This is a genomic window from Aquidulcibacter paucihalophilus (assembly GCA_030285985.1).
Classification (GTDB): Bacteria; Pseudomonadota; Alphaproteobacteria; order Caulobacterales; family Caulobacteraceae; genus Brevundimonas.
Window position 1 is genome coordinate 169,757 of the sequence record CP127384.1, and the last position, 55,045, is coordinate 224,801.

Genomic DNA, 55,045 nt, shown 5'->3' on the forward strand with positions numbered 1-55,045 from the left:
CCCGGTCGCCTACGGCGAAGCGCGACTGGATGTGGGCTATCGCCTTGATCTGCTTGTTAACAGGTGCGTCGTCGTCGAGGTTAAATCGATCGACGCCCTGGCGTCGATCCATGCTGCCCAGCTGTTGACCTATCTCCGCTTCTCAGGTCTCCGTCTCGGCTATCTGATCAACTTCAACACGGTTCGGCTCAAGGACGGCTTTCGCCGATTCGTGCTCTGATTCCGTTGTGTTCATTGTGATCTCGCTGTGTTCGTTGTGATGAACCCTTCCAGCCCCAATATCTCGCCCATGACCGAACTCTCTCCCCGCGAAATTGTCTCCGAGCTGGATCGTTTCATCGTCGGCCAGGACGACGCCAAGCGCGCCGTGGCTGTGGCCTTGAGGAACCGCTGGCGGCGCAAGCGCGTGCCGGATGACCTGCGCGACGAGGTCACGCCCAAGAACATCCTGATGATCGGGCCCACCGGCGTGGGCAAGACCGAGATCGCCCGCCGGCTGGCCAGGCTGGCCGGCTCGCCCTTCCTCAAGGTCGAGGCGACCAAATTCACCGAGGTCGGCTATGTCGGCCGCGACGTGGACTCCATCATGCGCGACCTCGTCGAGGCGGCGCTGGTCATGGTGCGCGACAAGCGACGCACCGGGGTCAAGGCCAGGGCCGAGGCGGCGGCCGAGGAGCGGATCCTCGACGCCCTGGTCGGCCCGGGGTCGCAGCCCGCCACCCGCGAAAGCTTCCGCAAGAAGCTTCGGGCCGGGGAGATGGATGACAAGGAGATCGAGCTCCAGCTGGCCGAGACGGCCTCGCCCGTGCAGGGGCTGGACATCCCCGGCGGCGGCAATGTCGGCATGATCAATCTGTCGGAAATGCTGGGCAAGCTGGGCGGGCAGCGCACGAAGACCGCCAAGCTGCTGGTCCGGGACGCCGTGGCCCCGCTGGTCAACGAGGAGAGCGACAAACTGCTGGATCAGGAAAGCCTGACCACCGAGGCGCTGCTGCTGGCCGAGAACGAGGGCATCGTCTTCATCGACGAGATCGACAAGGTCGCGGGCCGCTCCGACCGCTCCGGCGGCGACGTCAGCCGCGAGGGCGTGCAGCGCGACCTGCTGCCGCTGATCGAGGGCACCACCGTCTCGACCAAATACGGACCGGTGAAGTCGGACCATGTGCTGTTCATCGCCTCGGGCGCCTTCCACGTCGCCAAGCCGTCGGACCTGCTGCCCGAACTGCAGGGCCGGCTGCCGATCCGGGTCGAGCTGAAGGCCCTGACGCGGGACGACTTCGTGCGCATCCTGACCGAGCCGGAAGCCAATCTGATCCGCCAGAACCAGGCCCTGCTGGCCACCGAGAACGTGACCCTGACCTTCACCCCCGATGCGGTCGAGGCCCTGGCCGATGCCGCCGTGGCGGCCAATGGCGCGGTCGAGAACATCGGGGCGCGGCGGCTGGTGACGGTGATCGAGCGGGTGCTGGAGGAAACCAGCTTCAAGGCGTCCGATCTGTCCGGCCAGACCGTCGCCTTCGACGGCGACCGGGTGCGGGATCTGGTCGCGGAATTGGCGCGCGACGCCGACCTGAGCCGCTTCATCCTCTAGACGGGCAACCCTTCTCGCGGTTCATTCGTATTTATGCGCCAACCGACGCGAGGGACGCCCCGATGAGATCCGTTCAGACCGCCGCCGCCAGCTTGACCATCGCCCTCGGCCTTTGCGCCTTGGCGAACCCGGCCGCGGCCCAGTCGCGCCCTGTGGCGCTGGACCAGTTCGACGGCCGCTGGTTCGAGATCGCCCGTAGTCCCAACGACGTCCAGAAGGACTGCCGGCGCGCCCAGATCGACTTCAATCCGCAGACCCAGGCCAACCGCTATTCCATCGTCGTCACCTGCACCCGGCGGGCGGACGGCGGGGTCGAGACCCTGCGCGCCAACGCCCGCGTCACCGATCCCGGGACCAACACCCGCTTCCGCTTCACCCTGACGGGCCTGCTCGGCGTGGGCGGGCTGGCGGGGCAGAACTACTGGGTCCAGGAGCACGCGCCCGACTACAGCTGGGCCATCCTGGCCTTGCCGAACAAGTCGGACTGGTGGGTCTGGCACCGCAGCCAGAGCCCGTCCGAGGCCGATCGCACGCGCCTGCTGGCCCGCGCTCGCGCGCTGGGGCTGGATACCGGCTCCGTGGTCCACACCGGACGCTAGGGCAGACCGCCGGGTTCGGCTCCCGGCTTGAAATCGGAACATATGCCGAACATAAAGACGGCATGGCCGCCGCCCTGCTCCAGATCGACCTCGTCTTCAGCCGGCCGCAGACCACGCTGGCGGTGACCCGCGGCGCGGCGCGGCTGATGGTCGACCTCGGCTATGCCCCGCTGCTGGAGGTCGGCCTGCCCAATGGACGGCGCGCCGACGTCATGGCCCTGGGGCCGCGCGGCGACATCGTCATCTGCGAGGTCAAGTCGGGGGTCGAGGACTATCGGGTCGACCGCAAATGGGGTGAGTACGGGCCGTTCTGCGACGCCTTCTATTTTGCCGTCGCGCCCGAATTCCCGAGCGACATCCTGCCGGACGAGCCGGGGCTGATCGTCGCCGACGGCTTCGGCGGGGCGGTGGTGCGCGAGGCACCGGCCTCACCCCTCGCACCGGCGCGGCGCAAGGCGCTTATCGTGGCCTTTGGTCGGCTGGGGGCGATGCGGACGCTGCGCGACCCGGCGGGCTGAACCCCTATTCGACCACCGGACCGCTTTCGCCCGTGGACATGACGGCGGCGGTCGAGGCAGCACAGCCGGTCAGGTCCTGGTCCCCGACCTTGACCATGGCCGTCAGCGGATAAGTCCGGTCGCTCATGCCGTCCGAGCATTCGGTGGCGATCAGGGTGACGCGAAGCTCGGTCCCATCCGCGGTTTCCGCCTCATACGTCGCCGTCGTGCCCTGGGCCACAGGATTGGGCTGGGGCGCGCGCTGCTCGGGAGAGTCGGGGGACGTATAGACCAGTTCGGTCCCGGTCAGTTCGACGCTCCAGAACGGCTCGGTGCCGAGGGCGCGGACCGGCTGGGCCAGATCGACGCCGCCGAGCACCGGCGCAGGCTGCTCAGACGGGGACTCCGGCTGTTCCGGCGCCTCGGACGGCGAACAGGCGGCGAGGGCGAGGACAGCGAGGGCGGCGAATACGGGACGCATGGGAGACTCCGGGAGGATTGACCGCAGGAAGCGCGGACGCTGCCCCCGGGTCAAGGCCGGATCCGTGAGTCAGGCGCTCAGGGCTGGCCGTTGGCCGCCGGCACCGAGGCCATCATCACGCCGTCGGACGGCGCGGCGGGGGCTTTGTAGATGAAGCCGTAGGTCGGATAGACGGTGGTGCCGAGGTCCTGGATCGGATTGTACCAGACCTTGACCGCCGTCCAGTCGCCGCCCTGCGAGACGTCGACGACGGTGACGTTTTCCTCGACCCGGCCGCGGCTTCCGCCCCAGTTGGCGTGGGTCACGCGGATCACCCGGTCGGTCAGGATTTCAGAGACGACAGCGACATGGCCGCGGCTCATCCGGCCGCTCGGCTGGAAGGCGAGGACCGAGCCGGTTTCCGGGCGACCGCCGGTGCGGAACTTGCCCTGGGCCTGACGCCACCAGGTCAGGGCGTCGCCGAAGATGTTGATGCCCGAGAACATGCGGGCGAAGGTCACGCACTGCCAGTACGGCTCGTCGGCCTTCACGGCGGGGGCATAACCCAGCGCCGAAAATCCGAGGGTCGCCGCAACCGCGGCGGCTGTGAGCCGTTTCAACATGCAGGCGTGGTTCCCGACCCGTTTCCGTCGGCTAGCCCTAGACGATAGTTTCCGAGGGTTGAAGTCCCCTTTCGGGCGAGTCCGTGCGCGCTTTCGCCGCAGTGGCCCGTGCGGCGCGGCGGTCGGCGAACCCCCTCATGGCCTTGCGGGCCGGGCGTTCGACGAGGTGGTAGGTCAGCATGGCCGCGACCGGAATCGCCGCCACCAGCGCGAGCCACACAATGATGTGAAACCGCTTGTCGTCGGCCCCGGTCAGCCGCGCCGCGACATTGGTGGTCAGCAGCAGCGCCGGCGCGCAGACCATGTAGATCGAATAGCTGATCTCCCCGAGATAGACCCCGAATTTCGAGCCCAGAACACCCGCGCGGGCGTTGTCCAGCGAGCCGAGCCCGAGGATCAGACCGCCGGCGGCCAGGACCGTGACCGCGTCCCACAGGCCCAGCGAGGCGCTGGCCAGCACAGCGAGGCCGCTGACGAGGGCGACCGGGCCGGCGAAGGGCACGCCGCCGCGTCGATGAACCAGATAGAGGGCGCAGCCGAGCGCGAAACAGGGAACGATCCGCAGCGCGCCCCAGCGGAAGGTGGCCTCGGTCAGGGAGTAGCCGGCCAGCGGCTCGAAGGCCGCATAGAGGCCCAGCGCGAAGACCGCCGCCAGCACCGTGGCCAGCACGGGCCGGTTCCTGAGCCGCCAGGCCACGAAGGCAAAGGCGGGGAAGCTGAGATAGGCCGCCCATTCCGCGGAGATCGACCAGGACGGATGGTTGAAGGCCGAGCTGGGGGCGAGGCCCCAGGCGTGGGTCAGGGTCAGATTGGCCGGAAGCGACCGCCAGTCGCTCAAACTGCCGTCGATGCTCAGACCCGCGACCCCGGCGGCCAGCCCCAGGCCGATCATGCCGAACAGGGTGACCAGATGCAGTGGATAGACCCGCGCCAGCCGCGCCCACAGAAAGCCGCCGTAGCGGAACCGCTTCTCGCCCGCCGCCTCGAGGTAGACGTGGCTGAGGATGAAGCCCGACAGGACGAAGAAGGTCTCGACGCCCAGATAACCCTTGGTCACCGCGACCGGGACGAAAGCGACGTCGAGGTGCGGCCAGGCCGTGTAGAGCACCACCCAAAGGGCTGCGAAGAACCGCAGGGTCGTCAGGGCGCGCAGATCGGGGGGTGTCGGAACGGGCGTCATGGCCCGCAGGCTATCCGACCGGGGGTACAGGAACCGTTAAACGGCGCGGCTGGCAGGTCTCAGGCCGCGCATTCCGCCGGTTTCGCCTCGCCCGGCGCATACTGGTCGCAGGACCGCTCGATCTCGCCCTGGATCATCTCGCAGGCGTTGGCGACGTTGCAGGGCGGGTGGGTGGCAGGGCTGACAGCGATGCACCGGTCGACCAGCCGCTGCGCGGCCGCTTCCCCGATGTCGTTCAGGCAGGACACCGGCGCACCGACAGGGGCCAGGGCCACGGCCGGATCGACCTCTTCCTGCGGCGGCGCATCGGCCGGCATTTCGGGCGCCGGCGCAGCGGCGGCGGCGGCCGGTTCGGCCGCCGGAGCCTCGGCGGGGCGTTCGCAGGCCGAGACCAGGGCGGTCACAGCCAGCAGGGCGAATACGGTCCGGCGCATCAGGCACTCCGATCGGTCGCGGGAAGCCCCACCTTAGGCACGGTTCGGCCCGACGCGGAAGCGCCGGGCGTCCGCTCAGCGGCCCAGGGCGGCCCGCTGCAGGGCGAACAGTTCGGCGCAGCCGCCCTCGGCCAGCTGGAACAGCCGATCAAACTCGGCACGGGAGAAGCCGCGCTTCTCGCCCGTGGCCTGGATTTCGACGATCGCGCCGGCCCCGGTCAGGACGAAGTTGGAATCGGCCTCGGCGTTGGAATCTTCCTCATAGTCGAGGTCCAGCACCGGCTGGTCGTTGCAGACGCCGCAGGAGACGGCCGCGACCTGGTCGAGGATGGGATCGGTCTTCAGCACGCCTTCGGCGCGCAGATAGTCGAAGGCGCTGGCCATGGCGACCCAGGCGCCGGTGATAGCCGCCGTGCGGGTGCCGCCGTCGGCCTGGATGACGTCGCAGTCCAGCGACACCTGACGCTCGCCCAGGGCCTTGAGATCGACCACAGCGCGCAGCGAGCGGCCGATCAGGCGCTGGATTTCCTGCGTCCGGCCGCTCTGCTTGCCGGCGGCGGCCTCGCGGCGGCCGCGGGTGTGGGTGGCGCGGGGCAGCATGCCGTACTCAGCGGTGACCCAGCCCTGACCGGTATTGCGCATCCAGCCGGGCACCTTTTCCTCGACCGAAGCCGTTACCAGCACCTTGGTATGGCCGAAGGTGACCAGGCAGGAGCCCTCGGCATAGCGGTTGACGCCGGTCTCCAGCGTCACGACGCGGAGCTGGTCGGGGGTGCGGTCGGACGGGCGGGCGGTGGTCATCGATGGATTTCCTTGGACGGGGCGGCGGCGCTGCTTATCCTGAAACCGTGAGCCTGTATGCCCCCAACCCTTCGCCGTTCAGCGGCAGCCCGGCCGGTCTTGCCGCGCTGGACGAACGTGCGCGCGATATTTTCCGGCGGATCGTCGAGAGCTACCTGCAGACCGGCGAGCCCGTCGGCTCGCGCACACTGTCCATGACCGGGGTGTCCCTGTCCCCCGCCTCGATCCGCAACACCATGCAGGACCTGACCCTGGCGGGGCTGCTGGGCGCGCCGCACACCTCGGCGGGGCGGATCCCGACCCACGCCGGCCTGCGACTGTTCGTCGACGGCCTGCTGGAGATCGGCGACGTCGGCACCGAAGAACGCCGCGAGATCGACGCGCGGCTCGCGGGTCGCGGCCGCAGTTTCGACGAGGCGCTGAACGAGGCCTCCAGCCTGCTGTCCGGCCTCGCCGGCGGGGCCAGTATCGTGGCCAGCCCGGTGCGGGAGGCCGGGGTCAAACACGTCGAATTCGTCGCCCTCGGACACGACCAGGCGCTGGCGGTGCTGGTCGGCGACGACGGCTCGGTCGAGAACCGGCTGATGCCGCTGAAGGCGGGGGTCACCCCCTCGACCCTGACCGAGGCGTCCAACTTCCTCAACGCCCGCCTCAAGGGCCGGCCCCTGCACGAGGCGCGCACCGAAATGCGCACCGAACTGGAGGCGGCCCGCCGCGAGCTGGACGCCGCCGCCGCCCGTCTGGTCGAGGACGGCATGGCCGCCTGGTCCGGCGGGGCCGAGCGCGAACGGTCACTGATCGTGCGTGGCCGGGCCAATCTCCTGCACGACCGCGAGACCGCCGAGGATCTGGAAAAGGTCCGCATCCTGTTCGACGACCTGGAGCAGAAGGAACAGCTGATCGGCCTGCTGGACGGGGTCTCGACGGCCCAGGGCGTGCGAATCTTCATCGGGGCGGAAACGAGACTCTTTTCGCTTTCGGGTTCCGCCGTGATCGCGGCACCCTATATGACGGGCCGCCAGCGGGTTCTGGGCGCCATCGGCGTGATCGGACCCGCGCGACTGAACTATGCCCGCATCATACCGTTGGTGGACTATACCGCCCGGGTGCTGGGGCGAATGCTGGACGGACAAGAGACTTGAGCGACACACACGACGACCTCCCCCATTCCGAAGAGCTGGCCGCCGATATCGCGGAAGCCGAGGCGAACGCCGAGGCTGGTCTGGATGACGGCCTCGGGCCCATCGACGCCCTGATCGCCGAGCGCGACCAGTGGAAGGACCGCGCCCTGCGCGCCGTCGCCGAGGCCGAGAACACCAAAAAGCGGGCCGAGACCCAGTCCAACGACGCCCGCGCCTACGCCATCCAGCGTTTCGCCCGCGACCTGCTGGGCGTGGCCGACAATCTGGAGCGCGCCCTGATGGCCGCCCCGAAGGACGCCGGTGCCGGCGAGGCCGGTCTGGTCACCGGGCTTGAGCTGACCCAGAAGTCGCTGCTGCAGGCGTTTGAGAGCAACAACCTCAAGCGCGTCGCCCCCGAGCCGGGCGAGGCCTTCGACCCGCACCTGCATCAGGCCATGATGGAACAGCCCTCCGACACGGTCCAGGGCGGCCAGGTGATCCAGACCCTGCAGGCCGGCTACGCCCTGTTCGGTCGCACCGTGCGCCCGGCCATGGTGGTGGTCGCGGCCAAGGGTTCCGGCGCAGCGGCGGGCAATGCGGCCTACGCCGCGGCGGGTGCCACCGGCGGGAATTTCGACCAGAAGGCCTGAGCGCTCAGGTTTTCAGCCGCTCTCCAAAGAACGCCAGCAGCCGGCTCCAGCCGTCCGCCGCATCCGCCGCGCGATAGCTGTCGCGATAGTCGGCGTGGAAGGCGTGGGGGCTGTCCGGATAGACGTGGATGCCGCTGGCGGTCTGGCCGGCGCGTTGCAGGGCTTCGCGCATGGCCTCGACGCTGGTCAGGGGGATGCCGCGGTCCTGACCGCCGTACAGGCCCAGTACCGGGCATTTCAGGTCGTCGGCCAGATTGACGGGCCAGGGCTGGCCGGCCGCGGCCTGTTCGGGTGTCGCGGTCGCCGCGGGTGCGAGGCGGCCGTACCAGGCCACGCCGGCGTCCAGCACGGCGAAGCGGGCGCAGGCCTGCCAGACCACCTTGCCGCCCCAGCAGAAGCCGGTGATGCCGACCTTGTCGGAATTGGCCCAGAGCTGCTGGCTGACCCAGTCGAGGGTCGCCGAGACATCGCCCATGACCTGCTCATAGTTGGCCGCGCCGACAATCTGTTGAACGCGAGTCATGTCCGACAGGGGGGCCGGGTCCTCGACCCGGTTGAAGAAGGACGGGGCGACCGCCGCAAAACCGGCCTTTGCCAGCCGCCGGCAGAGGTCGCGGATGTATTCGTGGACGCCGAAGATCTCGGACGCGACCACCACCACCGGCCAGGGGCCGTCGCCGGCCGGGCGTGCGACGAAGATCGGCAGGTCGAAGCCGTCCGGGGCCGGAATGGTGGTGTTTTCCTGCGTCAGGCCCTCACCGTCCGTGGTGATCGGGGCCGCCTGCCGGGCCAGGGCTGCGGGGGCATAGCCGGCGAAGGCCAGCCCACCGACCACGCCGGTCGCCAGGGCGCGGCGGCTGAAGCGGAAATCGTCGGGCTCGGGTCCCTCGGGGCGGATCAGGTTCGGCATCAAACGGCTCCGGTCTGGCGAAGCCGGGAGACTGGCCGCGCGCCCGTCCGTCGTCCATTCACGATTGCCGTGAAGCTAACGCGCCCGGCGAAGCGTCAGATTGATCCGGCCGCCGCCCGGCACCAGGGTCGAGGAGCCGGCGATGACCCGGTCGATCCCGTGCCGCGCCAGCCGTGCCGGGCCGGTCAGGGCGCAGACGTCGCCCGAGGCCAGCCGCACCGTCCGCGTCGGCCCGCCACCGGCCGCGCCGATCCGGAACATCGCGGCATCGCCGAGCGAGACAGACAGCACAGGCGCGCTTTGGTCCTGCTCGTCGAGATCCTGATGCAGGCCCATCCTCGCACCCTCCCGGTAGCGGTTGACCAGACAGGCGTCGGGCGGCTCCGGCCAGCCGGTCAGGTCACTCCAGAGCGCCATCAGCGCCCGGGGCATCGGTGGCCATGGGGCACCGGTCACCGGATGGGTCGGCTGGTAGCGGTAGCCGCCCCGGTCCGAGACCCAGCCCAGCGGGCCGAGATTGGTCATCTCCACCGCAAAAGGCCGCCCGCCCGGCGTCACGGGCCGATAGAAGGGCGCCTGTTCCGCGGCCGCCAGCACCTCGGCCAGCAGATCCGCCTGTTCAGACGCGGAAAGGGCTCCCGGCCAGAACCGGAAGCCCTCCATACCCGTATCGATCTCGCGCGCAGAACCCATGCCCAGAGGATAGGGCTTCCGCCCCGGCGCTCAAGCAGCGAGCGACCGGGTCGCGAGCGTTGACGCCCCCGGGATCAGCGCGTGTAGTAATAGTCCGCGATCTGGCAGACGTTGACGTTGAAGCGCGTCAGGACCTGGCCGTTGGTGAACTCGGCCTTGAAGTCATACAGGCAGGCACCCGAGCCGTCGTCGATGTTCATCATGATGCTGCTGCCGGCGGCCAGGGTGCCGCGGCCCAGCATGTCTTCTTCCCAGTCCGTGACGCGCGAGTCGGAGGCGTAGAAGCGCAGCATGGTCCAGCCGGTGTTGTTGTGGATGCGCACCCGGCGGTTCAGGCCGTCACGCGACTGGACCGGTGCCGAAGCGGCGGCCTTGTCGGCGGCGACAACCGGCTCGGCGGCGGTGGCGACGGAAGCGGTTCCGAGGGCCGCGACGATCAGCGCGGCGCGGGCGATGCTCTTGAAGGTTTTCATATCAGTCTCTCCCCAGCGGCCGGACCCTGATGGCTCGGCGATGACGGTGTTATGCCATTGCTGAAGGGTGGCCGCATCTGACGGACCCTGACGGTTGAATCGTGCGTCAGGGCTGTTTGGGGCTTGCGGCAGGTGGGGTGTTTCCCATATCGGCCTCAACCGCTGTAAATCCCCGCAGTTCGTGGGGCTTTGCGGCCGGAACCGTACCAACCGACCAAAGACCCTGACACCGGGGGCGGTCACGCGCGGCGCTTCGCTTTAAAAGGCCGCCGCATCGCCCGCTGAATGGAGTGAAAGACGACACATGGCCAAGATCATCGGCATCGACCTGGGCACCACCAACTCGTGCGTGGCCGTCATGGACGGCAAGACCCCCAAGGTCATCGAAAACGCCGAGGGCAATCGCACCACGCCCTCCGTCATCGCCATCCAGGACGGCGGCGAGACCCTCGTGGGTCAGCCGGCGCGCCGACAGGCCGTGACCAACCCGACCAACACCTTCTTCGCCATCAAGCGCCTGATCGGCCGCTCGTTCGATGACCCGGTGGTGGCCAAGGACAAGAAGATGGTCCCCTATGAGATCGTCAAGGGACCGACCGGCGACGCCTGGGTGCGCGCCAACGGCAAGGATTACTCGCCCCAGCAGATCTCGGCCTTCACCCTGAGCAAGATGAAGGAGGCCGCGGAGGCCTATCTCGGCGAGACCGTGACCCAGGCCGTCATCACCGTCCCGGCCTATTTCAACGACGCCCAGCGTCAGGCGACCAAGGACGCCGGCAAGATCGCCGGTCTGGAAGTCCTGCGCATCATCAACGAGCCGACCGCGGCCGCCCTGGCCTATGGCCTCGAGAAGAACGACGGCCAGAAGATCGCCGTCTATGACCTCGGCGGCGGCACCTTCGACGTCTCGATCCTCGAGATCGGCGACGGCGTGTTCGAGGTGAAGTCGACCAACGGCGACACCTTCCTCGGCGGCGAGGACTTCGACCTGCGCCTGGTCGACTATCTGGCCGACGAGTTCAAGAAGGAGCAGGGCGTCGACCTGCGCTCGGACAAGCTGGCCCTGCAGCGCCTGAAGGAAGAGGCCGAAAAGGCCAAGAAGGAGCTCAGCTCCACGACCCAGTACGAGGTCAATCTGCCGTTCATCACCATGAACGCCTCGGGTCCGCTGCACCTGAACATCAAGCTGTCGCGCGCCAAGCTGGAGGCCCTCGTCGAGGACCTGGTCCAGCGCACCATCGAACCCTGCGCCAAGGCCTTGAAGGACGCGGGCATGAAGGCCGGCGACATCGACGAAGTGGTGCTGGTCGGCGGCATGACCCGCATGCCGATGGTCCAGGAAGCCGTGAAGAAATTCTTCGGCAAGGAGCCGCACAAGGGCGTCAATCCGGATGAGGTCGTGGCGCTGGGCGCGGCCGTTCAGGCCGGCGTGCTGCAGGGCGACGTCAAGGACGTGCTGCTGCTGGACGTGACCCCGCTGACCCTCGGCATCGAGACCCTGGGCGGCGTCTTCACCCCGCTGATCGAACGCAACACGACCATCCCGACCAAGAAGAGCCAGGTCTTCTCGACCGCCGACGACAACCAGTCGGCCGTGACGATCCGGGTCTTCCAGGGCGAGCGCCCGATGGCGTCCGACAACAAGGTGCTGGGCCAGTTCGACCTGATGGGCATTCCGCCGGCACCGCGCGGCATGCCGCAGATCGAGGTCGCCTTCGACATCGACGCCAACGGCATCGTCCATGTGACCGCCAAGGACAAGGCGACCAACAAGGAACAGTCGATCCGCATCCAGGCCAACGGCGGCCTCTCGGACGCCGACATCGACAAGATGGTCAAGGAAGCCGAGGCCAATGCCGCAGCCGACAAGGCCAAGAAGGAAATGGTCGAGGCGGTCAACGCCGCCGACAGCCTGATCCACTCGACCGAAAAGGCCATGGCCGAGCACGGCGACAAGGTCGGACCGGACGAGAAGGCCGCGATCGAAACCGCCCTCGCCGAGCTGAAGACGGCCAAGGACGGCACGGATCCGGAAGACATCCGGACCAAGACCAACACCCTGGTCCAGGCCTCGATGAAACTGGGCGAGGCCATGTACGCCTCGCAGCAGGGTGCCGGCGACAGCGATGACGCCACGGCCACCGCCGACGACGGCGTGGTCGACGCCGAGTTCGAGGAAGTCCCGGGCGACGACGACGACAAGAAGAGCGCGTAAGCCGGAGCGGCCCGCAACTGTCACGGCCCCGCCTGTCCCGAGACGGGCGGGGCCGTTTCACGAAACTTGCATCAGTCGACCGGGCGCCCATGTCAGCCTGGTCAGCCGTCCGGTCGCCGCCCGACAAGAGGCGCGGGCCATCGGCAAGGGTAAGAGGACGAACGCCGCATGGCGACGCGTGACTATTACGAGGTTCTGGGGGTCGAGCGGACCATCGACGCCGCCGGCCTGAAGGCCGCCTATCGCAAATTGGCGATGCAGCACCATCCTGATCAAAACGGCGGGTGCGAAGACTCCCTGGCCCGCTTCAAGGAAATCTCCGAAGCCTATTCGGTCCTCTCCGACGACCAGAAGCGCGCGGCCTATGACCGGTTCGGTCATGCCGGGGTCAACGGCGGCGGCGGCGGGTTCGGCGGCCAGGGCCAGGGCTTCACTGACGTCAACGACATCTTCTCGCAGGTCTTCGGCGACGCGTTCGGCGATGTGTTCGGCGGCCGCGCCGGCGGCGGCGCGCGCCAGCATGGCCCGCGCCGCGGCTCGGACCTGCGCTATGATCTCGAGATCACCCTGGAGCAGGCCTACAAGGGCTCCGACGTCGAGATCGCCGTGCCCACCACCGCCGCCTGCGACACCTGCGAGGGATCCGGCGCGAAAAAGGGGGCCAAGGCCTCGACCTGCACCACCTGCCAGGGCGCGGGTCGCGTCCGCTCCGCCAACGGCTTCTTCCAGGTCGAGCGCACCTGCCCCCACTGTGGCGGGCAGGGCTCCCGTCTGGCCGCCGCGGACGCCTGCACGGCCTGCGCCGGCCACGGCCAGGTGCGCAAGAACCGCAAGCTCCAGCTCAAGATCCCGGCCGGGGTCGATGACGGCTCGCGCATCCGCCTGTCGGGCGAGGGCGACGCCGGCACGCGCGGCGGACCGCGCGGCGACCTCTATGTCTTCATCTCGGTCACACCCCACGAACTGTTCGAGCGCGACAACCTCGATCTGCTGGTGACCGTGCCCGTGCCCATGACCACGGCGGCCCTCGGCGGCGAGATCGACGCCCCCTGCCTGACGTCCGAGGCCTGCGACGGCCGCTGCCGGGCACCCGTCAGCGTCCCCGCCGGGGCCCAGACCGGCAAGACCGTCCGCATCAAGGGCAAGGGCATGCCGCATCTGAACGGCAAGAACCGCGGCGACCTCGTGGTCGAGCTATTCGTCGAGACCCCGACCGACCTGACCGCGCACCAGAAGGAGCTGCTTCAGGAGCTGGCGGCCTCGCTGGGCGAGAGCCAGACTCCGCGCAACTCCTCGTTCGCCGGCAAGGCCAAACGCTTCTGGGCCGACATTCTGGGTTCGGAAGCGCCACAGTAGGCGTCGGCCGAGGATGACGACGCTCGCGAATAGCGCCAGAATGTCCGCGAACTGACAGGGGTCCGACTTGAGCGTCATCTTCCACGCAGGCATATCCGGCGCGCGCGGCCGGATGGGCCGGGCCGTCTCGACCGTTCTGGATGCCCGCGAGGACGTCGTTGTCGCCGCCCGCTTCGACCGCGGCGAGACGCCCGACCTGTCGCTGTGCGACGTGATCATCGACTTCTCGACCCCCGATGCCTCGGTCGAACTGGCCCGGACCTGCGCCGAGCGTGGCGGGCCGGCCCTCGTCATAGGCTCCACCGGCCTGACGCCCGAGCAGGAAACCGACATCCATACGGCGTCAGAGAAGATCGCCATCGTCCGCAGCGGCAATTTCTCGCTCGGAGTCAACATATTGATCGGACTGGTGGAACACGCGGCCCAGCGGCTCGACGCGGCCGACTGGGACATCGAGGTTCTGGAAACCCATCACCGCCGCAAGGCCGATGCGCCGTCGGGCACGGCCCTGATGCTGGGCGAGGCCGCCGCCAATGGCCGTGACGTCGACCTGGCCGACGTCCGCTCCGCGCCCTACGACGGCATCACCGGCGAGCGGGAGATCGGCCGGATCGGCTTCGCCTCCCTGCGCGCCGGCGGGGTGATCGGAGAGCATACGGTCCTGTTCGCCTCGGCAGACGAAACCCTGACGCTCAGCCATTCGGCCATCGACCGGTCGCTGTTCGCCAAGGGCGCCGTCGCCGCCGCCGCCTGGGTGCGCAGTCGCAAGCCGGGCCTCTACGACATGCAGGACGTGCTGGGGTTCCGGCAGGCATAGGCCTTGGCAGGCTGTCGCCTGCCGGGGACGCTACGTTCGCGACGCGGTCGCTCACTACTTGAGCGCGGACTCCAGGATTCCCCTTGAAGCCCGCGCGAAGCGCCAGGCCGCGTCGGGTCGACAGGGCGGCGCCCTGTGACCGCGGCCCAACATCAATGCGCGTGCCGCCGGTGACCGTGCCCCCGCCCCACGAACAGCGACTTGATGAAGAACATCACGGCGATGACCACGGCGAAGCCGAGGAACAGGGCCAGCACCGTCATCCAGAAGCCCATCGTCAGCAGGGGCGGCATCACGAAGGCGCCGCCATCCAGCATCGGCCGCACCAGACCCACGAGGATGAAGGCGAGCGCCGCACCCAGCGAGGTCGCCCACAACCGGCTCCAGGCCGGCATCATCAAGGCTGCGATCACCGCGATGACCAGGCCGGTGACCTGGTTGATGGTGTCGAACCCGCCCTGGGCGAGACCGAACAGCCCGCTCAGAAACACACCGATCGAATCGAACAGGGACTCCATGACGCCAACCTCCTGGATGCGGCCCAAGCTTGGCCGGACGCGGGGTTAACGCCGGTCGGCGGGAATGGCTCCCTAGCGCCCGGTCGAGCCGAAGCCGCCGGCGCCGCGCGCGGTTTCATCCAGCGCCACCACCTCGACCATGGTCGCCTGTTCATGCCGGGCGATGACCATCTGGGCGATGCGTTCGCCGCGGCGGATGACGAACGGCTCCTGCCCATGGTTGATCAGGATGACCCCGACCTCGCCGCGATAATCGCTGTCGATGGTGCCGGGCGAGTTGAGACAGGTCAGGCCATGCTTCAGGGCCAGACCCGAGCGCGGCCGTACCTGGGCCTCATAGCCGGGCTCGAGCGCGATCTTCAGTCCGGTCGGGACCAGGGCCCGCGCTCCCGGCGCCAGCGTCACCGGCGCGTCCTCGGCCACCGCCGCGCGCAGGTCCATCCCGGCCGAGCCGCCGGTCTCATAGGCCGGAAGGGGCAGGCCTTCGGCATGCGGCAGGCGTTCGACGCGGACGGTGGTCATGCGGGCAAGGCCTTTCAGGCTTTGAAATGGTCGGCGATGCGGGCGGCCAGCTTGCGCGCCACCTCGGCCTTGGACTGGCGCGGCCAGGTTTCGGCCGAGCCATCCCGGGTGAACAGGGTGACCGTATTGCCGTCGGCACCGAAAACGTCATCGGAGACGTCATTGCCCACGATCCAGTCGCAGCCCTTGCGCGACAGTTTGGAGCGGGCGTTGGCTTCAAGGTCGGTCGTCTCGGCGGCGAAGCCAACCACCAGCTTCGGCCGCTTCTTTCCGGGGGCCGAAATGCCCGCGAGGATGTCGGGGTTCTCGATCAGCGACAGCAACGGCGGGCCGCCGGGTGCCTTCTTGATCTTGCCCGAGGCGACGCCGTCGACGCGCCAGTCGGCGACCGCCGCGCTCATCACCGCGATTTCGGCCGGCAGGGCCGCCGCCACCGCCGTCTGCATCTCGCGCGCCGTCTCGACCCACACCCGCTCGACGCCCACAGGCGCGGCCAGGGCGACCGGTCCGGACACCAGGGTCACCTGTGCCCCCAGACGGGCAAGGGCTTCGGCGATAGCATAGCCCTGTTTGCCACTGGAGCGATTGGTCAGGCCGCGCACAGGGTCGATCGGCTCGAAGGTCGGACCGGCGGTGACCACGGCGCGACGGCCAGCCAGCGGCCGCCCGTCAGGTCCCGCCAGCAGGCCTTCGATCGCTGACAGGATCGCCGCCGGCTCTGCCATCCGGCCCGGTCCGAACTCGCCGCAGGCCATCTCGCCCTCATCCGGGCCGACCACGGCCATGCCGTGAAAGCCGTCGAAGCTCTTCAGACGCTGGACATTGGCCTGCACCGCCGGGTGCAGCCACATCCGCACATTCATCGCCGGGGCCAGCAGCACCCGCTTGTCGGTGGCCAGAAGCGTGGTCGAGGCGAGATCGTCGGCCAGGCCGTTGGCCGCCTTGGCGATCAGCCCCGCCGTGGCCGGTGCCACCACCACCAGATCAGCCCAGCGCGACAGCTCGATATGGCCCATGGCCGTTTCGTCGTCCGGCATGAACAGGTTCTGGCGCACCGGCTGGCCTGTCAGGGCCGCCAGGGACATCGGGGTCACGAACTCGGACCCCGCCGCGGTGAGCACGCTCATGACCTCTGCACCGGCCTTTTTCAGCAGCCGAACCAGTTCCAGCGACTTGTAGGCGGCGATGCCGCCGCCGACGATCAGCAGGATCTTGCGTCCGGACATCGAGGCTGGGGTCATGCTGCTGATCTAGCGATGCGGCCGGGCGGCGTCGAGAGGAACCCGTCCCGACTGGAACATTGCAGGAACATATGACCTGTGGTTATGCTGCGTTTGGCGGATTTCAATCACGGGAGGATTTCATGATCGCCAACAAGGGTTCTGCATGGCTGGCGGCAGGATTGCTGGGGCTGGCCGGGTGCGGCAACGGCGGCTCGGCCGTCGAGACGCGGGAGCGCGAGGCACCGGGGGCTGAAGCGTCGCTGACCAGCGCGCCCTCGCAAGCCGCAGAGGCCGTCCCCGAAAAAGCGCGGCCCGTGCTGACCGCCAACCGGCGCGAAACCGTCGACGCCAAGATCACCCGGCTGTTCGAGCGCAACGGTGCCGATTTCGGCGCGGAGACGCCGCGGGACTATCTGGCCAAGGTCCAGGCGTTCATCTCGCGCCCGCCGGCCGGGACGGAGCGGGTCGAGCGTCCCAATGGTGATGTGCTGCTGTATCAGGCCTCGACCAACACCTTTGCGGTGGTGTCGCGGGACGGCGTGCCGAAAACCATGTTCAAGCCGCGCGACGGCGCGGCCTACTGGGCCGAGCAGAAGGACGCCGCGCCGAATTTCGGCCGGCGACGTTCCGGATCATCAGAAGAATAAGTCGGACCGGAGAGCGACCGGCGGGACGAGGAGTCAGTCCTCGTCCTGCTCCTTGCGCTCGGCCATGTCGCGGATCAGTTCCAGGGCCAGCTTCTGCTGACGGGTGGACAGCTGGGGTGCCAGACGGCTGATTTCGATGGTGTAGCGCGTGGCCGGGAAGTCGTGCTCGAAAGCACCGCCACCCTCTGCCATGCCCGCGATCTGGGCACCGGTCAGGCCTTCGAAGAAATAGCCGATGTCGACCTTGAAGAAGCGGGCGATGTCCCAGAGCTTGGACGCCGAGATGCGGTTGGCACCCTTCTCGTATTTCTGGATCTGCTGGAACGTCAGGCCGAGCGCGCGACCGAGGTCACTCTGGTTATAACCGAGCGCGAGACGTTTCTCGCACACCCGCCGGCCCACATGCCGGTCTACGGGATGAGGACCGTCCTCGCCCTTGCCTCTCGCCATCGTCCATTCGTCCTTCGGTTGCTTACGGCCAAGCCTGAATGCGCTCGTGATTCGTCGCTGTCACCAAAAATTGCAAAAACCGCGTCGCCTGGAACAGCCCCGGTTGCGTAACCGGCTCTATTGCTCTCGCAGGGCGTGAATTCAGGCAAAAAGTTGCGAATCAGTCGGGTGTAACGCCCCGACGCAGGCGGCTCCAGGGCGCGGCGACCGCCAGCCCGGCCAGCACAGCCAACCAGAACAACAGGTCCCCGAAACGCCCGTAGAAGGTGGCCGCCGTCGGCCGGGGCAGGCGGGCGTCGATCACGCCACTCTCACCCGGCTCAAGCCGCTGGTCGTCAATCACCCGACCCCAGGGGTCGATCATGGCGGAAACGCCCGTGGGCGTGGACCGCACCACCGGCAAACCGGTCTCGATGGCGCGATAGCTGGCGAGATTCAGATGCTGGAGCGGCCCGGAACTGCGCCCGAACCAGGCGTCATTGGAGATGTTGACGATCCACTCGGGCCGGGCCGCCCCGCCCGGCGTGAAGCCCGGATAGAGGCTCTCGTAGCAGATCAGGGGCTGGGCGCGGGGCGCACCGGGAATGTCGATCGGCGCGGGACGCGGACCGGCGCTGAAATCGGTCGGCATATGCGTCAGGCTGCGCACGCCCAGCGCGCCCAGAAGCCTGCCGGCCGGGAGATATTCGCCGAACGGCACCAGCCGGTATTTGTCATAGACCGCGCTGATGTTCAGCCCGTCGCCGCCCTGATCGGTCAGGACGAACAGGCTGTTGAAATAGCGCGCGCCGTCGGGGGCCGACGGGTCGGCAAGGCCCCGGCCCAGCCCCACAATCAAACTCTGGCCCGGCTGAACCGCCCGGGCGATGGCCACGGCTTCCGGCGATCCGGGGGCGAACACCTGGTTGGCCGAGGCGGGCAGCGCGCCTTCCGGCCAGATGATCAGGTCGGGCGTCACGGCACCGGGGCGGGCGGTGAGATTGACGTAGCGGTCGACGATGCCGCGATAGGCTTCGGGCGTCCATTTGGACTTCTGGTCGACATCGGCCTGGACGATGCGGACCACCGTACCGGTCAGCTCAAGCCGGGCCTGAGACAGCCGGACCGCGCCGCCGATAAGCAGGACGGCTATCGCCAGGCCGCCCAGCACGGCCGCGCCGATGCGGGCCTTGCGCGGGCCGTCGCCCAGGAGGGGTCCGAAAGCGGCCGCGGCCGCCACGGTGACGAAGCTCAGCCCGTAGACTCCGGCGACCGCCGCAAACTGGGACGCCGCCGAACCAGCCTTCCAGCTGGCCCCCGCGGGATTCCAGGGGAAGCCGGTCAGGACGTGGCCGCGCAGCCATTCCAGCAGGCAGAACAGGGCGGCGAAGAACAGGGCCCGCTTGACCCCGCCGGGCAGGAAACGGCGATAGAGAGCTGTCGCCGTTCCCCAGAACAGCCCCAGGCCGATGGGCAGCAGCGAGGCCGCGAAGGGCGCCATCCAGGCCTGGGCCGGATTGACCAGAAACGCCTCGGCCACCCACCAGCAGCTGATGAAGAAATAGGCGAAGCCGGCGAGCCAACCCATCCAGAAGCCGCCGCGCACGGAGGTGGCGCGCTCGGTCAGGAACATCAGCAGGGCATAGCCGAGCAGGCCGGGCAGGATGCCGAACGGCGGGTGGGCCAGCGCCGCCGCCGCCCCGGCGGCCAGCGCCAGGCCGATCCGGCCGAAACGCAGGATCAGCCGCGCGCGCGGGCCATCGTCGTCAAGCGTCGCCGGGAGAAGGTTCATGAGGCCTGTATGGGTCCGCGACGCCAAGGCTGGCAAGAAGGGTTCGCTCCTCGGCCTCCATCGCCTCGGCCTCGGCGTCCTCGATATGGTCGCGACCCAGAAGATGGAGCACGCCGTGGACGGTCAGGTGGGTCAGGTGGTCCGCCAGGGTCTTGCCCTGCGCTCCGGCCTCGGTCGCGCAGACCCCGAAGGCCAGCACCAGATCGCCCAGATGCGGTGCCTGCCCCGGAATCGTCATGTCCGCGGCCGGAAACGACAGGACATTGGTCGGCTGGTCGCGATCGCGGAAGCGGGCGTTGAGGTCGTGCACTGCCGCATCGTCGGTCAGCAGGACGACGACATCCCCCTCGACCGATCCCAGGGCCGCAGTCGCGGCCCGCTCGACCACGGCGACGGCGTCCGGCAGGGCGTCCGTCCATGCCGTGTCCTCGATCTCGACCTCGATCACGAGTCGGGATCCTCAAGGTCGGCGGCCGGGCGGCGGCTGGCGGCGTCGGCGTCATAGGCACGCACGATCCGCTCGACCATGGCGTGACGCACCACGTCCCCGGCCTCGAACCGCTGCACCCCGACCCCCTTCACATCCTCGAGGATGCGCAGGGCGTGTTTCAGGCCGGAATCGCGCGGGTTCAGCAGATCGACCTGCGATGGGTCGCCGGTGACCACCATCCGCGCGCCCTCGCCCAGCCGGGTCAGGACCATCTTCATCTGCAGGCGCGAGGTGTTCTGGGCCTCGTCGACGATGATGTAGGCGTGGGCCAGGGTCCGGCCGCGCATGAAGGCGATCGGGGCGGCCTCGATCTCGCCCTTGTCGCGCCGGCGGCGCACATCGTCGGGGCCGAGGATGTCGTTCAGCGCCTCCCAGATGGGGGCCAGATAGGGGTCGACCTTTTCATTCAGGTCGCCGGGCAGGAAGCCCAGCTTCTCGCCCGCCTCAACCGCCGGGCGGGTGATGACCAGCCGGTCCACCTGCCCCCGCCGCAGCAGGGAGGCACCGTAGGCGGCGGCGAGGAAGGTCTTGCCCGTGCCCGCCGGGCCGACGCCGAAGGTCAGTTCGCACTGGCTCAGCAGGGCCAGGTAGTTGGCCTGGGCCGCCGTCTTGGGCGCGATGGCTCCGCGCCGTCCGACCGGCAGGGCGATGGCATCCGGGGCCACGCTCCCCTGCCCTGCCCGCGGCTGCGCCATGGCGGCGCCGAGCGCGGTCCGCACATCCGCTTCGGTGATCTCGGCACCCGTGTCGGCGCGGTCGGCCAAGGTCTCGATGACCCGTTTGGCCTGGGCCCGGTCGCGGGCCGAGCCGTTGATGGACACCCCGCCACCGGGCGTCTCGACCAAGACCTTGAAGCGGTCCTCGATCAGGGCCAGGTGCCGGCTGCCGGGACCGATGACGGCGCGAAGGGCGGTGTCGCCCAGGGCCAGAAACTCACTCTCACGCGCCATCAGGCCGCCTTCTGTTCAGCAAGACGGCCGGTCAGGGACTTGATCCCGCCGGCCTCGATACGGACCGGAACGATCTGTCCGATCAGATGATCCGCGCCGTCAACGTGCACCGGCTGCAGCCAGGGCGAGCGGCCGGTGGCCTGGGTCGCGAACCGGCCGGACTTCTCGAACAGGACCGGGACCGTCATGCCCACGCGCGAGACATTGAAGGCGGTCTGTTGCTCGAACAGCAGGGTCTGGAGCGCATGCAGGCGCTCGCGCGCCACCGCCTCAGGAACCTGTCCCGCCATGGTCGCGGCCGGCGTGCCGGGGCGGGGCGAATACATGAAGGAGAAGGCCGAGGCGTAGGTCACGCGCCGGACCAGATCCATCGTCTGCTCGAAGTCTGCGTCCGTCTCGCCGGGGAAGCCGACGATGAAGTCCCCGGACAGGGCGATGTCGGGCCGCGCGCTGCGGATCCGGTCGATCAGATCGAAATATTTCTGCCGCCCGTGCTTGCGGTTCATGAGCCGGAGGATGCGGTCCGAGCCGGACTGCACCGGCAGGTGCAGCCAGGGCATCAGGGCGTCGAGCGCACCATGGGCGGCGATCAGGTCGTCGCCCATGTCATTGGGATGGCTGGTCGTATAGCGGATGCGGTCGATGCCGGGGATCTCCGCCAGCGCACAGGCCAGCCGCGCCAGGGTCGAGGGAGACCCGTCCGGCCCTTCCCCGTCATAGGCGTTGACGTTCTGGCCCAGCAGGGTGACCTCGCGCACGCCCTTACCGGCCAGTTCGCGCGCCTCGGCCAGCACCGCCGCGACCGGCCGCGACCATTCGGCACCGCGCGTGTAGGGCACGACGCAGAAGGTACAGAATTTGTCGCAACCCTCCTGCACCGTCAGGAAGGCGGTCGGGCCGTCCACGCCACGGGCCTGCGGCAGGGCATCGAACTTGTCGACCGGCGCGAAATCGGCACCGATCCGTTCGCCCCGGGCGCGCGCCGTGCGCGTCAGCAGTTCGGGCAGCTGGTGATAGGCCTGCGGGCCGACGACCAGGTCGACCGCGGGCTGGCGGCGCATGATCTCCTCGCCCTCGGCCTGGGCGACACAGCCGGCCACGGCGATGGTCATGGCCCCCTGCCCCGCCGCCGCCCGCGCGTCCTTCATCTCCCGGAGCTTGCCCAGTTCGGAATAGACCTTCTCGGCCGCCTTCTCGCGGATGTGGCAGGTGTTGAGGATGACGAAGTCGGCGCCCTCGGCCGTGTCGGTCGCGGCATAGCCCAGCGGACGCAGGACATCAGCCATGCGCTCGGAGTCATAGACGTTCATCTGGCAGCCGTAGGTCTTGATGAACAGGCGCTTCGGCGCGGCCTGTCCGTCCTGCGGCGGGACGAGGGTTTCAGTCATGGGGCTGTCTGGATAGCGTGGAGACGGGCCGCGCGCCATATCGGCCCGGATGCTCAGAGATCCAGCTTGTCCGGATCAACGCGGTGGGCGTTGCGGGTGAAGATCAGGCCCTCGCGCTTGGACGGCTCGGCACCGTCTATCGGCTTGCCGTAGAGCTCGAGCTTGTGGCCGATCAGTTCGAAACCCAGCCGTTCGGCAATCTCGGTCTTCAGCCGTTCGATCTCGGCGTCGAAGAATTCGATGACCTCGCCGGTGCGGGTGTCGATCAGGTGGTCGTGATGGTCGTCGCCGGCCTCTTCATAGCGGCTGCGTCCGTCGCCGAAATCGTGCTTCTCGACCACGCCGGCCTCTTCGAACAGACGAACGGTCCGGTAGACGGTGGCGATCGAGATATGGGGGTCGATGGCGGAGGCCCGGCGGTAGAGCTCCTCGACGTCCGGGTGGTCGTCGGCGCTGGACAGCACGCGGGCGATCACCCGCCGCTGCTCGGTCATGCGCATGCCGCGGTCGGCGCAGAGTTTCTCGATCCGGTCCATGGCGCACAGGATAGGCGGGCCGCCCCCGCTAGGGAAGCGTCGCCGGCAAGTTAAGCGCGAGGATCAGCGCGTCCTGCCGGCCGCCCTCCGGACGGGCGTAATAGCCGCGCCGACGGCCGGCCTCGGTGAAGCCCGCGCGGGCGTAGAGGGCGAGGGCGGCGTGGTTGTCGTCCGCGACTTCGAGGAACAGCCGTGTGGCCCCGCGCGCCGCAGAGGCCAGGGCCCCCTCGCGGACCAGGCGGGTGCCGAGACCTTGCCGTCGCGCCGCCGGATCCACCGCCAGGGTCAGGATCTCGGCCTCGTCCGCCACCGAGCGGATCAGGATGAAGCCCTCCGGCGTCTCGATGGCAAGGACGCCGGCCTGACCGAGCAGGGCCTCGAAAGCCGCTGCGTCCCAGGGGGCGGAAAAGGCCCCGGCGTGCAGATCGGCCAGACGGGTGGCGGCGGCGGCGGTCACGGGACGCGAGCCGGGCCGCGCGCCTGACCCGGCAGGCGGGTCGGCGGAGTCGCATCGGGCGCGCGCAGATACAGCGGCCGGGCCGGCGCGGCGGCAGGGTCCGCCGCCGCAGCCAGCCGGGCCAGGGCCTCGGGCGCGGGTCCGTCCAGCGACAGGCACGCCCGCCCCGCGGCGACATCGGTGAACAGGGCCGCGCCGGACCCGACCAGCACCGCTCCGGTGCTCATCGCCCCGATCCGGGCCGCCGCAGCCTCGAGGATCAGGGCCTCGGCCGGACCGTCAGCCGCTCCGTCGCGCCAGAACCGGGCATAGACCTGTCCGCGTCGCGCATCGATCAGGGCCGCCACCTCGCCTGCCCCGTGCGCGGAGGCCGCAAGGGCATCCAGCGCCGAGACCCCGACCACCGGCCGGTCAAGAGCGGCACCCAGGCCCTGGGCGAAAGCCAGGCCGACGCGCAGGCCAGTGAACGAGCCGGGACCGACGGTCACGCCGATGCGATCGAGGTCCGTGAATGCCACACCCGCCTGCACCGCCGCATCGCGGGCGAAGCCGGCGATCCGTTCGGAATGGCCCTTCACCATGGGCTCGGAGCAGAGGCCCAGAGGGCTGGCGGTGCCATCGAGAACCTCGAACACCCCGACGGTGCACAGGCCAAGGGCCGTATCGACGACCATCAGCTTCATGCCGTCACTCCGGCATGGAGGATCGTCAGTCGGTCCGGGCCAGGGCCCGCACAATACGCGCCACGGCCCGCCGGACGTCGCGATCCTCGATCAAGGGAAAGCCGGACGCCACCGACCGGCCGTCGACGGTCGCGGTGAGAAACCGCAACGTCTCCCAGCCCTCGTCCACCACCCCCTGCGCCGTCTCGACCGGCGGGAAGAAGGTGTCGACCGAGGTTCCCAGCACCGTCGCCGCCCGATGCAGCCGCGAGGCCGAGATGCGATTCTGGCCGGTCTCGTATTTCTGGACCTGCTGGAAGCTGATGCCCAGCTGCTGGGCGAGCGCGCTCTGGGACAGGCCGAGCGCGGAGCGCCGCAGCCCGATGCGTGCGCCGACATAGGCGTCGATTTCGTCCCGTCCGCCGATCCTCGCCATGGCCGTCCAGCGCCTCCCTTTCGGAAGCACACTGTTTCATGGAAACGAAAACGTTGCAATGACTTCGTTTCATCAGAACTCCAGCCGGGCCGTAACAGCGGAGACGGCGCGGGTTTCGGATCGTGCGATCCGCTCTTCCACCATGAGCCCGCCCGGGCCGCCGCGGACGGTCAGCGCCTCGGCGTCGGCGCTCTCATAAATCCGGACGCGGACCTCGCCGTCAGCCATCTCGATCACACAGCCCTGGTCGCGGCGCGGCCAGCGGCCGGGCTCAAACTCGACCACCACGCCGGAAGCGGCCCAGGGCGCGAGGTCGTCATTGGACAGCTGAAGCCGACGGGTCACGGCGGGCGGGGCATGGACAAAGGCCCGCCCTTCGCTGGCCATGCCGGTCACGGACGAGTCCTGCCGCTGCAGCAGGTCGTCCGGAGTCGCATCGAGGGCGGCGGTCAGGCGGCGCTGGACGTCCGGACGGTACAGGCCGGAGCGTTTGCCGGTCTCGTACAGGCCCCAGCCCTGGCTGGTCATGCCCGCCCTGCGACCGGCCTCGGCCTGGGACAGGGCGCGATCGCGGCGCAGGGCCGCGAGGGCCTCGCCGAGACGTCGGGCGTCGCTGTCACTCTGGAACCGGGGCATGGATCGATGATGGCGCCATCCGGCGGGTGATGCGAGGACGGATTCGTTTCAGGTTGTGAGAGCGCTATCGCTCGCCGCGCGGCGGCTCGCTGCCTGAGCGCAGGCTTCGGGGCGCTAACGCTCGCCGCGCGGCGGCTCGCTGCCTGAGCGCGCCTAGACCACCTGTTCGACGCTCGTCACTTCCGGGATGTAGTGTTTCATCATCTGCTCGACCCCGGCCTTCAGCGTGGCGGAGGACGAGGGACAGCCGGCGCAGGCGCCGCGCATCCGCAGGGTCAGAACACCTGTTTCCTCATTGAAGGCGTCGAACAGGATGTCGCCGCCATCCTGGGCCACGGCCGGACGGACCCGGCTGTCCAGCAGTTGTTTGATCTCGATCACGATCTCCGAATCCTCGCCGCCGGCGGCGTTGTCGGACGTCGAGCCGTCGCGCATCAGCGGCGCGCCGGAGACGAAATGGTCCATGATCGCCGCGAGGATCGGGGCCTTCATCTGCGTCCAGTCCGGACCGTTCGGGCTGCGGGTGACCGAGACATAGTCGTAGCCGAAGAAGATCCCGGCCACGCCCTCGACCTCGAACAGGTCCTCGGCGAGGGGTGAGGCCGCGGCCTCATCCCGGTTCACAAAGTCGCGCGGATCGGACGAGACATCCCGCCCGGGCAGGAATTTCAGCGCATTGGGATTGGGGGTCGGTTCGGTCTGGATGAACATGGCGCTCAAATGCGCCGCCGTGGCGACGGGTTCAAGGGCTACACCTGCACGCGCTCAAGCAGCGAGCCGCCGCGCGGCGAGCATTAGCGCCTCCTGGCGTCAGGCCAGATCCTCGATCTCTTTCTCGGTCAGCTCGCCCGGCACAATGGTCACCGGCAGTTTGCGACCGGTGAAGGACGCGCCCTGTTTGACCACCGCCGAGACCAGCGGGCCGGGCCCGCGCCCGCCGCCGCTGGCCGCGAGGACCAGAATCTTGATCTCATTGTCTTCGCCGACGACCTTTCGGATCGCATCCTGGGCCTCGCCACGCTCGATCAGCAGGACCGGGGTCGCGCCGGACCGTTCCGCCGCCTCGCCCGCCCAGGTGTTCAGCGAAGCCTCCGCCTCGACCCGCGTCTGACGCTCGATCTCCTCGCGGACTCCGGCCCAGTGGGCGTCAGAGGCCGCGGCGGGGATGACGCGCAGCAGGGCAACGCGACCGCCCGTCGACCGGGCCCGACGCGACGCATAGCGAAGCGCCGCCTCAAACTCCGGACTGTCATCGACGACGACCAGAAACTTGCGTGGCATCAGCCTCTCCCTCGGCCCCGGACGCTAGCAGATTGGCGAGCCAAACACCTAAGGCCGAGCCGCTCCGGGTGGTTGGTGATGGGTGGTTGCCGGTTCACCGGCGGATGGCCTTCGGGATCGAACGAATCCGCGTCGGCCACCCGTCACCCGGCACCCGTCACCGGGTTCACCCCGCCGACGACGCGATCTCCCGAATCACCGAGTTGGCGATGGTCAGCTTGGCGAAGGTCCAGCCCGTGCCCGAGGCCAGGATCTCGTCGACCGAGGCCCGCAGGCCCTCCACGATCTCGAGGCGCGGCCCCACCCAGGCGTCAACGGCCGCTTCTGCCGCCCCTTCACCGGACCCCGCGGCCGCCGTCGCGCTCGCGGCGACAGCCCGGGTCAGGGTCATTTGCTCGACCATCAGGTCCTCGATCAGACGCCGCACCGCCAGCCGGTCGAAATGATCCGCCGAGGGGACCGACCCCGCGCCGGCGCGCAACCGGTCGAAGTCGAAGGCCGCGCCGACCTGGTGATAGAGGGTGGCCATGGCCGGTTCCGGCCAACCGGCCTGGCGGGCCAGATCGCCGATGTCGGCGGTCGCCACCAGCGGCCGGAGCAGGGCGACGTTGCGCGCCATCGCCTCGGGAGCCCCAAGGCTGACGAACGTCTGCACCCGGCCCTCAAGACGACTCTGCTCGAAGCGCGACAGGACCGAGCCGCCGACGGCGCGCAGGGCGTCCGCCGCCGGCCGGTAGGCGGCGATCAGGGCCTCGACCGTGGAGCCGGGGCGGACCGCCCGGCGGGCCAGCCAGAAGGTCTGGCGGCGCAGCACCATCGAAATCTCCTGGTACAGCGCGGTCTGGGCCTCGGCCGGGATCTTCAGGTCCAGCGCCGAAACCTCGTCCCAGGCCTGGTCGAGCCGGAAGATCTGGCGCGCCGCCTCGAAGGCGAGAACCATGGCGGCCGTATCGCAGCGGGCCGACTGGCGCAGGCGTTCCGGGAAGGTCGGACCGCACATATTGACGATCTCGTTCGACAGGATGGTCGAGACGATCTCGCGACGCAGGCGGTGGCGTTGCATGTCGGCTTCGAATTTCGCCAGCGGGGCCGGGAAATAGCGGACCAGCGTCTGTTTGAAGAAGGCGTCGTCCGGGGCCGTCGAGGCGACGATCTCGTCGAACAGCTCCAGCTTGGAATAGGCGGTCAGGACCGCCAGTTCGGGCCGGGTCAGGGCCTGGCCGGTGAGCTTGCGCTCCGCCAGTTTGGCGTCGTCGGGCAGGCCCTCGACCTTGCGGTCCAGCTTGCCCTTGGCACCCAGCCACAACATGAACTGCTGCTGGGAATCCAGCGCCCCGGCACCGTCATCTTCCTGCAGCGACACCGCCAGGGTCTGGTCGTAGTTGTGCGCCAGCACCTTGAGGCCGACTTCATCGGTCATCGAGGCCAGCAGGGCGTTGCGATCGCCGGCCTTGAGTGCGCCCGAGGCGATGGCCGCCCCGGTCAGGATCTTGATGTTGACCTCATGGTCGGAGCTGTCGACCCCGGCCGAGTTGTCGATGGCGTCGGTGTTGATGCGGCCCCCTGCCTGGGCGAAGGCGATGCGGCCCGCCTGGGTCAGACCGAGGTTGGCGCCTTCGCCGATCACCTTGGCGCGCAGTTCGCCGCCGTCGACGCGGATAGCGTCATTGGCCTTGTCGCCGACCTGGGCGTCGGTCTCGTTCGGCGCTTTCACATAGGTGCCGATGCCGCCGAAATAGAGCAGCTCGGCCGGGGCCAGCAGGATGGCCTTCATCAGCGTCGCCGGATCGACGACGTCGTCCTGGATGTCGAGCGCCGCCTTGATCTCGGGGCTCAGTTCGATCGACTTGGCCGAGCGCGGGAAGATGCCGCCGCCCTTTGAAATCTTCGACTTGTCGTAGTCCTGCCAGGACGAGCGCGGCAGTTTGAACATGCGGTCGCGCTCGACCCAGCTGGAGGCCGGATCCGGGTTGGGGTCGATGAAGATGTCGCGGTGGTCGAAGGCGGCGACCAGTTTGATCGCCTTCGACAGCAGCATGCCGTTGCCGAACACGTCGCCCGACATGTCGCCGACGCCGACAACGGTGAAGGGCTCGGACTGGATGTCCTTGCCCATCTCGCGGAAGTGACGCTTGACCGCCTCCCACGCGCCACGGGCGGTAATGCCCATGACCTTGTGGTCGTAGCCGACCGATCCGCCACTGGCGAAGGCGTCGTCCAGCCAGAAGCCGTAGTCGGCCGAGACGCCGTTCGCGATGTCGGAGAAGGTCGCCGTGCCCTTGTCGGCGGCCACGACCAGATAGGGATCGTCGCCTTCAAACCGGATCACGCCGGCCGGATGGGTAACGGCACCCGACTTGTCGATGTTGTCGGTGATGTCCAGCAGGCCGGACAGGAAGGTCTTGTAGGCGCGGATGGCCTCGGCCTGCTGGGCGTCGCGGTCGCCACCGGCGCGCACAATGGCCGGCAGACCTTTCGGGAAGAAGCCGCCCTTGGACCCGACCGGCACGATGACGGCGTTCTTGACCTGCTGGGCCTTCACCAGACCCAGAACCTCGGTGCGGAAGTCGTCACGGCGGTCCGACCAGCGCAGGCCGCCGCGGGCGACCGGGCCGAAGCGCAGGTGAACGCCCTCGATATGCGGTGCCCAGACGAAGATTTCGCGGAACGGCTTGGGCAGGGGCAGGTCGGCCAGTTCGCGCGAGGCGATCTTGATCGAGATGTGCGGCTTGTGCCCGCCGTCGGCCCCGGTCTGGTAGTAGTTGGTGCGCTTGATCGCCTGGATCAGCAGGGCCATCCGGCGCAGGGCGCGGTCATGATCAAGGCTCTTCACGTCCTGGAGCAGGGCGTTGATCTGCTCGACCAGTTTTGCGACCGCAGCCTCGCGGCTGGCGGAGTCGCCGCCGATGGCCGGATCGAATTTCGCCGCGAACAGGGCCAGCAGGGCGCGCGCCACGGCCGGATAGTCGCGCAGCGCCTCTTCCTGAACCGCCTGGCTGGGATCGAGACCGGTCTGCTGGCGATAGCGGGCGAGAGTCCGCACCAGGGCCGCCTCGCGCCAGTTGACGCCCAGTTCCAGCACCAGCCGGTTGAACCCGTCGCTTTCGGTGCGACCCGTCCAGACCGCCGAGAACGCCGCCTCGAACGGGCCCTTCACATCGGAGAATTGAAGGTCGCCGCCGCGCGGGTCCTCCATCAGGAACTCATGAACGTGGATTTCCGCCTCGCCCGTCGGACGCAGGGCGTGGCCCCATTCCTCGAGCGTCTTGAGACCCATGTCGGCGAGGATCGGCAGCACGTCCGACAGCGGCACCGCCGCCCCCCGCCGATACAGTTTGAAGCGGAAATTCAGCGGGCCTTCGCCCTCGACGCGGAAGGCGCGCACCGCCACCGGATCGCCACCGTCATTCAGGCCGGTGTCATTCAGCGCATCGACCGCCTGGAGGTCGCGCACGGCCTCTGTGGCGTCATAGCGGTCACGATAGCCGGCGCCGAAGGCCTCGGCCCAACGGGCGCTGAGCGGCCCGACAGCGACGTCGTCGACATCGGCGTCGCGCAGGGCGCTCTCGAACCGGTCGACCCAGCTGCGCCCGGCCTCGGTGATCTCGATGTCCAGCGCCGCCTGATCCGGGCACGGATGATCGCCCGGCGTCACGCCGATGATGTAGTGGATGCGAACCAGCGGCTGGTCCGACAGCTGCGGGTACCAGGCTGACAGCCGCCCGCCCCAGGCCCTGGCCAGGATGGCACCGATCCGTTCACGGACCGAGGCGTCGAACCGCTCGCGCGGGATGAAGGCCAGAACCGAGACGAACCGGTCGAACGGGTCCTGGCGCGTGAAGGTCTTGATCCGCGGGCGGTCGTGCAGATGCAGGATGCCGAGCGCGATCGCCAGCAGCTCGCTCTCCTCGATCTGGAAGAGTTCGTCGCGCGGGTAATTCTCAAGGATGTTCTTGAGCCGCTTTTCGCTGTGGCTGCCGGCCTGCTTGCCGGCCCGGGTCAGGGCGTTGGCGACCTTGCGGCGGACCAGCGGCACCTGGGTCGCGGTCTTGTCATAGGCCTCGGCGGTGAACAGGCCGACGAACCGGGTCTCGCCCGAGGGACGACCGTCCGGTCCGAACCGCTTGACCCCGATATAGTCCATATAGGCCCGGCGATGGACGCGGGAGCGGACGTTGGCCTTGGCCACCGTCACCGGCTCCGACAGATCCAGCTGCCGCTTCATGGATTTGGTCAGCACCGCCGGTTCGTTGGCGCGTCGCAGGACGGTGCGCTCCGGATCGGCCAGCACGCCCAGGCCGACGCCCGACTGCGACAGGGGTGCCTCGGCCTCATAGCCGCCGTCCTCGCTGCGCGGATAGTCGTAGTCGCGGGCCCCGAGGAAGACGAAATGATCCGCCTGCAGCCACTGCAGGAAGGCGATGTGCTCGGCGAGCAGCTCGGGCGCGACCCCGTGCGGATGCGCTTCCAGATGGGTGATCGACCGGTGCATCAGGGCCGCCATGCCGGCATGGCCGTCGACCGCGCTGGCGACGTCGTTCAGGGTCTGGGCCACGCCCTCGCCCAAGGCATCGCGGCGCTCCTGCGGCAGGGGGTCGAGGATCACGATGATGGTGGATTCGCGCCCGCCCTCTTCCTCGGTCACCGGATGGTACATCGACCGCACGGTGACGCCGGCGTCGGCCAGCTCGCCCATGACGCTGTCGACGAGGAAGGGACGATCGTCCTGGATGACGATCAGGACGTCATAGCCCAGCGGCTTGCCGTCAGCATCCTGAAGCGGCGACAGGGTGATCCGCGCCGGCTCACCGTGGGCCCGCCCCTCGGCCGCCCGCCACGCCAGGGCGAGCAGGTTGGCCATCTCGCTTCCGCCGAGTTCCGGCGTCTCGTCAGCGGCATGGTCTTCCCAGGCCTGGCGGACGAAATCCCGGGCCGGGCCACTCAGGGCACCGGGCGACAACTGGTCGAAGCTGGCTTCCAGCGCCTCCAGGGTGATTGCCTGAGGGTGCGCGGGGGCCGTTTCGCCGGACATGGGCAGGTCTCTTGTAGACGCGACCTCTCAATCAGGTCGCCGGAGATGGGGGTCAGACTAGGCCGCTTCGCCACTTCGGCAAGGGGTCCATCCGACGGGCGCTGACTAGGCCGTCCCGCGCACGACGGGAACCCCCAAACGACAACACCGGCCCCGTTTCCGGGGCCGGTGCGGCCGTCGACGTCAACGGATGAACGACCGTCCTAGAAGCGGACGTTCATGCCAATCTTGATGGCATGCAGCTCCATGTCGTCATTGCCACGGGCGATATCGGTGCCGGTCGTGTTGGGCGGCAGGATGAAGGGGTTGGTCGGCCCCGCCGTGCCCGGTCCGGCGCGAACGACGTAGTCGCCGGGCTGGAGGTTGGTGAACAGATACTCGCCCGTCAGGGACAGGTTCGGCGCCAGACGCCATTCGACACCGGCTCCGAGCTGGTAGCCGTCCGCCTTGTCGTCATTGACGGTTTCGGTGAAGCTGTTGGCGCCGTTGGTGGTGCGGAAGCTGTTCTCGACCTTGGCCTGTGCGCCGCCGCCCGTGACGTAATACAGGGCCGGACCGGCGGCGAAGCCGGCGCGGAGCCGCAGGGCGGCCATGTTCTGCAGGTCACGCGTGAAGACATAGGCCGCCGGCGTGGTGCTGAACGAGGTGACGGAGTCTTCCACGTTCGCGCCGCTCAATTCGCCGACGACGCCGACCACCAGGGCACCGAACTGCATATCATAGCCGATACGGACCGAGGCCTCGACGCCGGTCGGATCCAGATCACAGCCGTTTTCTGCGGCCTGGCCGAGGGCGGAGCCGTCGCATGAGCCGGGGGTGAAGGCGCTGGCGGTCGTGCCGTCCAGGATCACGGTGTCATCGAACTGGCCGTCGAAATCGCGGTCGAACACCAGGGCTTCGCCGGCATCCTCGTTGTTTTCCAGCACGCCGCCGTAGACGCCGATGTAGGGACCACTCCAGTCGGGAGCGGCCAGACCTGGGCCAGATTGGGCGAGCGCGGGGGAGGCCACGCCGGCCAGGAGCAGCGTCAGGGACGCGGCGGAAATCGTCTTCATCATCACAGAGAGTATCCTTCGAGCTGGCGCGGAACACCCGCGGTTCGCCCTTCCGCCGCCGCTAACGCAGGCAGCGCGCTCCCTGTTCCCGCGACGGGGCCAATCGGCCCCGACCGGGCCGCCCTGTGGCGCCGAAAGCGCGCCCTCGGATCCGGAAACGACAAGGCCGCCGAACTTGCGTTCGGCGGCCTGCTTCGGACCGGCGCCCAGGAGGGGGAGGGTTGGCACCGATCTGTTCCACCGCGGCCTGGGGGGAGGGGGAGGGGCCGCGGCGACAGGTTTGAAATAGGCGCCGGTTGTGGCCAATCAAGGGCACCAGAGAGGTGTCAATCGGCCTTTGTCTGCGGCGGGTTGACGCGGTTACGCTTCGGGCGTTCGGCCGCCGCCGCGGGCTCGTCGGCATAGGGTTCGCCGTCGCCGGACAGCAGGATGGCCATCCAGCGCGAACCCTTGAACTCGGCCAGCACGGCCATGGCCATGACCGCCAGCGGAGTCGACAGGAACATGCCAACCACCCCCCAGAGCTGGCCCCAGAGCGCCAGTGAAAGCAGCACCACCACCGGGTCGATGTTCTGGTTGTCGCCCTGCATGCGCGGCTGGATGAAATTGCCGCTGATGAACAGGATGGCCTGGAGCCCGACCAGCAGGATCACGGCGGGCCAGTAGCTCTCGAACTGGACCAGGGCGAACAGCGGCGGCGCCAGGCCGGCGACCGCCCCGCCCAGCACGGGGATGAAGCCGACCACGAAGATGACGAAGGTCCAGAACTCGGCGTTCTGAAGCCCCACGGCCCGCATCAGGACCCAGGCGACGGCGCAGATGAGCAGGCCGGTCACGGCCTGGACCCACAGATAGCCCTCCACCCCGCCGCGCACCCGCTGGAACACGCCCATGGCCTCGGTGCGGGCCCCGCGGTCCGGGAACATCCCGACCAGTTTGCGGCGGAACCCGCTCTGGGAGGCCAGCAGGAAGCCGAGGTAGATCATGACGAAGATGGCGCCGGTGACCACGCCCTGGGCCTGGAGCGCCACGGTGGCGAAATATTGCGACACGTCGACCCGGGTGATCAGCTCGCTGGCGGTAGGCGCGGCCGGCATGTCGAACAGCTGGTAGGCGTCCGCCAGGATCTGGTCGAGGCGCGGGCCCAGCAGCACCGCATCGTCCGAGGCCTGGTTGAAGAAGCCACGCGCGCCCTGGACGATGATGGCGATCGCCGCCAGGAAGCCCAGGATCACCACGATCAGGGCGGCGACGCCGGCCCAGCGCTCCGGCACCGGCGTCCGCGCCTCGATGGAGCGCTTCACCCCGTCGATCATGATCATCAGGAAGATGGCCATGGCCAGGGGCGTCAGTATGTCCCTCAGCCACCAGACCGCGGCCCCGGCGGCAATGGTCGCGAGCAGCACCAGGGCGTTGCGCGAGACGGTGGACGTGGGGACGATCAGGGGCGGTTTCATCGGCATATGGTCAAGGTCCGTGCGGTCGGCGTCAATCCAGCCTTGAACCCGCGACGCCGCCAGTAGAGCATGAGCGCCGCCCCCCCGCCCGGAGTTCCCATGCCCGACGTCGTCCCCGGCCTGTTTCTCGGCCAATCCTCCGACAACGGGGCTGACAAGCCCGAACAGCTGCTTTTCCACCGCGCCAACCGCCACGGCGTCGTCGCCGGCGCGACCGGCACGGGCAAGACGGTCACCCTGCAGATCATGGCCCAGGGCTTTTCTGACGCGGGCGTCCCGGTCTTCTGCGCCGATGTGAAGGGCGACCTTTCGGGGATCTGCGTCCCGGGTTCGCCGAACGAGAAGCTGCTGGCCCGCGCCGCCGGCATGGGGCTGACCCTGACGCCGAAGGCCGCGCCGGTGGTGTTCTGGGACCTGTATGGGCTCAAGGGTCACCCGATCCGCACCACGGTCAGCGAGATCGGCCCCCTGCTGCTGGCCCGGATGCTGAACCTCAACGACGTGCAGGAAGGAGTCCTGTCGGTGATCTTCCACGTCGCCGACACCGAGGGCCTGCTGTTGCTCGACCTCGACGACCTGCGCGCCATGCTGGTCCATGTCGGGGAAAACGCCGAACGGATCGGCCGCGAGGTCGGCAATGTCGCCCCGGCCTCGATCGCCGCCATCCAGCGCTCGATCCTTCAGCTGGAGCAGCAGGGCGGCAAGGCCTTCTTCGGCGAACCGGCCCTGCGGCTGGAGGACATGATGCGCACCGGCCTCGACGGCCGCGGCCAGGTCAATGTGCTGGACGCCACCAAGCTGATGGGCAGCCCGCGGCTCTACGCTGCCTTCCTGCTGTGGCTGTTGTCGGAGCTGTTCGAACAGCTGCCCGAGGTCGGCGACCCCGAGAAGCCGCGCCTCGTCTTCTTCTTCGACGAGGCCCATCTGCTGTTCAACGACACGCCGGATGCGCTGCGTGAGAAGGTCGAACAGGTGGTGCGCCTGATCCGGTCCAAGGGCGTCGGCGTCTATTTCGTCACCCAGAACCCGGCCGACATTCCCGACAGCGTCCTGGCCCAGCTGGGCAACCGCATCCAGCACGCCCTGCGCGCCTACACCCCGGCCGAACAGCGCGGGCTGAAGGCGGCGTCCGACAGTTTCCGGCCGAACCCGGCCTTCGACACGGCCGAGGCCATCCAGGGCCTGGGCGTCGGCGAGGCCCTGGTCTCGACCCTCGATGAGAAGGGCGCGCCCAATATCGTCGCCCGCACCGCCATCCGCCCGCCCGACAGCCGCCTCGGCCCCGCCACCGATGCCGAGCGCGCGGCCGTCATGGCCGCCAGCCCGGTGCGCGGCCTGTATGAGGCGGTGATCGACCGCGAGTCCGCCGAAGAAATCCTCGCCGCCCGTCGCGGCGAGGCCGATCAGGCGACGGCCGAGGCGAAACTGGCCGAGGCTCGCGCCAGGGCCGACGCTTTGGCGGCGAAAGACGCGGAAAAAGCCGCCGCCGCCCGGGACAAGGAGCAGGCGCGTCAGCAGGCCCAGTACGAGCGCGAAGCCGCCCGCGCCCGCGCCCCGGCCCGCCGCTCGACCCGCGAGACGCCCATCGAGGCCGCCACCAAGTCGGTGCTGAGAACGGCAGGGAGCACGATTACCCGGGAGCTGCTGCGCGGGCTGCTGGGCGGGTTGCGACGGCGGTAGCCGATCAGGGGCGCGGAATCAGACGCCACATCCTGAGCGGATGGCGGACCGCGCCCGCCTCTTCACCTGCTGCGTCGCCGCGACCCATGTAAAAGTCAGCCCTCACCGGGCCACGGATGGCCGAGCCGGTGTCGAGGGCCATGACCAGACCCTGATAGCTGGCCCGCGCACCGACCAGATTGCCGCCGTCGGCGCTGATCCAGACGAGGTCGCCATAGCGCCAGTGGGCCGGATCGACGGCGATGGAGCGGCGCGCGGTCAGGGGGATCCCGGCCGCGCCGTTCGGATGGCCGCCGTCGTCCGGCTCGACGGCGAAGAAGATGTAGCGCGGGTTCAGCGCCATCACCGCCCGGGCCTCCGCACCGCGATGGGCCGCCAGCCAGGCCTGGATGGCCTCGCCCGAGGTTCCGTTGGCCGGCAACAGCCCCTGTTCCGCCATCGGCCGGGCGATGCCGGTGAACGGCTGGCCGTTGTCGGCGGCATAGGCAGCGCGGGCCCGGGTCCCGTCCTCGAAGGTCAGATAGCCGGAGCCCTGGATCTGCATGGAGAACAGGTCTTCGGCCCGCATCCAGGCGAGGGCGTCCGGCGCCGGCTCCACCTCGATGTCGGCGCGCACGGGCAGGACCTGACCGCGCGTCCAGCCCGCAGGGCGCGGCCGGACGGGCATGTCGAACTCCGCGTCCGGCGCGTGACGCGCGGCGAAGTCCGGTGCGAAATAGGAGGTCAGAAGGCCCGGCCCGCCGTTCGGCGTCTGCGCGGCGACGACCGTGAAACCGCTCTCGAAGAAGGCGCGGGCCATGGAGGGCGTCACGGGCTTCGAGGTCTGTTTGATGTGCATGGCCCGGGCGCACTGGGTCCGGGAGGCGGCGTCCCGGGTGACGGTGCAGCCGGTCGCCCATGCCTCGAAGGCCGCCAGATGGTCCTCGTCATTCCAGCCGGGCAGGGTCTCGGGGCTCAGTCCCTCGGAAACCGGGGCAGGCGCGGGGCCGGGAGTCGGCGAGGGCGCTTCCGTGCCGGCATCCGGCGGGACCGGAGGCGCGGCCGGCGTCGTGGCCGGCGTCGTGGCGCAGGCGGCGAGTGTCAGGGCGAGGCCGAACAGAACGGCCGCGCCGGAAAATCCCCGACGGCGCGCGCCGCCGCTGATCATGCCGCGGCGGGTTCGGTGCGGGCCAGGACCCAGTTGGGATCGCTGGCGCCGAGGGTGCGTTCGAAGGTCCACAGCTCGGCCACCCGGCGTTCCTCGATCTGCGGCTCGGCGGCGGCGTCGGCCGTGGTGATCGTATTGCGCAGTTCGGCCAGGAAGCGGACCTTGGCCGTGGCGCGGTTCTCCTCGGCCGAGGCCTGCTCCAGATCGGCGCGCGCGGGGTGGAGGAATTCGGCGACCTCGGTCTCGCCCCGGGTCTCGCGTGCGGCGATGCCGGCCTCGAACGAGGCCATGACCGTCGGGGTCAGCAGGGGTTTGAGCGTTTCACGGTCGCCGGCGGCATAGGCGCGGACGATGGTCTCGTGGGCCTGACGCGCGCCTTCGAGGAACCGCACCGGGTCAAAGGCCGGATCGCGGGCCTTCAGGCCGGCGATCGAGGCCAGGGTGACGGCGTCCAGCACATGCGGATGGCCGCCGGACTGGCCCGGAGCCTGCGCCGCCGGCGTGGGGGCGGGCTTGGCGCGGGCGTCCTCTTCCGGCTGGCGGCCGACCTTCTTGCCCAGCACATTATAGAGCTGGAACAGGACCACCGCGGCGATGACGGCGAAGATGACGATCTGGATCTGAACCGGCGGCACTGGCAAACCTTGATGGGCGACCGGCGGGGGGACCGGGCGCGAGGACAGACGATTAGGGGCTGATATAGGCACACGCAACCGCAACCGCCTCATCGCGGGGGTGAGCATCGTTGCCGCACCCGGCGCCTCGTGCTAGTCGCCGCGCCTTCCCGGCGCCTTATTCCGGCGTCGATCACTCTTTCAGACAGACCCGACCGATGACCGACGCCGCGCCTCCTTCCGACGCCAAACCCGCCGACGCCGCGCCGCAAGGGCCGCAGGGCCCCGGCTTCCGCATCGTCGCCCAGTACGTCAAGGATCTGTCCTTCGAGAACCCGAAGGCCCCCGACAGCCTGCGCGTTGACGGCAAGCCCGCCATCGACATGGGTGTCGAGATGAACGCCCAGGGCCGTCCCGATGGCCTGTTCGAGGTCGATCTGCGCCTGACCATCAAGGCCACGACCGAAGCCATGACGGTGTTCAACGTCGAACTGCTGTACGGCGGCCTCTTTGCCCTGCAAGGCGTGCCGGAGCAGGACATTGAGCCGCTGCTGCTGATCGAATGCCCGCGCTACCTGTTCCCGTTCGCCCGCGAGATCATCGCCCGCGCAACGTCGGACGGCGGTTTCTATCCGCCCTTCATGCTGGATCCGATCGATTTCGCCGGCATCTATGTCGCCCGCCAGCAGTCGATCGCGCGCGGACCGGCCGAAGCGGGTCAGGCCTAAACGCTCTCATATCGCCTGCCGCCACGCGGCGGGCGACAGAGCCGGATCAGGCGTTCGTCAGGCGGCGGACGCCTTTTCCATGTCCAGCCCATAGGCTTCCCACAGCGACCGATCCTTCAGGTTCGCCTGCAGGAAGGCGAGGTGCGCGGCCTGTTCGGCCTCATGGGTGCGGACCGGCAGGGGCCGGGGGCGCGGTCCGTAGCCCTGGGCCGCGACAGCCGCCGCGGCGGCGACCGTCGCGCGCGAGGCCGACAGGTCCAGCCGGCGCTCCTTGCCGCCCTTGAGCTCCAGATAGACCTCGGCGAGCAGCCGGGCGTCGATCAGGGCCCCGTGCAGGGTCCGCTCGACCAGCGACACCTTGAACCGCTTGCACAGGGCGTCGAGCGAATTGGCCATGCCCGGAAACCGGGTCTGGGCCAGTTTCAGCGTGTCGATCCAGCGGTCTTCGGGGAACAGGGCACGACCGCAGCGGCCGAACTCATGATCGATGAAATTGCGGTCGAACTGGGCGTTGTGGGCGATGATCGGGGCGTCACCGATGAAGTCGCACAGGTCGATGACGATCTCGGCGAATTTCGGCGCGTCCTTCACCTTGTCATCGGTGATGCCGTGGACCCGGATGGCGTCGGCGGGGATCAGGCGCTCGGGATTGATCAGGCGGTGGAAGGTTCGCCCCGTCGGCAGCAGATCCTCGATCTCGATACAGCCGACCTCGATCATCCGGTCGCCCGTACGGGGGTCGAAGCCGGTGGTTTCAGTATCGAGGACGATTTCGCGGGACATGGGTCCTTATTGCGACCGTTCGCCGCCGCGCGAAAGACCATGCCGGGGCGGCGTCCACCCTTCGCTCAGAACCATCCCCACGATTTCGTCCACCCGCGCCCGCGCCGCCTCAAGCCCGACGCTGGTGTCGATGACGAAGTCCGCGCGGCGGCGCTTTTCCGCGTCCGGCAGCTGACGCGCCAGGATGGCCTCGAACCGCTCCCGGCTCATGCCGGGCCGGGCCAGGACCCGGTCGGCCTGGACCGCGGCCGGAGCGGTCACGACCACGACGGCGTCCACGGCCGCTTCGCCACCGGTCTCGAACAGAAGCGGGATATCCAGCACCGCCAGCTTCACCCCCCGGGCCTCCGCCGCCGCCAGATCCTCCAGTCGCCCTTTCAGGACCAGGGGATGGACGATGGCCTCCAGCCGCGCGAAGGCCTCGCCGTCCCGGCCCAGGGCTTCCGCCAGCCGGGTGCGGTCGACCGCACCGTCCACGACCACGCCCGGAAACGCCTCGGCGACCGGCGCGACGGCTGCGCCGTCCCTTGCATAAAGGCGGTGCACGGCCTCGTCGGCGTTCCAGATCACCGCGCCGGCGTCGGCGAACATGGCCGTCGTCGTCGACTTGCCCATGCCGATGGAGCCGGTCAGGCCGAGCACGATCATGGCCTCTCTCCCAGGGCGGACAGTGCCAGGGAGCGCACATCGATGTCGGGCGCCTCAACGCCGAAGATCGCCCGGAAGGAGGGCCGCGCCTGGCCGATCAGCATGGCCAGTCCGTCGACGGCCGCCAGCCCGTGCGCCCGGCCCTGGATCAGGAAGGGCGTGATCAGCGGGCGGTAGGTCATGTCCATCAGCACGGCTTCGTCCCGCAACCGGGACAGGTCGATGTCCGGTGCTACGCTAAGGGCGTTGACCACCAGAACCGCATCGGCGAGGGCCTCCGGATCGACCACCGTCGCGCCGAGATCCCGTGCCAGGGCCTCGGCCCGCGCGCGAGTCCGGTTCAGCACGCCGACATCCGCGCCGGCGTCCCTGAGGGCCGCAACTGCCGCCCGCGCCGCCCCGCCCGCGCCCAGCACCACGACGGGTCGGCCGCGCACGGACAATTGCGGGGCCTGCTCGGCCAGCGCCGCCATCAGGCCGGCGCCGTCGGTGCTGTCAGCCCGGACGCGGCCGTCCTCAAAGACCAGCAGATTGGCCGAGCCGCAGGCCCCGGCCCCGCCGCCGACCGTATCCGCCAGCGCAAGCGCCTGTTCCTTGAACGGGGCGGTGACATTGAGTCCCCTCAGCCGGCCAGCGCGCCCTTCCGCGACAAGATCGGCAAAACCCGCCGCGTCCACAGGCCCGAAGGCGCGGTAGTCGGCATCCAGCCCCGCCGCCGCGATCCAGGCGGTGTGGATCAGGGGGCTGAGCGAATGGGCGATCGGCTGGCCGGCCACGCCCGCCCGGCGCGTCATGACCTCAGCACTCCGGCCCGGCGGAGCTCCGCCAGCACAGGCCAGAGCGGCAGGCCCAGGACGGTGAAATAGTCGCCCTCAATGGCCTCGAACAACTGTGAGCCCATGCCCTCGAGCCGATAGGCCCCGACGCAGTGCAGCAGGGCCTCGCCCTCCGCCGCCAGATAGGCGTCGAGGAAGGCGTCCGAAAAATCGCGCACCCGCATGGTCGCCGTGTCCACGCCGGACCAGACGATCTGGCCGTTGCGGGCGAGGGCCGCGCCGGAATGCAGTTGATGCGTCCGACCGCGCATGGTGCCCAGCCGGGTGCGGGCGTCGGCGAGCGAGGCCGCCTTGGAGACGAGACCGCCGTCGAAAGCGAGGGTCTGGTCCGCGCCCAGGACCCAGGCGTCGCCGTCGTGGCGCGACACCGCCAGCGCCTTGACCCGCGCCAGTTCGACGGCAAGCCCCGCCGCATCGGCCGGATCATGGACAGCCTTGACCGCGTCCTCATCCACATCCGCAACCTGGACAGAGAAGGTCACGCCGGCGTCGGCCAGCATCGACCGCCGGGCCGCGCTTTTCGAGGCGAGGATCAGGCGTTCCGACGGTGCGCTCACCAGGCCGCTCCCAGACGCCGTGTGCGGCGCTCGTTCAGAAGGTTGATGATGGCGGCCGCTGTCTCCTCGACCGACCGGCGGGTCACATCGATGACCGGCCAGCCGCGGCGCTCGAAGGCGCGCCGGGCCTTGACCGTCTCCTCGCGCACGGCGTCGTGGTCGACATAGGCGCTGGCCCGGTTGGCGTTCAGGCCGTCCAGCCGGTTCTTGCGGATCTGCACCAGACGGTCCGGCGAGACCGTCAGGCCGACCACCAGAGGATTCTTCAGCCCGACGAGACGTTCGCCATCCTCCTGACCGGGCACCAGGGGCACATTGGCAGCGCGGATGCCGCGGTGGGCCAGATAGATGCAGGTCGGGGTCTTGGACGTGCGACTGACCCCGCACAGGACCACATCGGCGCCCTCCAGCTGCTCGGACGTGCCCTGGCCGTCGTCATGGGCCATGGCGTAGTCCAGCGCCGAGATGCGGTTGAAATAGTCGGTGTCCAGCGCGTGCTGGGCCCCGACCCGCGTCGACAGGGCCGCGCCGAGATAGCGGGACAGGGCGCCGACCAGCGGGTCGAGCGCCGCGATCTGGGGCATGTCGAGGGTGCGGCAGCCGTCTTCCAGCTGTTCGCGCAGCTCGCGGTCGACGAGGGTGTGCAGGACCACGCCGGGCGATGCCGCGACCTCTTCCAGCACCCGCTCCATCTGTTTGGCGGAGCGGACGAGGGCATAGATGTGCTCGATCGGGATCACGCCGTCGAACCGGGCCACCACGGCCTTGGCCATGGCGTTCAGGGTCTCGCCGGTGGAGTCGGACACCAGGTGGACATGGAAATAGGTCGCCAGCCGCGAAGGGGCCGGGCCGCGGCCTGATGAACCCGGCGTCATCGGCGGCTGTCCATGATTGCGAGACTCCTGTGGACGGCCCGGGGCGCCAGTGGTGCGCCGTCGGAGCCGAAGGGTGGGTCTTTTCCTATAGCGGCGCCGGAGACGGGCTGCGAGCGGGGACAGAGGTGGATGAGGCGCCCCGCATCGCGGTCTTTCATCCCAAGCCCCTCCCTCGGCGCCGATCCGCCTGTGGAGATCCTTAATGAGACGTTAACGGCGCCCAGCCCCGGATCGACGTGGTCGGCTCTGCGATCCCGTCGTTAAGGCCTCGTTAAGACTTATCCCCGGTTTCACCAGCCCCGTTAAAGCCCGGCGCGCCGACGGTGACAGTTTGCGGAAAACCCGTCCGCATCCGCTGCAAACCGCCCGTTTGTCCCCGCCATCCCCGGTCCTGCCTTCTACTTCCGACTCTCAAGACTCTTTTCTTGAGAAGGATTGGAAGGGTGCGACACGGGACGGGGTTGAGCAGGACCCGGCCCCCCGGTAGGACCGGGGTCACATGACCGTCTCCCCCGATACGCCCCTGTTGCTCAAGGTTCTCGCCGGCGAGGCGACGACGCGACCGCCTGTATGGTTCATGCGTCAGGCCGGGCGCTACCTGCCGGAATACCGGGCACTTCGGGCGACGACGCCCGACTTCATCTCCTTCTGCCTCGATCCCGAGAAGGCGGCTGAGGCGACCCTGCAGCCGATGCGGCGGTTTGGCTTCGACGCCGCCATCGTCTTCGCCGACATCCTGCTGATACCCCAGGCCCTCGGGCAGGAGGTCTGGTTCGAGGCCGGTGAGGGACCGCGCCTCGGTGCCCTGCCGCCGGTCGAGGGCATGCGCGACCTGACCGCGGGTGCCGGTGAGGCCCTGGGCCAGATCGGCCAGACCCTGTCGCTGGTGCGGGCACAGCTGGAGCCGGAGCGGGCGCTGATCGGCTTCGCGGGCGCGCCCTGGACCGTGGCGACCTATATGCTCGACGGGGAAGCCCGGACGATCGGCAAGGGCGAGCGGGCCCAGGCCCGGACCTATGCCTATGCCGAGCCGGAGAAGGTCGCGGCCCTGCTCGAGGTCCTGGTCGAGGCCACGGCGCATTATCTGAAGATGCAGGCCGACGCCGGGGCCCAGGTGCTGAAGATCTTCGAGAGCTGGGCCGAGGGCCTGCCCGAAGACCTGTTCGAAAGTCTCGTCCTGCGGCCGCACCAGAAGCTGGTGGCCCGTGTGCGCGAACTGGGCGTCACCGTTCCCCTGATCGGCTTCCCGCGGGGCTCGGCGGCGCTGGCGGAACGGTATGCCGCCGAGGTCGATGTTCAGGCTGTGGCGCTGGATACCGCCTGTCCGCTGGAGATCGGCCGTCGCGTTCAGGCCATCAAGCCCATCCAGGGCGCGCTTGATCCCCTGCTGCTGCGGGCCGGCGGGCCGATGCTGGACCGCCGTGTCGACCAGCTGCTCGAGGCCTGGGGGCAGGGGCCGTGGATCTTCAATCTCGGACACGGCATCCTGCCCGACGTGCCGATCGCCCATGTCGAGCAGGTTCTGAAACGGATCGGCGCACAATGACCGCGAACCCCGGGGGCCGCCGCATCGCGGTGGTGTTGTTCAATCTCGGCGGGCCGGACGACCAGGCCTCGGTCAAACCCTTCCTGTTCAACCTGTTCAGCGACCCGGCCATTATCGGCCTGCCCGATCCGTTCCGGGCGCTTCTGGCACGGCTGATCTCCAGCCGCCGCGAGACGTCGGCCCAGGCCAACTACGCCCTGATGGGCGGCGGTTCCCCCCTGCTGCCGGAAACCCGGCGTCAGGCAGCGGCCATGGCCGAGGTCCTGGGCGGGATGCTGCCGGGCGACGAGGTGCGCGCCTTCATCGCCATGCGCTACTGGGGACCGCTGTCTGAAGAAACCGCGGTGGATGTGGCGGCCTTCGGCCCGGACGAGATCGTCCTGCTGCCGCTGTATCCCCAGTTCTCGACCACGACGACGGAGTCCTCGCTGAAGCGGTGGACCGAGGTCTATGCGGGGTCGGGCATCAGCCGGACGGTCTGCTGCTACCCCGAGGCACCGGGCTGGATCGAGGCCCAGGCTGACAGCGTGCGCGCGAAACTGGCCGAGGCCGGCGACCGGCCGGTGCGGGTGCTGTTCTCGGCCCACGGCATCCCGGAGAGCCTGGTCACGAAGAAGGGCGATCCCTATCAGGCGCAGATCGAGGCGACCTGCGCTGCGATCGCCGCCAGGGCCGGACTGGCCGAGGGCGCCTGGACCATCTGCTACCAGAGCCGGGTCGGGCCGATGAAATGGCTGGGGCCGTCGACCCCGGACGCCATCGCCCAGGCCGCGCGTGACGGGGTCGGGGTGGTCGTGGCGCCCGTGGCCTTCGTCTCGGAGCATATCGAGACCCTGGTCGAGCTGGACATTGAATACGCCGAACTCGCCCACGAACTGGGCGTGGCACCCTATCTGCGCAGCCCCGCCGTCGGCGTGGCCGCGCCCTTCATCAGGACACTGGCGGACGCCGTGGCCGAGGCCCTGTCGCGGACCGGAACGGCACCCTACGGTCCCGGTTGCCGGTCGGACTGGAAGGCCTGTCCCCGGACCTGCGCGCGGAGGGCGGCATGACCTTCGAGATCGTGCGCGGCCTGCATATCCTGGCGGTGATCGCCTGGATGGCCGGCATGCTCTTCCTGCCGCGCCTCTACGCCTATGATGCTGAGCAGGCGGGCAAGGCCGAACCTTTGCGGTCGGAGATGCGGGACCTGCTGCGGACCTGGCAGCACCGGCTGCTGAAGATCATCATCAATCCGTCGATGATCGCCGCCTGGATCTTCGGTGTCTGGATGATCGGCATCCACGTCTTCGAATACGGCGAGGGCTGGGGTTTCCTCGCCCAGCCGTGGATGGTCGCCAAACTGGCCGGGGTCATTGCCCTCAGCGGCTGGCATGGCTTCCTCGCCGGCGAGCTCAAGCGCGTCCAGGCCGGGACCTCGACCCGGTCAGGCAAATTCTGGCGCATGACCAACGAGATCCCGTTCGTATTCGCTGTCGTTATGGTGCTCTCCGTCACGACCCAGTGGACGTTTTAGGGCGCTAACGCTCGCGACGCGGTCGCTCGCTCCTTGAGCGCGCGAAGCGTAAGGCCGCGTCCAGTCGACAAGGCGGAGCCTTGTGACCGCGGCCCACAAGAATGTTGACCTGACCGCCCCCGCGTGGTTTCGCTCAGGCGAACCGCCCTGCAGGAGTCTGGGGCGGTCCCACTCTTTGCGACGCCCGCCGATTTCGCCGGGACGACCCGTCGCCTTCCCACCCGGCCGCAAGGCCAGACATTGCTGAACTTTTCCGCCCGCGCGACGCCCTGTCTCGCGGCGATGCTTTTGATTGCACGCCATGACCGACATCACTGACACCCCCGAGACCGATGACGCCGCCGGGGCCGAAGCGCCCGAGGCCGGCAATGAAATGGCCGCGGCCGACCTGCCCATGGTCGATCAGGAGCACGGCGATGACGACGACGACGGTGAGCCGATCGTTCCCAATGGCCGCATCACGCTGCAGGAACTGAACGAGAAGACGCCGGAAGACCTGGTCGCCTTCGCCGAAAGCCTCGAGATCGAGAACGCCGGCAACCTGCGCAAACAGGACCTGCTGTTCGCCATCCTGAAGACCCTCGCCGACGAGGAAGTCGAGATCATCGCCGACGGCGTGCTCGAAATCCTGCCCGACGGCTTCGGCTTCCTGCGCAGCCCGGATGTGAATTATCTTCCGGGTCCAGACGATGTCTATGTCTCGCCGTCGCAGATTCGCCGCTTCGGCCTGCGCTCGGGCGACACCATCCACGGTGCGGTCCGCGGCCCGCGCGAGGGCGAGCGCTATTTCGCCCTGCTCAAGGTCGACACGATCAATTTCGAGGACCCCGAGACGGTCAAGACCAAGGTCCTGTTCGACAACCTGACCCCGCTCTATCCCGAAGAGCGGCTGCACATGGAAATCCAGGACCCGACGCTGAAGGACCGTTCGGGCCGGGTCATCGACATCGTCGCCCCGCTCGGCAAGGGCCAGCGCTGCCTGATCGTCGCCCCGCCGCGCGTCGGCAAGACGGTCATGCTGCAGAACATCGCCAAGTCGATCGAGAAGAACCACCCCGAGGTCTTCCTCATCGTCCTGCTGATCGACGAGCGCCCGGAAGAAGTGACCGACATGCAGCGCACGGTGAAGGGCGAGGTCATCGCCTCAACCTTCGACGAGCCGGCCACCCGCCACGTCGCCGTCGCCGAAATGGTGATCGAAAAGGCCAAACGCCTGGTCGAGCACAAGAAGGATGTCGTCATCCTGCTCGACTCCATCACCCGCCTCGGCCGCGCCTACAACGCCACGGTCCCGTCGTCGGGCAAGGTCCTGACCGGCGGTGTGGACGCCAACGCCCTGCAGCGGCCGAAACGGTTCTTCGGCGCGGCGCGGAATGTGGAGCAGGGGGGCTCGCTGACCATCATCGCCACCGCCCTGATCGATACGGGCTCGCGGATGGACGAGGTCATCTTCGAAGAGTTCAAGGGCACGGGTAACTCGGAAATCGTGCTGGACCGCAAGGTCGCCGACAAGCGCATCTTCCCGGCCATCGACGTGCTCAAGTCGGGCACCCGCAAGGAAGAGCTCACCACGCCGAAGGACCAGCTGGCCAAGACTTATGTCCTGCGCCGCATCCTCAACCCGATGGGCCCGCAGGATGCGATCGAGTTCCTGATCGACAAGCTGCGTCAGTCGAAGAACAATGCGGACTTCTTCCAGTCGATGAATACCTGACGGCGGTATGGCCGCTGTTTCACGTGAAACACCCTCAAGCAGCCCAGCGCCGCGCGCAGGGCGTCAGGGCAAAAGGAGTGGCGCGATGAAGGTCAATGTCGAGGTCGAATGCACACCGGAGGAGGCCCGCGCCTTCCTCGGCCTGCCCAATGTCGAGCCGCTGAACGATCATCTCGTCGCCGAGATGAAGCGCCGCATGGACGAGAACATCACGGCCATGCAGCCCGACGAACTGATGAAGACCTGGACCAGTTTCGGCATGCAGGCCCAGGACCAGTTCCGCAAACTGATGGAAGCGGCCGTCAAGCCGTGAAGGACGGACGCCGGAGGCGTTTCGACGACGCCCACTTCCAGGAGACCCCTCCCGTCACGCCGCAAGGGCGGCGTGCCACCTCCCCCATAAAGGGGGAGGGGACGGCTTGAGATGACTGACACCATCTTCGCCCTCGCCACCCCGCCGGGTCGCGGGGCGATCGCCATTCTGCGCCTGTCGGGGCCGGGGACTGACGCCGCCCTGACCGCGCTCGGTGCCGGCGGGCTCAAGGCGCGATACGCCGCGCTCCGGGCCCTCATCCACGATGGCCGGTCCATCGACCAGGCGCTCGTCCTCCGCTTCCCGGCACCGAACTCCTACACCGGTGAGGACTGCGCCGAACTTCACCTGCACGGCGGCCGTGCCGTGGTCGAGGGGGCGAGTGAGGCCCTTGTCGCCCTCGGCCTGCGTCCCGCGGACCCGGGGGAGTTCACCCGCCGGGCCTTCGAGAACGGCCGCATGGACCTGGCCCAGGCCGAGGCGGTCGCCGATCTGATCGACGCGGAGACCGCGGCCCAGGCCAGCCAGGCCCTCGGCCAACTCGATGGGGCCCTGAGCCAGACCTATGCGGGGTTCCGCCGCGACCTCCTGACCGCCCTCGCCCTGGTCGAGGCCGAGATCGACTTCCCGGATGAGGAGGTCCCCGACAATCTCGCGCGCTCCGCCGGGCCGGTGCTCGATCGCCTGATCGCGGACCTGAAGGCCGCCCTCGCGGACGCCCGCCGCGGCGAACGGGTGCGGGAGGGCTATCGCATCGTCCTGATCGGTGAGACCAATGCCGGCAAGTCGTCGCTCTTCAATGCCCTCGTCGCCCGTGAGGCCGCCATCGTCACCCCGATCGCCGGGACGACGCGCGATGTGCTCGACGCCGACCTGATCATCGGCGGCTATGCCGTGACCCTGTCCGACACCGCCGGACTGCGCGCCAGCACCGATCCGGTCGAGGCCGAGGGTGTCCGCCGCGCCCGGGCGCGGGCTGAAGCGGCGGACCTTCGGCTGTGGGTCCGCGGTCCCGACGACGCCGAGGGCGACGCAGCGGGTTTCGCGCGGCCCGGCGACCTTTTGGTCCGTACCAAGGCCGATCTGGGCGCGGCCCCGTCAGTGGCCGGGTACGAAACCCTGTCGATCAGCACCGCGACCGGGCGGGGTCTGGCGGACCTCCACGACTGGATCGCCGCACGGCTCGCCCGGGACCTTTACGGCGCAGATTTTCCGGCTGTCACGCGCGAGAGACATCGCCGTCGTCTGGCCGAAGCCCTGGTAGCGGCCGAGGCGGGGCGGGCGGCGCTCGAGGTGGCAGCCGAAATGGCCGGCGACGACCTCCGCCGGGCGGCCGATGCCCTGGCCCGGGTCACGGGCGCGATTGGCGTTGAGGATATTCTCGGCGAGGTCTTCTCGACCTTCTGCATCGGCAAGTGAGCCGTTTCACGTGAAACAGACGTCCGGCCAAGGTGGCGGTTGGGCCGGTTTTGCCCTATGTGCCCGCCCATGAAGGGTTTCGACGTCATTGTCATCGGCGGCGGTCACGCCGGCTGCGAGGCCGCGGCAGCGTCCGCGCGCGCGGGCGCCCGTACTGTGCTGTTGACCCAGAAGCTCGAAACCATCGGCGAAATGTCCTGCAACCCGGCCATCGGCGGCCTCGGCAAGGGACATCTGGTCCGTGAGATCGATGCGATGGACGGGTTGATGGCCCGGCTCGGCGACCGGGCTGGGATCCAGTTTCGCCTGCTCAACCGGTCGAAGGGTGCGGCGGTCCAGGGTCCGCGCAGCCAGATCGATCGCCGCCTGTACCGCGAGGCCATGCAGGCCGAACTGGCCCAGACGCCCAATCTCACGCTGATGGCCGGGACGGCCGAGCGGTTGATGCTGGACGGTGAGCGCGTCGTCGGCGTGGTGACCGGGGAGGGGACCGAGGTCCGTGCGGCCGCCGTCGTCCTGACCACGGGGACCTTCCTCAACGGCGTGATCCACAAGGGTGACCAGCGCATCCCCGCCGGCCGACACGGCGAAGCGCCCTCGACCGGTCTCGCCGCAGACCTCTATGGCGCCGGCCTGCAGATGGGCCGGCTCAAGACCGGCACACCCGCCCGGCTGGATGGCCGAACCATCGGCTGGGACCGGCTGGAGATGCAGCAGGCGGACGCCGAGCCGGTCCCGTTCAGCTTCCTGACCGACCGGATCGACGTGCCCCAGATCGCTTGCGGCGTGACCCATACGACCGAGGCGACCCACCGGATCATCGCCGACAACCTCGGCGACAGCGCGGTCTATGGCGGCCATCTCTCCGGTCGTGGGCCCCGCTACTGCCCCTCGATCGAGGACAAGGTGGTCCGGTTCGCTGACAAGACCTCGCACCAGATCTTCCTTGAGCCCGAGGGACTGGACGATCCGACCGTCTATCCGAACGGCATTTCGACCTCGGTATCGGACGCGACCCAGGCCGCCTTCCTGCGCACCATCCCCGGCCTGGAGTCGGTCGAGGTGTTTCGCTTCGGCTACGCCATCGAATACGACTATGTCGATCCGCGCGAACTGACCCCGGCGCTGGAGGTCAAGAAGCGTCCCGGCCTGTATCTGGCCGGCCAGATCAATGGCACCACAGGCTATGAGGAGGCGGGGGCCCAGGGGCTGCTGGCCGGGCTGAACGCCGCCCGCGCCGCCGCCGGGTCCGATCCGATCATTCTCGGCCGCGACCAGGCCTATATCGGCGTGATGGTCGACGACCTGGTCACACGGGGTGTGACCGAGCCCTACCGGATGTTCACCAGTCGGGCCGAATACCGGTTGACCCTGCGCGCCGACAATGCCGATCAACGGTTGACCCCACTGGCAATCAACAGCGGACTCGTCTCGCGACAACGTGTTCTTGCCTTCACGGCGAAGGCTGGGCAGTTGGCCGAAGCCTCGGTTGTTTCACGTGAAACGGTGTTCACGCCCAAGCAGGCCGCATCTCTCGGCATCCACGTCAACGCCGACGGCCAGCGCCGCTCCATCCGCGACCTTCTCGCCTTCCCCGGTGTGACCCTGGAGACCTTCGTGCCGGTCAGGCCGGAGATCGCCGGCTGGTCCGCCCAGGTCCGCCAGCAGATCGAAATTGACGCCGGCTATGCGGGCTACCTCGACCGCCAGGCCTCGGACGCTGCGGCGCTGCGGCACGAAGAGGCGCTCGCCCTGCCCGTGGACCTCGACTACGCCGCCATCGGCAGCCTCTCCAACGAGGTCCGCGAGAAGCTGACCCTGATCCAGCCGCGTACCCTGGGGCAGGCCGGCCGCATCGAGGGGATGACCCCCGGTGCCCTGACGGCCCTGCTGTCGCATGTGAAGAAGTCGAGGGTTTCGGCGTGAGCACCCATCCCGACGCCGCACAATTCCAGAGCCTGCGTGCCGCCACGCCAGCCCAGATGGCCGACCTCGAAACCCTGATCGAGCGGCTGACCGCCGCCAATGCCGTCATGAACCTGATCGGGCCCGAAACCCTGCCGGACGTCTGGAACCGGCACATCTTCGACTCTGCCCAACTGCTCGACCTCGCGCCGGAGGCGGCGACCTGGGCGGACCTCGGGGCCGGCGCCGGCTTCCCCGGCCTGGTCCTCGCCATCCTGCTCAAGGACCGGGCCGACAGCCATGTCTGGCTGGTCGACAGTCTCGGAAAGCGTTGCCGGTTCCTGCAGGAGGTGGTCGACGCCCTGTCGCTTCGCGCCACGGTGGTCAACGGCCGGGCAGAGGAACAGCGCATCAAGGTCGACATCGTCACGGCCCGCGCCCTGGCACCGATGGACCGGCTGCTGGGCTATGCACAGCCTTATCTACAGCGCGGCGCACAGGGGCTGTTTCTCAAGGGGGAAAAGGCCGAGGCTGAGTTGATCGAGGCCCGCAAGGTCTGGCATTTCGACAGCACCCTCTCCGTCTCGCGCAGCGATCCGCGCGGCCGTATCGTTTCCGTCCGGAGTCTCCGACGTGTCCAAGTCCGGTAAGACCCCCCAAGCCCGTACAAGGGTTCTGGCGGTCTCCAATCAGAAGGGCGGGGTGGGCAAGACCACCACGGCGATCAACCTCGGCACGGCGCTCGCCGCGATCGGCGAGAAGGTGCTCATCGTCGACATGGACCCGCAGGGCAATGCCTCCACCGGCCTGGGTGTTCCACGTGAAACACGACGGGTGACCATCTATGACGTCATCGTAGACGGGCGTTCGGTCGATGACTCCGCTGTGCCGACGACGGTCCCCGGCCTCCATATCGTGCCCGCCGATGCCGATATGTCCGGCGTCGAGATCGAGCTCAGCCAGGCCGATCGCCGCTCCTTCCGCCTGCGCGACGCGCTGCAGGGGCAGGGGGCCGAAGGGCAGACCCGGTATGACTACGTCCTGATCGATTGCCCGCCCTCGCTCAACCTGCTGACGCTCAATGCCATGGCCGCCGCCGACGCCGTTCTGGTGCCGTTGCAGTGTGAGTTCTTCGCCCTTGAGGGCCTGACCCAGCTGATGAAGACCATCGAGATGGTCCGGCAGAGCCTGAACCCGACGCTGGAGATCCAGGGTCTGGTCCTGACCATGTACGACCGGCGCAGCGCCCTGTCGGGCCAGGTGGCGGCGGATGTCCGCAGCCATTTCGGCGACAAGGTCTATGAGTCGGTGATCCCGCGGAACGTCCGGGTGGCTGAGGCCCCGTCATTCGGCAAGCCGGCCCTGATCTACGATCTGAAATGCGCCGGCAGCCAGGCCTATCTGCGCCTCGCGCGGGAGGTGGTGGCGCGCGAGAAAACCCGCCGGCTGCAGGCCGCGTGACCACGATTAGAAGAACGGAACCAGTCAGTTGAGCGAACGTCAGCGCGGACCCCAGCATCGCGGATTGGGCCGGGGTCTCTCCGCCCTTCTCGGAGAACAGGTGGCCGAGAGCGCGCCGGTTGACGGCGCCTCGACGCCCGCCGGCGTCCAGATGGCACCGATCGAGAGCCTCAAGCCCAACCCCGATCAGCCGCGCAAGATCTTCGACCGCGACGACCTTGAGGAACTGGCCGCCTCGATCCGCGACAAGGGGGTGCTTCAGCCCATCCTCGTCCGGACCCATCCGAAGGAAGACGGCGTCTGGCAGATCATCGCCGGCGAGCGCCGCTGGCGCGCGGCGCAGATGGCCCGGCTCACCGAGGCCCCGATCATCGTCAAGGAGATGGACGATGTGGCGGTGTTCGAGGTCGCCATCATCGAGAACGTGCAGCGCGCCGACCTCAATCCGCTGGAGGAGGCCGACGCCTATCGCCTGCTGATGGAGCGGTTCGGCCGCACCCAGGACGCGGTCGCCGGCGTGGTCGGCAAGAGCCGCAGCCATGTGGCCAACACCCTGCGTCTGCTGCAACTGCCCGAGGAGGTGCTGCAGCATGTTCGCGCCGGCAAGCTCAGCGCCGGTCACGCCCGTGCCCTGATCACGGCGCCCAACCCGGGCGCGCTCGCCGACCAGATCGTGGCCGAGGGGCTGAACGTCCGTCAGGCCGAGGCGCTCGCCCGCCGCGCCGCCGACGGGCCCAGGGCCCGCAAGCCCGGCGCGACGTCCCAGGGCGGTGAAGGCTCGGCCGATGTCGCGGCGCTGGAACAGGATCTGGCCGACGCCCTCGGGCTCAAGGTCCAGCTCGCTGATCGGGGCGGCAAGGGCGAGCTGACCGTCAGCTACGGCACGCTGGAGCAGCTCGATGACCTGTGCCGTCGATTGATGCGCGGCTGAAGCCGGTCCGTGCTAGGCTGATCGGATGACCGACAAGCCTTCCAATCCGACCGCCGAAGCCATGAAACGTGCGCTTGCCGCCAAGAAGGCGAGCGGCGGCCCTTCGCATGGCGGCGTTCAGGGCTCCGCGCGCGCCGAGGAAAAGGCCCAGCAGGCCCGCAGCGCCGCCCTCGCCAAACCTGCTTTCCGCAAGGCGTCGAAACGGGGCTGAGTTCGCCTCAAGTCGCGCGAAGCGCGGCAGGCGTCCTTAAAGCCCGAGCCTTCTCGCGCGGGCGGAGATTTCCAGCAGAAGGCGTTCGGCGATCAGCTGGTCGGGCGAGCCGGTCGTCTTGGTCGCCACATCGGCCGTATTGACGCTGTCCAGCACCCGATCGAGGTCCTCTAGCCGCCAGCTGCGGGCCTGGCGCAGCATTTCGGCCTCCTGTTTCCAGAACACGCCGGCCGACTTGGCCGCCTCCTTGGCCCCGGCGCCATTGGCCTGAAGCACATTGATGCGCCGCAGCTTGCCGAGGTGGATTGAGGCTTGTCTCACCGCCATGACAGGCGATTCCCCTTCGGCCAGGGCGCGTCTAAGCCCGGATTGGGCCGGGGCGGGACGGCCGCCGAAGGCCTGGAGCGCCGCATCCTGCAGGGAGGCGTCAGCCTCGACGCCCAGATGCCGTTCGAGCTCTTCCACATCGATGGTCTTGCCGGAGCCCGGGCCGATATAGAGGGCCAGGCGTTCGATCTCCTGCCGCATCAGACCGCGCTCACGGGGCAGGCGGCTGACGAACCGGTCGAGGGCGTCGCCGGTCAGCCCGACCTTGTCGGCGGCGAGGGCCTCGCGCGTCATCCGGGCGACATCGCCCGTCTCGTCCTCATAGCAGGCGATGCCGACGGCACCCTGCGACGCCTCCGCCGCCTTGCGCAGGGCGGAGTCACGGCCCAGCGTGCCGGCCTCGATCACCAGCATGGCGTCGGGATTGTAGCCGCCCTCGGCGTGAACCTTGAGTGCGGCCGCCAGCAGCTTGTCGATCGAGGCCTTTTCCGAGCCGAGCCGGACGCGCACCAGACGCCGCCCGCCGATCATCGACAGGGCGGTCAGGGCCTCTTCCAGCCGCGCCTCGTCGCCGTCGATGTCGCTGTCGGTCAGCAGGGTGACGTTGAAGGGGTCGTTGAGATCGGGCGTGATCGCCTTGCACAGGATCTCGGCGCGCTCGCCGACGCCCGACCGGTCCTTGCCGTGGATGACGGCGGCGCGCACGCCCCGGTCCGGTGCCTTGAGGAAGCGGTCGACCTCGGGGCGTTTGGCCAGGATCATGCCGTCACTGGTCCGACAGGGCCCGCATCAGGTCGAGCCGGATCAGGCGGGCCAGTTCGGCAGCGGCGCGTTCCTCACCATCCTGCTGGGCCGCGATGGCGGCGAAGGGCTGATCGGCGGCGGCATAGGTGGTGGTGACGGTCTCGACGCCGGTGACGGCGGGCCCACCATTGGAGGGGGTCAGGGTCCAGGTGCCGCGGACGGTCAGCTCATAGCGGGTCGCGGTGTCGTCGATGCGCCGGCCGAGCGGACGGCGCGACTGTTCGAGCGTGGTCTCCAGCCGCCAGAGCGGCGCCTGGGCACCGTCGCGACCCAGCGCGTCCTCGAGCTGCTCCCGCACCCGATAGCCAAGCCGGTCGTCCTGGGTGGTCACGGCGATGCGCGACAGGGACGAGCCCACGGCGGTCTCGCCGTACAGGGGCGTGAAGCCGCAACCCGCCAGTCCCACAAGCACGACAGCCGCCAGGGCGAGGCGGCGCATCAGCCGACCACCAGATTGACGATGCGATCCTTGACCACCACGATCTTCCTCACCGTCTGACCCTCCAGCCGCGCCTGGACATCGGCGTCCGCCATGACGATGGCCTCGACCTCCGCCGGCTCCAGCCCGCGGGCGACACGGATCTCGCCGCGGCGCTTGCCGTTGACCTGGATGGGCAGGGTCACCTCGTCGTCGGCCGCCAGCGCCGGGTCGAATTCCGGCCAGGGCGCGTCCAGCACCATCCCCTCTTCGCCGAGCCGCGTCCAGCACTCCTCTGCGAGGTGGGGGGTGAAGGGGGCAACCAGCCGGACCAGGGCCGACAGGGCCTGACGGCGGGCGGCGGCACCCGCGGTACTGTGATCGCGCACGACGGCGACGAAGGCGTAGAGTTTGGCGATGGCGGAGTTGAAGCGGAAGCCGCTGACGCCTTCGGAGACCGCCTTGATGGCCTTGTGGGTCTCGCGGATCAGGGCCGCGTCCGACTCATGGGCGGGGGCGTCCGGGTCGAAGCCGTCGACCTCGGTCCAGACACGCTGAACGAAGCGGGCCGCGCCCTCGACGCCGCCGGGCGTCCATTGCACGTCGCGCTCGGGCGGACTGTCGGACAGGACGAACAGCCGGCCCGCGTCCACGCCATAGGTGTCGACGATCTCCTGCGGG

Annotated in this window: 59 protein-coding genes (2 of these 59 cut by a window edge); 23 read left to right on the forward strand and 36 right to left on the reverse strand. The window is 68.9% G+C overall.

Annotation, left to right across the window (positions count from 1 at the left end):
* The 4 genes from KB221_00930 to mmcB form a co-directional block, all read left to right on the forward strand.
* Positions 1-220, forward strand: the 3' portion of a protein-coding gene (locus tag KB221_00930) for a GxxExxY protein (GenBank protein WIY69603.1). Its footprint begins 122 nt before the window's first position; the window shows 220 of its 342 coding nt (coding positions 123-342); the start codon falls outside the window, past its left edge; the stop codon is at positions 218-220.
* Positions 221-289: 69 nt separating this feature from the next.
* Entirely contained in the window at positions 290-1,591 is a 1,302-nt protein-coding gene (hslU, locus tag KB221_00935; GenBank protein WIY69604.1) for an ATP-dependent protease ATPase subunit HslU, read from the forward strand.
* 62 nt (positions 1,592-1,653) lie between these two features.
* Positions 1,654-2,190 carry a lipocalin family protein gene (locus tag KB221_00940; protein WIY69605.1) on the forward strand — a complete coding sequence of 179 codons (537 nt, stop codon included), beginning with the start codon at positions 1,654-1,656 and terminating at the stop codon, positions 2,188-2,190.
* 62 nt (positions 2,191-2,252) lie between these two features.
* The gene (gene mmcB / locus KB221_00945) at positions 2,253-2,708 is read left to right on the forward strand and encodes a DNA repair putative endonuclease MmcB (GenBank protein WIY69606.1); all 456 of its coding nucleotides are present in this window, start codon (positions 2,253-2,255) and stop codon (positions 2,706-2,708) included.
* 4 nt (positions 2,709-2,712) lie between these two features.
* Here mmcB and KB221_00950 read toward each other — a convergent pair whose 3' ends face one another.
* The 5 genes from KB221_00950 to rph all read right to left on the reverse strand — a co-directional run bounded on the left by KB221_00950 (position 2,713) and on the right by rph (position 6,185).
* Complete coding sequence (locus KB221_00950; protein WIY69607.1) at positions 2,713-3,168, reverse strand: hypothetical protein; 456 nt, start codon at positions 3,166-3,168, stop codon at positions 2,713-2,715.
* A 77-nt stretch (positions 3,169-3,245) separates the two neighbouring features.
* On the reverse strand, positions 3,246-3,770 hold the full coding sequence (locus KB221_00955; GenBank protein WIY69608.1) for a CHAP domain-containing protein: 525 nt from the start codon (positions 3,768-3,770) through the stop codon (positions 3,246-3,248).
* Positions 3,771-3,807: 37 nt separating this feature from the next.
* Positions 3,808-4,950 (reverse strand): acyltransferase, encoded by a 1,143-nt coding sequence (locus tag KB221_00960; protein WIY69609.1) that lies wholly within the window; start codon positions 4,948-4,950, stop codon positions 3,808-3,810.
* A 59-nt stretch (positions 4,951-5,009) separates the two neighbouring features.
* A complete protein-coding gene (locus tag KB221_00965) occupies positions 5,010-5,384 on the reverse strand; it encodes a hypothetical protein (protein WIY69610.1) in 375 nt (124 codons plus the stop codon).
* A 75-nt stretch (positions 5,385-5,459) separates the two neighbouring features.
* Positions 5,460-6,185: a ribonuclease PH gene (gene rph, locus KB221_00970; protein ID WIY69611.1), complete on the reverse strand. Its 726-nt coding sequence runs from the start codon at positions 6,183-6,185 to the stop codon at positions 5,460-5,462.
* 47 nt (positions 6,186-6,232) lie between these two features.
* On the opposite strand from rph, the gene hrcA reads away from it, so the two are divergent.
* Together hrcA and grpE are read left to right on the forward strand one after the other, a co-directional pair.
* Positions 6,233-7,327 (forward strand): heat-inducible transcriptional repressor HrcA, encoded by a 1,095-nt coding sequence (hrcA, locus tag KB221_00975; protein ID WIY69612.1) that lies wholly within the window; start codon positions 6,233-6,235, stop codon positions 7,325-7,327.
* An 80-nt stretch (positions 7,328-7,407) separates the two neighbouring features.
* Positions 7,408-7,956: a nucleotide exchange factor GrpE gene (grpE, locus tag KB221_00980; GenBank protein ID WIY70955.1), complete on the forward strand. Its 549-nt coding sequence runs from the start codon at positions 7,408-7,410 to the stop codon at positions 7,954-7,956.
* A 4-nt stretch (positions 7,957-7,960) separates the two neighbouring features.
* On the opposite strand, the gene KB221_00985 is transcribed toward grpE, so the two are convergent.
* The 3 genes from KB221_00985 to KB221_00995 all read right to left on the reverse strand — a co-directional run bounded on the left by KB221_00985 (position 7,961) and on the right by KB221_00995 (position 10,032).
* Entirely contained in the window at positions 7,961-8,866 is a 906-nt protein-coding gene (locus tag KB221_00985) for a dienelactone hydrolase family protein (protein WIY69613.1), read from the reverse strand.
* A 75-nt stretch (positions 8,867-8,941) separates the two neighbouring features.
* Entirely contained in the window at positions 8,942-9,559 is a 618-nt protein-coding gene (locus tag KB221_00990) for an alpha-ketoglutarate-dependent dioxygenase AlkB (protein ID WIY69614.1), read from the reverse strand.
* A 74-nt stretch (positions 9,560-9,633) separates the two neighbouring features.
* A complete protein-coding gene (locus KB221_00995) occupies positions 9,634-10,032 on the reverse strand; it encodes a hypothetical protein (protein WIY69615.1) in 399 nt (132 codons plus the stop codon).
* A gap of 304 nt (positions 10,033-10,336) precedes the next feature.
* Here KB221_00995 and dnaK point away from each other — a divergent pair, with 304 nt between their 5' ends.
* The 3 genes from dnaK to dapB all read left to right on the forward strand — a co-directional run bounded on the left by dnaK (position 10,337) and on the right by dapB (position 14,420).
* Positions 10,337-12,247 carry a molecular chaperone DnaK gene (dnaK, locus tag KB221_01000; GenBank protein WIY69616.1) on the forward strand — a complete coding sequence of 637 codons (1,911 nt, stop codon included), beginning with the start codon at positions 10,337-10,339 and terminating at the stop codon, positions 12,245-12,247.
* A gap of 168 nt (positions 12,248-12,415) precedes the next feature.
* Positions 12,416-13,603 carry a molecular chaperone DnaJ gene (gene dnaJ, locus KB221_01005; GenBank protein ID WIY69617.1) on the forward strand — a complete coding sequence of 396 codons (1,188 nt, stop codon included), beginning with the start codon at positions 12,416-12,418 and terminating at the stop codon, positions 13,601-13,603.
* 67 nt (positions 13,604-13,670) lie between these two features.
* A complete protein-coding gene (gene dapB, locus KB221_01010) occupies positions 13,671-14,420 on the forward strand; it encodes a 4-hydroxy-tetrahydrodipicolinate reductase (protein ID WIY69618.1) in 750 nt (249 codons plus the stop codon).
* Positions 14,421-14,572: 152 nt separating this feature from the next.
* Here dapB and KB221_01015 read toward each other — a convergent pair whose 3' ends face one another.
* From KB221_01015 to coaBC, 3 genes are all read right to left on the reverse strand, one after another.
* On the reverse strand, positions 14,573-14,938 hold the full coding sequence (locus tag KB221_01015) for a hypothetical protein (protein WIY69619.1): 366 nt from the start codon (positions 14,936-14,938) through the stop codon (positions 14,573-14,575).
* 72 nt (positions 14,939-15,010) lie between these two features.
* Positions 15,011-15,460: a dUTP diphosphatase gene (dut, locus tag KB221_01020; GenBank protein ID WIY69620.1), complete on the reverse strand. Its 450-nt coding sequence runs from the start codon at positions 15,458-15,460 to the stop codon at positions 15,011-15,013.
* 14 nt (positions 15,461-15,474) lie between these two features.
* Positions 15,475-16,701, reverse strand: a complete 1,227-nt coding sequence (coaBC, locus tag KB221_01025; GenBank protein WIY69621.1) for a bifunctional phosphopantothenoylcysteine decarboxylase/phosphopantothenate--cysteine ligase CoaBC — start codon at positions 16,699-16,701, stop codon at positions 15,475-15,477.
* A gap of 122 nt (positions 16,702-16,823) precedes the next feature.
* Here coaBC and KB221_01030 point away from each other — a divergent pair, with 122 nt between their 5' ends.
* On the forward strand, positions 16,824-17,330 hold the full coding sequence (locus KB221_01030) for an S-type pyocin family protein (GenBank protein WIY69622.1): 507 nt from the start codon (positions 16,824-16,826) through the stop codon (positions 17,328-17,330).
* Between the two features lie 33 nt (positions 17,331-17,363).
* On the opposite strand, the gene KB221_01035 is transcribed toward KB221_01030, so the two are convergent.
* The 15 genes from KB221_01035 to KB221_01105 all read right to left on the reverse strand — a co-directional run bounded on the left by KB221_01035 (position 17,364) and on the right by KB221_01105 (position 33,931).
* A complete protein-coding gene (locus tag KB221_01035) occupies positions 17,364-17,780 on the reverse strand; it encodes a helix-turn-helix domain-containing protein (GenBank protein WIY69623.1) in 417 nt (138 codons plus the stop codon).
* 160 nt (positions 17,781-17,940) lie between these two features.
* Entirely contained in the window at positions 17,941-19,551 is a 1,611-nt protein-coding gene (lnt, locus tag KB221_01040) for an apolipoprotein N-acyltransferase (GenBank protein ID WIY69624.1), read from the reverse strand.
* Positions 19,526-19,999 (reverse strand): rRNA maturation RNase YbeY, encoded by a 474-nt coding sequence (gene ybeY / locus KB221_01045; GenBank protein ID WIY69625.1) that lies wholly within the window; start codon positions 19,997-19,999, stop codon positions 19,526-19,528. Before ybeY ends, lnt begins: the two co-directional genes overlap by 26 nt.
* A complete protein-coding gene (locus KB221_01050) occupies positions 19,996-20,991 on the reverse strand; it encodes a PhoH family protein (GenBank protein ID WIY69626.1) in 996 nt (331 codons plus the stop codon). The genes ybeY and KB221_01050 overlap by 4 nt, the downstream gene beginning before the upstream one ends.
* A complete protein-coding gene (miaB, locus tag KB221_01055; protein ID WIY69627.1) occupies positions 20,991-22,379 on the reverse strand; it encodes a tRNA (N6-isopentenyl adenosine(37)-C2)-methylthiotransferase MiaB in 1,389 nt (462 codons plus the stop codon). Before miaB ends, KB221_01050 begins: the two co-directional genes overlap by 1 nt.
* Before the next feature lie 53 nt (positions 22,380-22,432).
* Positions 22,433-22,915, reverse strand: coding sequence for a Fur family transcriptional regulator (locus KB221_01060; GenBank protein WIY69628.1), 483 nt, complete (start codon positions 22,913-22,915; stop codon positions 22,433-22,435).
* Positions 22,916-22,943: 28 nt separating this feature from the next.
* Positions 22,944-23,372, reverse strand: coding sequence for a GNAT family N-acetyltransferase (locus tag KB221_01065; protein WIY69629.1), 429 nt, complete (start codon positions 23,370-23,372; stop codon positions 22,944-22,946).
* A complete protein-coding gene (gene tsaB, locus KB221_01070; protein ID WIY69630.1) occupies positions 23,369-24,055 on the reverse strand; it encodes a tRNA (adenosine(37)-N6)-threonylcarbamoyltransferase complex dimerization subunit type 1 TsaB in 687 nt (228 codons plus the stop codon). The genes KB221_01065 and tsaB overlap by 4 nt, the downstream gene beginning before the upstream one ends.
* 25 nt (positions 24,056-24,080) lie before the next feature.
* Positions 24,081-24,470, reverse strand: a complete 390-nt coding sequence (locus KB221_01075; protein ID WIY69631.1) for a helix-turn-helix transcriptional regulator — start codon at positions 24,468-24,470, stop codon at positions 24,081-24,083.
* 72 nt (positions 24,471-24,542) lie between these two features.
* Positions 24,543-25,106, reverse strand: coding sequence for a helix-turn-helix transcriptional regulator (locus KB221_01080; protein ID WIY69632.1), 564 nt, complete (start codon positions 25,104-25,106; stop codon positions 24,543-24,545).
* A gap of 153 nt (positions 25,107-25,259) precedes the next feature.
* Positions 25,260-25,817, reverse strand: coding sequence for a NifU family protein (locus KB221_01085; GenBank protein ID WIY70956.1), 558 nt, complete (start codon positions 25,815-25,817; stop codon positions 25,260-25,262).
* Between the two features lie 99 nt (positions 25,818-25,916).
* Positions 25,917-26,387 carry a universal stress protein gene (locus tag KB221_01090; GenBank protein WIY69633.1) on the reverse strand — a complete coding sequence of 157 codons (471 nt, stop codon included), beginning with the start codon at positions 26,385-26,387 and terminating at the stop codon, positions 25,917-25,919.
* Between the two features lie 166 nt (positions 26,388-26,553).
* Complete coding sequence (locus KB221_01095; protein WIY69634.1) at positions 26,554-31,419, reverse strand: NAD-glutamate dehydrogenase; 4,866 nt, start codon at positions 31,417-31,419, stop codon at positions 26,554-26,556.
* 203 nt (positions 31,420-31,622) lie between these two features.
* On the reverse strand, positions 31,623-32,477 hold the full coding sequence (locus KB221_01100) for an outer membrane beta-barrel protein (protein WIY69635.1): 855 nt from the start codon (positions 32,475-32,477) through the stop codon (positions 31,623-31,625).
* Between the two features lie 323 nt (positions 32,478-32,800).
* Positions 32,801-33,931, reverse strand: a complete 1,131-nt coding sequence (locus KB221_01105) for an AI-2E family transporter (protein WIY69636.1) — start codon at positions 33,929-33,931, stop codon at positions 32,801-32,803.
* Between the two features lie 99 nt (positions 33,932-34,030).
* On the opposite strand from KB221_01105, the gene KB221_01110 reads away from it, so the two are divergent.
* On the forward strand, positions 34,031-35,611 hold the full coding sequence (locus tag KB221_01110) for a DUF853 family protein (GenBank protein WIY69637.1): 1,581 nt from the start codon (positions 34,031-34,033) through the stop codon (positions 35,609-35,611).
* Positions 35,612-35,615: 4 nt separating this feature from the next.
* On the opposite strand, the gene KB221_01115 is transcribed toward KB221_01110, so the two are convergent.
* Complete coding sequence (locus tag KB221_01115) at positions 35,616-36,758, reverse strand: MltA domain-containing protein (protein WIY69638.1); 1,143 nt, start codon at positions 36,756-36,758, stop codon at positions 35,616-35,618.
* Entirely contained in the window at positions 36,755-37,399 is a 645-nt protein-coding gene (gene timA / locus KB221_01120) for a TIM44-related membrane protein TimA (GenBank protein WIY69639.1), read from the reverse strand. The genes KB221_01115 and timA overlap by 4 nt, the downstream gene beginning before the upstream one ends.
* A 191-nt stretch (positions 37,400-37,590) precedes the next feature.
* Here timA and secB point away from each other — a divergent pair, with 191 nt between their 5' ends.
* Positions 37,591-38,100, forward strand: a complete 510-nt coding sequence (secB, locus tag KB221_01125) for a protein-export chaperone SecB (protein WIY69640.1) — start codon at positions 37,591-37,593, stop codon at positions 38,098-38,100.
* A gap of 57 nt (positions 38,101-38,157) precedes the next feature.
* Here the strand turns inward: secB and dnaQ are convergent, their stop codons facing one another.
* Genes dnaQ through KB221_01150 form a run of 5 tightly spaced genes read right to left on the reverse strand, consistent with a single transcriptional unit; the run spans position 38,158 to position 41,799 of the window.
* Positions 38,158-38,883 (reverse strand): DNA polymerase III subunit epsilon, encoded by a 726-nt coding sequence (dnaQ, locus tag KB221_01130; GenBank protein ID WIY69641.1) that lies wholly within the window; start codon positions 38,881-38,883, stop codon positions 38,158-38,160.
* A 6-nt stretch (positions 38,884-38,889) separates the two neighbouring features.
* Complete coding sequence (coaE, locus tag KB221_01135) at positions 38,890-39,531, reverse strand: dephospho-CoA kinase (GenBank protein ID WIY69642.1); 642 nt, start codon at positions 39,529-39,531, stop codon at positions 38,890-38,892.
* On the reverse strand, positions 39,528-40,325 hold the full coding sequence (locus tag KB221_01140) for a shikimate dehydrogenase (protein ID WIY69643.1): 798 nt from the start codon (positions 40,323-40,325) through the stop codon (positions 39,528-39,530). The genes coaE and KB221_01140 overlap by 4 nt, the downstream gene beginning before the upstream one ends.
* Positions 40,322-40,867: a nucleoside triphosphate pyrophosphatase gene (locus KB221_01145; GenBank protein ID WIY70957.1), complete on the reverse strand. Its 546-nt coding sequence runs from the start codon at positions 40,865-40,867 to the stop codon at positions 40,322-40,324. Before KB221_01145 ends, KB221_01140 begins: the two co-directional genes overlap by 4 nt.
* A gap of 53 nt (positions 40,868-40,920) precedes the next feature.
* Positions 40,921-41,799 carry a pyruvate, water dikinase regulatory protein gene (locus tag KB221_01150; GenBank protein WIY69644.1) on the reverse strand — a complete coding sequence of 293 codons (879 nt, stop codon included), beginning with the start codon at positions 41,797-41,799 and terminating at the stop codon, positions 40,921-40,923.
* A gap of 499 nt (positions 41,800-42,298) precedes the next feature.
* Here KB221_01150 and hemE point away from each other — a divergent pair, with 499 nt between their 5' ends.
* The 11 genes from hemE (at position 42,299) to KB221_01205 (ending at position 52,815) form a co-directional block, all read left to right on the forward strand.
* Entirely contained in the window at positions 42,299-43,345 is a 1,047-nt protein-coding gene (gene hemE, locus KB221_01155; protein ID WIY69645.1) for a uroporphyrinogen decarboxylase, read from the forward strand.
* Positions 43,342-44,397, forward strand: a complete 1,056-nt coding sequence (gene hemH / locus KB221_01160) for a ferrochelatase (protein ID WIY69646.1) — start codon at positions 43,342-43,344, stop codon at positions 44,395-44,397. Before hemE ends, hemH begins: the two co-directional genes overlap by 4 nt.
* Complete coding sequence (locus KB221_01165; protein WIY69647.1) at positions 44,394-44,861, forward strand: CopD family protein; 468 nt, start codon at positions 44,394-44,396, stop codon at positions 44,859-44,861. The genes hemH and KB221_01165 overlap by 4 nt, the downstream gene beginning before the upstream one ends.
* A gap of 301 nt (positions 44,862-45,162) precedes the next feature.
* Positions 45,163-46,575 (forward strand): transcription termination factor Rho, encoded by a 1,413-nt coding sequence (rho, locus tag KB221_01170; GenBank protein WIY69648.1) that lies wholly within the window; start codon positions 45,163-45,165, stop codon positions 46,573-46,575.
* Positions 46,576-46,660: 85 nt separating this feature from the next.
* Complete coding sequence (locus KB221_01175) at positions 46,661-46,888, forward strand: DUF6489 family protein (protein ID WIY69649.1); 228 nt, start codon at positions 46,661-46,663, stop codon at positions 46,886-46,888.
* A 111-nt stretch (positions 46,889-46,999) separates the two neighbouring features.
* Positions 47,000-48,307, forward strand: a complete 1,308-nt coding sequence (mnmE, locus tag KB221_01180; GenBank protein WIY69650.1) for a tRNA uridine-5-carboxymethylaminomethyl(34) synthesis GTPase MnmE — start codon at positions 47,000-47,002, stop codon at positions 48,305-48,307.
* Between the two features lie 69 nt (positions 48,308-48,376).
* Entirely contained in the window at positions 48,377-50,233 is a 1,857-nt protein-coding gene (mnmG, locus tag KB221_01185; GenBank protein ID WIY69651.1) for a tRNA uridine-5-carboxymethylaminomethyl(34) synthesis enzyme MnmG, read from the forward strand.
* A gap of 56 nt (positions 50,234-50,289) precedes the next feature.
* Positions 50,290-50,862 carry a 16S rRNA (guanine(527)-N(7))-methyltransferase RsmG gene (gene rsmG, locus KB221_01190; GenBank protein WIY70958.1) on the forward strand — a complete coding sequence of 191 codons (573 nt, stop codon included), beginning with the start codon at positions 50,290-50,292 and terminating at the stop codon, positions 50,860-50,862.
* Positions 50,846-51,673 (forward strand): ParA family protein, encoded by an 828-nt coding sequence (locus KB221_01195; protein WIY69652.1) that lies wholly within the window; start codon positions 50,846-50,848, stop codon positions 51,671-51,673. Before rsmG ends, KB221_01195 begins: the two co-directional genes overlap by 17 nt.
* A 28-nt stretch (positions 51,674-51,701) precedes the next feature.
* Complete coding sequence (locus KB221_01200) at positions 51,702-52,604, forward strand: ParB/RepB/Spo0J family partition protein (protein WIY69653.1); 903 nt, start codon at positions 51,702-51,704, stop codon at positions 52,602-52,604.
* A 25-nt stretch (positions 52,605-52,629) separates the two neighbouring features.
* Complete coding sequence (locus tag KB221_01205; GenBank protein ID WIY69654.1) at positions 52,630-52,815, forward strand: hypothetical protein; 186 nt, start codon at positions 52,630-52,632, stop codon at positions 52,813-52,815.
* A 36-nt stretch (positions 52,816-52,851) separates the two neighbouring features.
* Here KB221_01205 and holA read toward each other — a convergent pair whose 3' ends face one another.
* The 3 genes in view from holA to leuS are tightly spaced (at most 4 nt apart) and all read right to left on the reverse strand, a layout consistent with a single transcriptional unit that may run on beyond the window.
* Positions 52,852-53,904, reverse strand: a complete 1,053-nt coding sequence (holA, locus tag KB221_01210) for a DNA polymerase III subunit delta (protein ID WIY69655.1) — start codon at positions 53,902-53,904, stop codon at positions 52,852-52,854.
* Between the two features lie 4 nt (positions 53,905-53,908).
* Positions 53,909-54,385, reverse strand: coding sequence for an LPS assembly lipoprotein LptE (gene lptE / locus KB221_01215; protein WIY69656.1), 477 nt, complete (start codon positions 54,383-54,385; stop codon positions 53,909-53,911).
* A protein-coding gene (gene leuS, locus KB221_01220) for a leucine--tRNA ligase (GenBank protein WIY69657.1) crosses the window boundary here: on the reverse strand, positions 54,385-55,045 show its final stretch. The gene runs 1,940 nt beyond the window's last position; 661 of the gene's 2,601 nt are visible here — the last part of the coding sequence; its start codon lies beyond the right edge, outside the window — the gene reads right to left on this strand; it ends in the stop codon at positions 54,385-54,387. Before leuS ends, lptE begins: the two co-directional genes overlap by 1 nt.

What these genes read in the sequence shown, in the direction of transcription:
- hslU (WIY69604.1), top strand. Translation starts at nt 290, where the DNA reads ATGACCGAACTCTCTCCCCGCGAAATTGTCTCCGAGCTGGATCGTTTC.
- KB221_00940 (WIY69605.1), top strand. Translation starts at nt 1,654, where the DNA reads ATGAGATCCGTTCAGACCGCCGCCGCCAGCTTGACCATCGCCCTCGGC.
- mmcB (WIY69606.1), top strand. Translation starts at nt 2,253, where the DNA reads ATGGCCGCCGCCCTGCTCCAGATCGACCTCGTCTTCAGCCGGCCGCAG.
- KB221_00950 (WIY69607.1), bottom strand. Translation starts at nt 3,168, where the DNA reads ATGCGTCCCGTATTCGCCGCCCTCGCTGTCCTCGCCCTCGCCGCCTGT.
- KB221_00955 (WIY69608.1), bottom strand. Translation starts at nt 3,770, where the DNA reads ATGTTGAAACGGCTCACAGCCGCCGCGGTTGCGGCGACCCTCGGATTT.
- KB221_00960 (WIY69609.1), bottom strand. Translation starts at nt 4,950, where the DNA reads ATGACGCCCGTTCCGACACCCCCCGATCTGCGCGCCCTGACGACCCTG.
- KB221_00965 (WIY69610.1), bottom strand. Translation starts at nt 5,384, where the DNA reads ATGCGCCGGACCGTATTCGCCCTGCTGGCTGTGACCGCCCTGGTCTCG.
- rph (WIY69611.1), bottom strand. Translation starts at nt 6,185, where the DNA reads ATGACCACCGCCCGCCCGTCCGACCGCACCCCCGACCAGCTCCGCGTC.
- KB221_00985 (WIY69613.1), bottom strand. Translation starts at nt 8,866, where the DNA reads ATGCCGAACCTGATCCGCCCCGAGGGACCCGAGCCCGACGATTTCCGC.
- KB221_00990 (WIY69614.1), bottom strand. Translation starts at nt 9,559, where the DNA reads ATGGGTTCTGCGCGCGAGATCGATACGGGTATGGAGGGCTTCCGGTTC.
- KB221_00995 (WIY69615.1), bottom strand. Translation starts at nt 10,032, where the DNA reads ATGAAAACCTTCAAGAGCATCGCCCGCGCCGCGCTGATCGTCGCGGCC.
- dnaK (WIY69616.1), top strand. Translation starts at nt 10,337, where the DNA reads ATGGCCAAGATCATCGGCATCGACCTGGGCACCACCAACTCGTGCGTG.
- dnaJ (WIY69617.1), top strand. Translation starts at nt 12,416, where the DNA reads ATGGCGACGCGTGACTATTACGAGGTTCTGGGGGTCGAGCGGACCATC.
- KB221_01015 (WIY69619.1), bottom strand. Translation starts at nt 14,938, where the DNA reads ATGGAGTCCCTGTTCGATTCGATCGGTGTGTTTCTGAGCGGGCTGTTC.
- dut (WIY69620.1), bottom strand. Translation starts at nt 15,460, where the DNA reads ATGACCACCGTCCGCGTCGAACGCCTGCCGCATGCCGAAGGCCTGCCC.
- coaBC (WIY69621.1), bottom strand. Translation starts at nt 16,701, where the DNA reads ATGACCCCAGCCTCGATGTCCGGACGCAAGATCCTGCTGATCGTCGGC.
- KB221_01030 (WIY69622.1), top strand. Translation starts at nt 16,824, where the DNA reads ATGATCGCCAACAAGGGTTCTGCATGGCTGGCGGCAGGATTGCTGGGG.
- KB221_01035 (WIY69623.1), bottom strand. Translation starts at nt 17,780, where the DNA reads ATGGCGAGAGGCAAGGGCGAGGACGGTCCTCATCCCGTAGACCGGCAT.
- lnt (WIY69624.1), bottom strand. Translation starts at nt 19,551, where the DNA reads ATGAACCTTCTCCCGGCGACGCTTGACGACGATGGCCCGCGCGCGCGG.
- KB221_01050 (WIY69626.1), bottom strand. Translation starts at nt 20,991, where the DNA reads ATGGCGCGTGAGAGTGAGTTTCTGGCCCTGGGCGACACCGCCCTTCGC.
- miaB (WIY69627.1), bottom strand. Translation starts at nt 22,379, where the DNA reads ATGACTGAAACCCTCGTCCCGCCGCAGGACGGACAGGCCGCGCCGAAG.
- KB221_01060 (WIY69628.1), bottom strand. Translation starts at nt 22,915, where the DNA reads ATGGACCGGATCGAGAAACTCTGCGCCGACCGCGGCATGCGCATGACC.
- tsaB (WIY69630.1), bottom strand. Translation starts at nt 24,055, where the DNA reads ATGAAGCTGATGGTCGTCGATACGGCCCTTGGCCTGTGCACCGTCGGG.
- KB221_01075 (WIY69631.1), bottom strand. Translation starts at nt 24,470, where the DNA reads ATGGCGAGGATCGGCGGACGGGACGAAATCGACGCCTATGTCGGCGCA.
- KB221_01080 (WIY69632.1), bottom strand. Translation starts at nt 25,106, where the DNA reads ATGCCCCGGTTCCAGAGTGACAGCGACGCCCGACGTCTCGGCGAGGCC.
- KB221_01085 (WIY70956.1), bottom strand. Translation starts at nt 25,817, where the DNA reads ATGTTCATCCAGACCGAACCGACCCCCAATCCCAATGCGCTGAAATTC.
- KB221_01090 (WIY69633.1), bottom strand. Translation starts at nt 26,387, where the DNA reads ATGCCACGCAAGTTTCTGGTCGTCGTCGATGACAGTCCGGAGTTTGAG.
- KB221_01095 (WIY69634.1), bottom strand. Translation starts at nt 31,419, where the DNA reads ATGTCCGGCGAAACGGCCCCCGCGCACCCTCAGGCAATCACCCTGGAG.
- KB221_01100 (WIY69635.1), bottom strand. Translation starts at nt 32,477, where the DNA reads ATGATGAAGACGATTTCCGCCGCGTCCCTGACGCTGCTCCTGGCCGGC.
- KB221_01105 (WIY69636.1), bottom strand. Translation starts at nt 33,931, where the DNA reads ATGAAACCGCCCCTGATCGTCCCCACGTCCACCGTCTCGCGCAACGCC.
- KB221_01110 (WIY69637.1), top strand. Translation starts at nt 34,031, where the DNA reads ATGCCCGACGTCGTCCCCGGCCTGTTTCTCGGCCAATCCTCCGACAAC.
- KB221_01115 (WIY69638.1), bottom strand. Translation starts at nt 36,758, where the DNA reads ATGATCAGCGGCGGCGCGCGCCGTCGGGGATTTTCCGGCGCGGCCGTT.
- secB (WIY69640.1), top strand. Translation starts at nt 37,591, where the DNA reads ATGACCGACGCCGCGCCTCCTTCCGACGCCAAACCCGCCGACGCCGCG.
- dnaQ (WIY69641.1), bottom strand. Translation starts at nt 38,883, where the DNA reads ATGTCCCGCGAAATCGTCCTCGATACTGAAACCACCGGCTTCGACCCC.
- coaE (WIY69642.1), bottom strand. Translation starts at nt 39,531, where the DNA reads ATGATCGTGCTCGGCCTGACCGGCTCCATCGGCATGGGCAAGTCGACG.
- KB221_01140 (WIY69643.1), bottom strand. Translation starts at nt 40,325, where the DNA reads ATGACGCGCCGGGCGGGCGTGGCCGGCCAGCCGATCGCCCATTCGCTC.
- KB221_01145 (WIY70957.1), bottom strand. Translation starts at nt 40,867, where the DNA reads ATGCTGGCCGACGCCGGCGTGACCTTCTCTGTCCAGGTTGCGGATGTG.
- KB221_01150 (WIY69644.1), bottom strand. Translation starts at nt 41,799, where the DNA reads ATGACGCCGGGTTCATCAGGCCGCGGCCCGGCCCCTTCGCGGCTGGCG.
- hemE (WIY69645.1), top strand. Translation starts at nt 42,299, where the DNA reads ATGACCGTCTCCCCCGATACGCCCCTGTTGCTCAAGGTTCTCGCCGGC.
- hemH (WIY69646.1), top strand. Translation starts at nt 43,342, where the DNA reads ATGACCGCGAACCCCGGGGGCCGCCGCATCGCGGTGGTGTTGTTCAAT.
- KB221_01165 (WIY69647.1), top strand. Translation starts at nt 44,394, where the DNA reads ATGACCTTCGAGATCGTGCGCGGCCTGCATATCCTGGCGGTGATCGCC.
- rho (WIY69648.1), top strand. Translation starts at nt 45,163, where the DNA reads ATGACCGACATCACTGACACCCCCGAGACCGATGACGCCGCCGGGGCC.
- KB221_01175 (WIY69649.1), top strand. Translation starts at nt 46,661, where the DNA reads ATGAAGGTCAATGTCGAGGTCGAATGCACACCGGAGGAGGCCCGCGCC.
- mnmE (WIY69650.1), top strand. Translation starts at nt 47,000, where the DNA reads ATGACTGACACCATCTTCGCCCTCGCCACCCCGCCGGGTCGCGGGGCG.
- mnmG (WIY69651.1), top strand. Translation starts at nt 48,377, where the DNA reads ATGAAGGGTTTCGACGTCATTGTCATCGGCGGCGGTCACGCCGGCTGC.
- rsmG (WIY70958.1), top strand. Translation starts at nt 50,290, where the DNA reads ATGGCCGACCTCGAAACCCTGATCGAGCGGCTGACCGCCGCCAATGCC.
- KB221_01205 (WIY69654.1), top strand. Translation starts at nt 52,630, where the DNA reads ATGACCGACAAGCCTTCCAATCCGACCGCCGAAGCCATGAAACGTGCG.
- holA (WIY69655.1), bottom strand. Translation starts at nt 53,904, where the DNA reads ATGATCCTGGCCAAACGCCCCGAGGTCGACCGCTTCCTCAAGGCACCG.
- lptE (WIY69656.1), bottom strand. Translation starts at nt 54,385, where the DNA reads ATGCGCCGCCTCGCCCTGGCGGCTGTCGTGCTTGTGGGACTGGCGGGT.